Below are 44,155 nucleotides of genomic sequence, written 5' to 3' on the forward strand. Positions count from 1 at the left end.
CAGGGCTGACCCAGCAGGGCGCTGCGGCGGCGAGAAGGAGGGGCTCGTCGCCGACATCCGTTGCAGTATGGCGTGTCGGATCGACACGCAGCGGGGGCTGTCCCTTCACGGCCTTTCCTCGATAGCCGCGTGTCAGGCAATGCACCACGACGCCGCGTTGGTGCAGCCGACGGATGAGATCAAGTACGGTCGTTGTTTTTCCGGTTCCCCCCACCGTAAGATTTCCGACGCAAAGCACCGGAACCGGAGCGCGCCAGCCGGTACGTTGTCTGCGCTTTTGGGCCGCTAAACCAACGATAGAGGCAATGGGCTTCAGAAGCGTGCTGATGAGTCCGGGAGGGCGAAACCAGAAAGATGGTGCGCTCAGGCGAAGAAAGCCGGTCATGAGTAGCCGCAGGTCCGGCAGATAAGGTCTGCCAGCCGGGACGGCAGATTCTGGTCACGTGTTGCGATCCGCTCTCCTGCCTCACCGAGTGCTGCTACCCGTGCAGGATCGTTGAGCAGGGCTTTGACCGTGTTCACAAGGTCCGGAACGGATCGGACCATGCTAACGGATTCACCAAGAGCAGCAAAGGTTTCTTCAAAATTGTCGATCGCCGGTCCCGTCATGATCGCGCATCCCAGTCGAGCCGGTTCAAGCGGGTTGTGTCCGCCGCCTTCTATCGGACTGTCAGGAGCGATCAGGCTATTTCCCATGAAAACGATGCGTGACAGGCGGAACAGAATGCCGAGTTCACCCAGCGTATCGACAATCCAGACGGGATTTGCCTTGTTTGGGAGTTCGTCCTGCGAACGGCGGGGCGGCTGACCCGAGGCAGGAAAAGCCTCCTTCACCTCAGTGGCAATGACAGCGCCGCGGTCCGGATGGCGTGGCGCGATGATGGTCAGAAGATCAGGGTAGGAAGCCCGCAGAATTTTCGCAGCTTCGAGAACCTGTTTTTCTTCACCGGGATGCGTGGAGGCCGCAACCCATACCGGTCGTTTACCGATAGCCTTGAGAGCAGCGTCCAGTATGGCTGTGTCCGCAGCGAGGGGAGGGGCGGCAGTTTTCAGATCGCCGTCACAGAACACGTTCGAGGCGCCGAGCATCCTGAAGCGGGCGGCATCTTCCGGCGAGCGCGCCGCGATCCACGACAGTGCGGTCATCATGCCCTCGGCCATGCGGGACAGTTTGCGCCATCCCTTCAGAGCCGAGCGTGACAGACGGCCGTTCACCAGCATGACGGGCAATTTCGCAGCATTGCAGGCTGCTATCATGTTCGGCCACAGCTCGCTTTCCGTCAGAACAAGTCCGTCCGGTCGCCAGTAACGCAGAAAGCGCTTGATCCATCGTGGCACATCGAGAGGGACGAAGCTGTGTAGAACCCGTCCTGCGTGCATGGCGTCGGGCAGTTCCCGCGCCAGTGTTGCGGCGGCGGTAACGGTGCCGGTTGTGACAAGAACAGTCGGGGTTGAGGGCTTTTTCAGGATGGCCTGAATAACCGGAATGATGGAAAGGGTTTCGCCAACACTGGCTGCATGCATCCAGATGAGCGGGCCGTCGGGACGGTGCGTGGTAGCGAAACCAAGCCGCTCTCTGGTTCGTTCGCGAATTTCCTTGCCTCGACGCACCCGTACGCGAAGCATCGCAATCAGGCCGGGAGCGAGCAGGGAGGTCAGCAGCGACCAGAGAACGGGGATGCCGGCGGACTTCGGACGCTGCGACATGGTGGGCGCACGAACAGACCCTTCCACGACGGCCCTCTCTGGCATGGTGGCAAGTGTGTCGGGGTAGGTTTCTGTCTGTGCTCCGGCTTCGTCCTGAGCTGCAGTCAGTCGAAGAGCCAGAGTCTGGCCCGCTGCGTCACGCTTTCCCGGTTCGACCGAAACAGGTGCGCCGCAGACGATACGTCCACGCCCAAACGGCAGCGGCACGATCATTCGGTCCCATGAGGGCGCATGCAAACATGTGCACTGCACGCCGACCGGCAGGATGGGGATGCCGGTCTTTTCAGCCAGTGCGAGAACGCCCGGCTGTATGACGCGACGTGGTCCCTTGGGACCATCGGGCATGACAGCGACGGTATGTCCCTGCGCCAGAGCCTGACGGATCTGACGCAGGGCCGCGGCACCTCCCTTGTTCTTGCCCTTCTTGTCGGAAGAGCCGTGGATCGGGGGAATCCTCCACGGGGTGACGATCCGGGCAATCAGCCGGCCGTCACGGTTGCGGCTGATCAGAACATGCAGGCGCATGGAGGGATTGCGGGGCTCGGTCCACCACCAGAGCGCCGGAGAAAGGGCGAGCGCTTCATGCCAGAAAGCCACGAGCAGCCCTGGTTGTGTCCCGTCTCCGCGTTCATGCAGCAGAAGAGTTCTGGCTTCCGGCGTGGCCTCGAAATGCCAGCGTGTCGTGCGCAAGGCGAAGCCGAGCCAGCCACGAATGGCTTTCTCAAGAAGCTGCTGCCCCAGAGTAGAGGAATCTTCTCTGGAGAAAGAAGAGGATGCGGATCCGTCCTGCATGCAGCGCGGTTAGCACGAGGCGGGAAAGGGGAAAAGGATCAAGGCTGTTATGGGCAGAGGGACAGTAGCAAGACAAGGTGAATTTGAATTGATTGATCGTATCTCATTGCGAGGACTTGACGCTTTTCAAGTTTATGAAGAGCTTTCGACAGGATTTTCTTTTCTACAAAAAGTGTAATCTGTTTCCGGTTGTGCTGCTTTTTGTCGGAATGACCGGAGCCATATTTTCCAAAAGCGGCCACCTTTTTTAGAGTGCCTCTCTATGTGGATGCGTCCGGAAAATCGGGCTGTCAGATGCCGGAAAATCCATTCAATCACGCTACTTTCGCACCAATGATGCAGACGTCTACATTCTTTCAGTCACCCAACAGGTTTGATTGATCACGTCAGGGAATGCCTGTGCGGTCAAAGAGATAGAACCGCCTCCACAAACAGACGACTATCAGTAGTAGTCCCACCGACATGACCTTCGTGACCCGGAATAAGATGGCTTAATCTTGATTCTTTACCGAGATTCTACCTCGGTGCTGGGTGATCAAATGGACGTTTAGCTAAACGTCCCGGCAGTCATGTCTCACGTTTTATGGACTTCGCCATCATGGGTGACAATCTCGTCTGCGCCTTCCAGACAGGCTCTAAAGGGCGAGTTAAGTTATAGGATGTGTGTTGGATGTTTCCTGCTGGGAAATAATTTATTCCTGTAAAATATATATATCTTAAATGCACGTTAATGTTTTATTGACGTTTGTTACTTTTTGATGCTTTTATTTTCCCGAGCGCTCAAGAAGTCTTAATTGGAGAGAAAAATGCGTGAACTGAATGTCAGTGAAATGACAGAAGTTTCAGGTGGATGCTGCCTGCTGCTGGGTGGCTTCGTTCTGGGTGCTCTGACAGGTCTTGAAGGTTGGGGTAACAACTGGGGTGGTAACAGCTGCGGTCATGTCCCGGCTCCTCCGCCGCCGTCAAACAACTGCGGCTGCGGCACGGCTTCTTTCCCGATCGCCAACGGCGGCTGGGTCGGCGGCTCGTTCAATGATGTGCTGAACAGCATCATTCACAGCTCCTGATTTCCGCCTTCTGGTTAGAGCTTTGAAAACATATCTGTTTTCAGAGAATGAGCGATGGTCAGAAGTTAAAGAGTTGCCCGGCCCGTCCGGGCAACATTTCTGAGTGATTATTTCAAAACAGGATCAGGCGTAAGTATCAAGGCCATCATCACTGGAAGCAGTCGAACTGCGCGGTGTGCCCTCGGTCGTCTGGGAGACAATATTTCCACTTGAATCGGTAACCGTGACAGTGATTGTTCCATCGCTGTTGGTGGTCTCGGTTGTGGTGTCGGCAGAAGATGTAGACGACGTCGAGGAACTCGAAGAGCTCGAGCTTGCATCAGACGAAGATGACGTATTGAACAGGCTTGCGATTGAAGAGCCGCCGATGGAAGAGATTGAAGAGGACATGGATTGGACTCCCTATGTGGAAACTCTCTCATCTTCAGACTGAACTAATTAACGCAAAGTAAAATCCTGTGTAACGAAGGGAAACCCTAAGAGAAGTAGGGTAACTCCTTTTCGTCTTAAAAATACACTCGAGATTATTTGAGTTTATTTTCTCTGAACAATTAAAGATAAAATTTTTAATATGGGTGGTAGCCGGTATGGATTTAAAACATCCATTCCAATTGAATCATTGTAGTATTGAGCATGCTGCCATCCGACACTACTCTAGCCATAGTAGACTACCTTTGGAATATCCTAAAATGTGCAGAAATAGTCTGCTCAGGCGACAAACAGCAATGAAACAATCGGAAGGCAAAGCGCTTGCATGAGCAAGGAAAAGATCCAGCCTGCGTATCGTGCAAAATAAAATCTCCCGGACTGGATCCGGGAGATTTCCTGTCTCGCTCAGAAGATCGTGGAAACGACTTTTCTTACGCAATCAAAAGCTGTTTCTGCACAAGCGCGATCAATGCTGGCACAATAGATGTATCCGCCAGCGACGACAGATCGCCCAGACTGTCCGTTTCATTAGAAGCAATCTTACGCAGCAGACGACGAACAATCTTTCCTGAGCGTGTCTTGGGGAGTTCGGAAACAAGGTAGATCTTTTCCGGTGCGGCATAGCGGCCCACTCGCTCACAGATCACCTTGCTCAAATGCGCTTCGGACGGCAGCGTCTTTGTATTGCGTGCCACCACAAACACGACAATACCCTGACCTTTCAGATCATGATTGATGCCGACAGCCGCCGCTTCGGCAACGGAATGATCAGTCGCGACAGCATCTTCAATCTCGGCCGTGCCAATACGGTGACCTGACACGTTGATCACATCGTCCATTCGACCCGTAATCATGAGATTGCCATCAGCATCCCGGCGTGCGCCATCTCCTGAAAAATACCGACCTGTGCTGAACGTGAAATAGGTTTCCCGGAACCGCTTGTGATCGCCCCAGATGGAGCGGGTCTGACCGGGCCAGGACTCATCGAAGCACAGACAGCCTTCCGCTTCCCTGTTTTCGATGATTTCGCCCTTCTCATTGGTGAGAGAAGGAAAAATCCCCGGAATGCCAGTCGTCGCCCAGCCGGGTTTCAGCCTCTGCGCCCCGGCGATGGCGCTCAGCATAGGCCCAGCCGTTTCCGTCTGCCACCACATGTCGATGACCGGACATTTCTTCTGTCCGATCACTTCATAATACCACAGCCACGCATCCGGACTGATCGGTTCACCCGCCGATCCCAGCCGACGCAGGGAGGCAAGGGAATACTGGCGGGGCAGATCGTCGCCGTCACGCATGAGCGCGCGAATGGCGGTGGGGGCAGTGAAGAAACTCGACACATTGAAACGGTCGATAATGTCCCACCAGCGTCCCGCCTGCGGCCAGCCCATCAGCCCCTCGAACAGCAGGGTCGTGGTGCCGTTGGCCAGCGGTCCATACACCACGAACGTATGGCCCGTGATCCACGCCACATCGGCCGTGCACCAGTGCGTCGTGCCCCGTTCCGCCGGGAAGGTGACGTCCACAGTATAGGCCGCCCAGACGAGGTAACCGCCCGTTGTATGCACAATCGCCTTCGGTTTTCCTGTGCTGCCAGACGTGTAAAGCAGGAAGAACACATCTTCCGCATTCATGATCTCGGGTTCGCAGATATCCGACTGTCCGGCCACCAGTTCTGCGTAATCATGGTCACGTCCCGCCGTCATGGGAGCGCTGGTGTCACTGACATTCACGACGATGACGTTCTTCACGCTGCCGATGGAGCCGGTATGCTTCAACGCGGCGTCAATGACCGCCTTGTGCGGAATTGTTTTTGCACCTCGTTTGGCCGCATCGCAGGTAATGACAGCCACCGCTCCACTGTCGATCAGACGCTCGCCAATCCCTTCCGGTGAGAACCCGCCGAACAGCACGACATGCACCGCCCCAATCCGGGCGCAGGCCAGCATGCAGGCTACCACTTCGACAGTCATGGGAAGATGAATCGCCACGCGATCACCGCGCTTTACACCCAGACTTTTCAGGGCATTGGCGACGCGGCAGACTTCGGCGTGCAGTTCGCGGAAGGTAAGCTGACGTGACACGCCCGGATCGTTGCCCTGCCAGATCAGGGCGGTCTGGTCTCCACGCTCCTTCAGATGACGGTCCAGACAATTGACCGAGACATTGAGCTTGCCGTCCTCATACCAGCGGATGGATACGTCATCCTCAAATGTCGAACGGTTTCCGACAGAGGGGAAACGCTCCCACTCAAGACGTTTTGCCTGTTCCAGCCAGAATGTTTCAGGATCAGTCTGCACCTGCTCACGCATCGCCCTGATCTGCAACGCCTTGTCCGGATCAACGCTTTCAATATCCCAAATGGCGAGATCGGTCTGGGGTGTGGACACCTGTTCTTCTCCTGAATGGAAACGGGCGATGTTAAATCGCCCGGGTGTGACCTTGGATTTGAGTGTGATCTGCTCAGGTAAAAACTCAGGCTGCTATGGTCGGCAGCACGGTTTCCACAATACTGCGGTCCAGCGCTTCATATTCATGATAACGCAGCGTCCTGTACAACTCCTCCCGCGTCTGCATCCGGGGAAGCATGGCCTCCGTGCTGCCATCACGGGCGATGGTGGCATACAGATCGGCTTGCGCCTTGTTGGCGGCACGCAGCGAGCTGACCGGCCAGATGATCATGCTGTAGCCCATCTCCTCGAACTCTTTCGCCGTGTAGAACGGCGTGCGTCCGAACTCGGTCATGTTGGCCAGCAGCTTCACACCCGGCATCCGTCGTGCGAATTCACGGAACATTTCGGCGTTGGTCAGTGCTTCCGGAAAGATCGCGTCTGCACCGGCTTCGATGTATTTCTTCGCACGAGCAACAGCGCCATCAATACCTTCGCTGGCGGCTGCATCCGTCCGCGCCACGATCACCAGATCACGGCGAGCACGTCGGGCAGCGCTGACCTTCATGGCCATCTCATCCACGCTGGCGAGCTTCTTGTCGTTCAGATGCCCGCACTTCTTCGGGAGAAGCTGATCCTCCAGATGCAGCGCCCCGGCACCGGACTCCTCGAACGCGCGAACCATGTTCATCACGTTGAGGGTTTCGCCATATCCGGTGTCACCATCGACAAGAAGCGGCAGAGCCGAGGAGCGGACGATCTGACGAATGAAGAACTCCACCTGATCGATGGTGATGATCCCCAGATCCGGCAGCCCCATGCTGGCCGTCATGGCGGCACCCGAAAGATAGAGCGCCTGAAAGCCGGCATCCTTCGCCTGAAGCGCGGCCTGACCATTATGAGCGCCCGGCAGCTGAAGGATGCCGGGAGCATCGAGGAGTTTGCGGAACCGGCTGCCAGCTGATTCCGAAGGGGCTTCCGCGCCGACCAGATAGGTCATGCTGCTTTCTCCTGCACGCTACGGTTATGGATATGAACGAAAGCCCGGTCTTCCGGTCCGACATATTCGGCGGAGGGGCGGATGATCTTGCCGTTCTCGCGCTGCTCGATCACATGCGCGCTCCATCCGGCGGAGCGGGCGATGACGAAGATAGGCGTGAACATCGCGGTCGGGATGCGCATCATGTTGTAGGAAACGGCGCTGAACCAATCGAGGTTGGGGAACATCTTCTTGGTGTCCGCCATGACGGATTCAAGCCGTTCCGCCACATTGTAGAGGCGCATCGAGCCGTTCTTCCGCGACAGGGCATAGGCCGTTCTCTTGATAATCTCGTTGCGTGGATCAGCGATTGTATAAACAGGATGCCCGAAGCCGATCACGACCTCACGGTTGTCTACACGCCTGCGGATATCAGCTTCCGCCTCGTCCGGCGTCTGGTAACGCTGCTGGATTTCGAGCGCTACTTCGTTTGCGCCGCCATGTTTCGGGCCACGCAGAGCGCCGATGCCACCGCACAGCGCGGAATACATGTCCGAACCCGTGCCCGCGATCACGCGACAGGTGAAAGTTGACGCATTGAACTCATGCTCTGCGTAGAGAATGAGAGAGACATGCATCGCCTTCACCCATTCCGCCGACGGTTCCTTGCCGTGCAGGAGATGGAGGAAATGACCCCCCACCGTGTCGTCGTCCGTCTCGACCTCGATCCGACGCCCGTTGGTGGCGTAGTGATACCAGTAGAGCAGGATCGACCCGAGAGATGCTACGCAACGGTCCGCAATTTCCCGCGCCCCGACAGGGTTCTGGTCCCGTCGCTCCGGCAGCACGCATCCCAGCGCGGACAGGCCGGTACGCATGACATCCATCGGATGCGTGGCGGCCGGAACCTGCTCCAGAACCCGCTTCACCTGCTCGGGCAGGCCGCGCATCGAGCGCAGATTTTCCTTGTATTCGGCCAGTTCGGAAGGGTCGGGGAGATGACCGTGAATGAGCAGGTGAGCGACCTCCTCATATTCACAGTTCTCGGCCAGATCCTTGATGTCATAGCCACGGTAATGCAGATCATTGCCGCTGTGGCCGACCGTGCACAGGGCGGTTGTCCCAGCCGTGACGCCTGACAGGGCAACCGACTTCTTCGGACGTTTTTCGTGAGAGGTTTGCGTCATGGTCTGCGTCTCCTCTTTCTTGTTCTGTCGTCTGCTGCGGACGGCTTCATGAGTCTGAAGCCATCTTCCTGTGTCGCTGTGTGTTACTGACCGAAACCGAAAATACCGACTTTCGGATTCTTCCTGAGTTCACCAGACGGAAGCGTGATTTCCAGTTCGCAAAGCTCTTTCGCGGATAGCTCCGGCAGACGCTGGGCGACTTCAAGGAACCGGTCAGCTTCCTGTGGCGTGATGATCCCATCAGTCAGCGTGCGGAACTTTTTGATATAGTCCGGGCGCGTCCACGGTGTGGCGCCGAGCGGATGGGCATTGGCGACCGCCAGTTCATCTGAGATGACGGACCCGTCATTCATCGTGATGGTGATACGGCCACCGAAAGCCTTCACGTTCGGGTCGATGGAGTGATAACGCTCTGTCCATTCCGGACGCTCGATCGTGTGAATCTTCTGCCACAGACGCACAGTATCGGCACGGTTGGCGCGCTCCGGTGAGTAGGAGTGGACGTGGTGCCACGAGCCATCCTGAAGCGCGACCGCAACGATATACATGATCGAATGATCGAGCGTTTCGCGCGATGCTTTCGGATCGAACTTCTGCGGATCGTTCGAGCCAGTGCCGATCACGTAGTGCGTGTGATGGCTGGTCTCGATCAGAACATCCTTCACGTCGTCCCAGTTTTTCACCTGCTTGCCCAGCTTGAAAGCAAGGTCGATCAGGGCCTGACTCTGGTATTCGGCAGAGTGTTCTTTCGTGTAGCTGTCGAGGATCGCCCGCTTGGCTTCACCATGCTCGGGGAGACGAACGATGTAGTGCGCATCCTTGCCGTCCAGCATCCACGCGATCACGCCGTCCTCGCCCTCATAGATCGGGCTTGGCGACGTTTCGCCCAGCATGGCGCGATCAACGGATTCAACCGCCATCTTGCCCGCATGGGACGGCGCATAGGCTTTCCAGGAGGAAATCTCGCCCTTGCGGCTCTGGCGTGTAGCGGTGGTCACATGCAACGCGTGCTGGATGGACTGATAGATCGTCTCTGTCGGCAGGCCGAGCAGGGTGCCGATACCAGCCGCCACAGACGGACCGAGATGCGCGACATGGTCGATCTTGTGCTTGTGCAGGCAGATGCCGCGCACGAGGTCGATCTGGATTTCGTAGCCCGTAGCGATGCCGCGGATCAGATCATGACCCGAACGCTGGCACTGCTGCGCTACAGCGAGGATGCCGGGGATGTTGTCGCCGGGATGCGAATATTCAGCGGCCAGAAACGTGTCGTGGAAGTCGAGTTCGCGCACGGCGGTACCGTTGGCCCATGCCGCCCATTCTGCGTGGACACGAACGTCTGGCCCACAGCCGAAAACGGTCGCGCCACCCGGACGCTGATGCGCCAGCGCCTCAGCCCGTGCGCTCATGACGGAGTGACGATTGACCGACGCGATGGCAACCGACGCGTTATCAATCACACGATTGATGATCATCTCGGTGACAGGGGCTTCGATTTCCACCGGGTCAGCCGCCACTTCGGCAATATGCCAGGCGAGCTGCTGGTCGCGGGGCAGGCGATCTTTCTCGGGGTGAACCTTGATGTCGTAGGTTTGCATGTCAGCCTCATTCACGAAAACTGAGGCGAGTATGGCTTAAGCGCGAATTTCAGCTATGGTGAACGAAGCGAATTGAAGCGATAAAAAGAAGCTGTTTTTGCAAAGGATGCGAAGGTGACGAAACGTGTCAGCAAGGTCTTCGCGGGATCACGTATTCGGGAGTTGCGTGGCAGAATAAGAAAAACACAGCAGGATCTGGCGAAGGATCTTGGCCTGTCTCCCAGCTATCTGAATCAGATTGAAAACGATCAGCGGCCCATTCCGCCGCCTCTGATGTTAAAACTTTGCAATCTCTTCGATGTGTCACCCGCCTATTTTGGCGACAGTGACGAGATCCGGCAGATTCAGGCCCTGCGAGAAATTCTGGGCGATCCATTGTTCAAGTCAGCCTCGCTCCGTCCGGCGGAACTTCAGGCCGCTGTGAGAGGAGCGCCTGCTCTGGCTGATAGATTTGTGACGCTTTATCGAGCCTATCGAACCATTATCAGGGAACGGAATGATGCGGAAAATGCACAATATAACAAGATTCTTTCAGGAGAGGGGCTCTCCACACCACAGATTGATACGTCCGGCGCGTCGGTGGTTGCAGAACAGGTAACAACTGTTTCGCCCTACGAGGCCGTAGGTGACTGGGTGCAGCGTGAACGCAACTACTTTGATGAAATAGACCGTGCAGCCGAAGATCTTTACGAAACACTGGATTTTTCGGAAGGTCTTCTGGCCGCCAATCTCGAGCGCTATCTGCGCGATCATCACGGCGTCAAAATTCTGACTGACAGCAGTCTGGACAGTCGTTCGGTCATCTGGCGTTTCGACAAGCGCGGACGACGGCTTCTCATGGCGGATGGTGTGCCATCGGAAAGCAGTGTGTTCTACATGGCGCAGGTCGTAGGGCGTCTTGGTTACGGACGTCTGCTTGACCGGGCGGTGAAACGGTCTGGCCTGACTTCTTCCGATGCCCGTGATCTGGCCCATGTGGGGATGAGCAATTACTTCGCCGGCGCGCTGCTATTGCCCTACACGCGGTTCCGGCAGTCTGCCCGCACGAAATCGCATGATCTCGACCAATTGCAACGTCAGTTCGGTGTCAGTTTCGAGCAGGTCTGCCATCGTCTCTCGACCCTGCAACGACCGGGACAGGAAGGGCTGCCATTTTACTTCATCAAGACGGATATTGCTGGAAATATTCTAAAAAGTTACAGCGCGACCCGTTTCAATCTGCCCCGTTTTGGTGGCCTCTGCTCGCTATGGAATGTCTTCCGTGCCTTTGCGACGCCCGGAGAGCTACAGGTGCAGGTCTCACGCACCACGGATGATGCCGTGTTCCTGAACGTCGCCCGTACGGTGGGTCATGCAGGCACATCTTACTTCGATCGTCCAAGGCGCGTGGCGATTGTGCTGGGCTGCTCAGTCTCTCATGCCTCAGAACTGGTTTACGCCGCCGGGCTCGATCTGTCGGATGAACGCACGATCATTCCTATCGGTCCCGGATGCCGTGCCTGCATCCGCACGGATTGCCGTCATCGCGCCATCCCGGCGGCAGGTTTCCAGATCGATGCGGGAGGAGAGGAGAGGGGCGTCGTGCCCTATCACATGGTGGCGCAGAGCGGAGAGTAAAGAAGCAGTTCTCAGCGTTTGCCTGGGTGGGAAGAGCGGCGCTTTCGTATCAGAATGCGCACGGCTCCGCGATTGGCTTCATGGGTGTGTGTGACAGCCAGAATCATGCGCCCGAGATCATCCCGACCGAGCCAGAAAGGTAACTCACGCCGCAACACGCCTCCCTCAGGCCCAGAGCCAAGCCCGGTCACGATTTCGACGCAACGGACGCCTTGGCTGTATGCTGAAAAGAGGAATTCATGCAGACGCATGAAAGCCGCTTGCGCCGTCATGCCATGCAGATCGAGCTTTCGCTCAACCGTCGTATGTCCTTTTGAGAGCCGCTTCCAGCTTCCAGTATCCAGACCGGCTTGTCGGGCACCGATCTGGGCTGGAGCGTTGACGTATTTCTTTTTTGCTGCCTTTCCGCGCAGATGATTGGCAACCGCTATTTCCCCTGTCGTCATGAAGGCGGCAGATCGCATGTGACTCTGTGTAAGAGGAATGCGGGAAGGCATCGGATCTGGCATGCGCACGGAAGGGGCAATTGTCGGTCCGCCTTCCGCATTCTGGCGGGCAGGTAAGGTCTGATCCGGAGCAGGGGCTCTAGGCTTTGCGGGAAGGCCGGAGGGACGTCCGTTGAGGGCAAGCGGCTTCACACCACGGACGAAGGACGTCCATAGCGCCTGCTCTTCCTCACTGATCCCCCGTTTCCGGCGCACCGGCTGTTCCTCCGACTATGTGGCAATATCGCTTCGCACAAGCATCCCCCGCCGGGAAGACAACTGCAAGCTGTAAGCGATGCAAACTCCTTACAGGGCTGATTATATTCGGTCTTTCACTGATTTCGGATCATGCCGCAAAAATATCATCGCAGTCAGGCAGACAGCCCCTTATGCTGACCCGCACAATGTGCGATGCCTCAGCTATCAAACGGTGCACGAAAGGGCTGCCCCATGAGTGAAGACGAAATCAACCTTGATGACGAAGTCGTTGTCGGCTTTCTGATCCAGCGCGAGGCCGAGAACGGAGATCTCTCCTTCTGGAACCCTGAGACAAAGTGGACCGACGATCCCAACGAAGCCATGCTGTATGAAGACGAGGACGTGGCGGAAGACACGGCTGACAAGCTTCAGGCAGAAGACGAGAGCGTCGAAATCACCGTCGCCGTTGTCATCGAAGATGACGAGGAAGACGATGAGGATGAAGACGAGGCCTGAGGCTTCGATCTTTTACCGGTGGGACCAGCTTTGCTGGTCCTGCTTTGTCGGTAATGGCCGTGTCAGAGGGTGCTTCTGAAAGGTCAGATTATGTCGATAAAAAACTGATCAGAAAATTTTCAAGCTTGGCTTTTGCGGAAACTTGCGGATGCGGCCAGCGGGCATTCGAACAAGAGTATAGGTCTAGGCCGATATATGTGTCTGGACTTTTTCAAACGCCATACATCAGGAATTAATCCCGGCTAATAGAAAGTGAAATTCGTATTCTAAAAGCGCATCGACTGAATGAAACCATTGCAGTCTGATGTATAAGGCTTAGAAAACCATTGGTTTTCTGCCGGAGCAGATGGTGGGCGCAACAGGGATTGAACCTGTGACCCCTACCATGTCAAGGTAGTGCTCTACCGCTGAGCTATGCGCCCATCTGTCCGGTAAGCGGGCTTTTAAAAGAGCTCTGCGAAGAAGGCAAGCCCATGTGAAAAAAATAGTGTAACCTGTCAGAACGACCTCAATAATCCCTTGTTCTGAGTGCTTATGCTGGACCAATCAGGCGCTGTTTTCAGCGATTCTTTCAACGCCAGAGAAGAAGATACGTCTGTCGGTTTCCGCGCGAATCCGCCTGTAACTGTTGTGCGCCCATCCGGCGAATCTATACCGCTCATCATCTCGTCACCTCATTCAGGCCGCGATTATTCTTCCAGCTTTCTTGCTCAGGTCAGGTTGCCGCTTGAAGTGCTGCGCAGTGGGGAAGATTTTCACGTCGATACTCTGGTCGCTTCTGCGCCAGCTCATGGGGCGATCCTGCTTTCTGCTACGTTTCCCAGGGTCTTCTGCGATGTGAATAGAGCTTCACTCGATCTCGATCCGGCCATGATCGCCGGAGCAGAGGGGGAAGCGCTCAGTCCCTCCGCTCGTGGACGTGCAGGCCTTGGAAGTATCCCGGTGGTGGTTTCCGGAGGAAGGCAGCTTTATGCCGGGAAACTTTCCATGGCGGAAACAACGGCTCGCTTACGCCGTTACTGGCATCCATACCACGCTGAACTTCGTAAACTGATCGCGGAAGTGAAAGAGAAGCACGGGTTCTGTGTTCTACTCGACATGCACTCCATGCCGGCTGGAGTGGATGGTTCAAAAGCCGACTGTGTGATTGGCGACTGTTTCGGCGCTTCAAGCGAACTGCATTATGTGCAGGCGCTGGCTCGTAATCTGTTGGCCCAAAATATGAAAGTCGCTCGTAATCATCCGTTCGCCGGTGGGTTCATCACCAGCCATTACGGTCGTCCGGCTGAGGGCGTCAGCGCCATACAGCTTGAAATGAATCGTGCTCTTTATGTGAGCCGGAGGGCCAATGGCGGCTCCGGGTTGAATCCCCGCTTTGCCCAGAAAATCGAACAGGTCATCGCAGATATGGCGGCTTATGTCGCTCAGTGTGTGAAGACGCTGTGATTAGAGCGTGCGCACCATAATCCTGAAAGCCGTCGCGAAATGCACATCTGCCGCGTCCGTGGCATCCTGATTAAGGCGAATATCGACCGTTGGCTGGGAAGTCAGATAAATCTGGCAGCTTCCGTTTTCGACCTGATCCAGATGGCCTGTCACGCAAACGGCATGGTGCGAGGTCAGAACGTTTCGCAGGATAGGCGTGCCAGCCCCATTGGCGGACACCACAGCAACAAACGCATTGTGATTTAGATCATCGAGACGCACGGCAAAAGCATGCATGGTAACGCCGATGTTCTGTGAAGTATCTGAAAAAGCCTTGCTGATCTGCTGAGCTTCCTGCTCTGAGCCTGTCACTGCGGGATTGTAGACAACCGCAACAGAGATTTCGCCTTTCGGCGGTGGCACAACAAAATGCAGTGCTTCTCCAAGGATCGTTACATCCTTGGAATCAAAAGCTTCAGCGCACGCAGGCGTGGCAGTGAAAAAACTACAACACACGCCACATGCAGCCACAAATCCGGCAGTTTTTCTCAAGACGGGTATCAGCTGCACAACCTTCGATCCGACCAACTGGCTGGATAATCAGTCACAGCTATTGAAGAACATTTAAGCAGGTCGCGATGTTCGTGGGAGTATTGTTATTTCGCAACGCTTTTTTCTGTGGCCGCCAGCCAAGCTGCAATCTGGGCCTCAGGATCAGGTGCGAGGATGAAGTCGGAAACAGCCGAAACGCAGTCTGCACCGGCGGCAATACACTCAGGAGCGCGGGCAAGAGTCACACCGCCGATCGCGACAAGAGGCAGATCGCCAATCCTCTGCCGCCACTCGGTCAGCTTTTCCGTGCCCTGTGGACCAAAAGCCATCTTCTTAAGGCGTGTCGGCCAGATCGGACCCAGCGCGACATAATCAGGCTTTACTGCCAGCGCACGATCCAGCTCTTCCACGCAATGCGTGCTGATGCCGAAACGAATGTTTGCATTCCTGATGGCATCGAGGTCCGCTGTATCGAGATCTTCCTGCCCCAGATGTAGCCAGGGCGCGCCACACAGAATGGCTTCCTGCCAGAAGTCGTTGACCACCAAAGACACGCCATGCTGTTCGGCAAAGCGCAGTCCTTCCTTCAGCTCTTCAACCAGAGCAGCCCCGGTTTTGTCCTTGATGCGAAGCTGGATGAAACGTGCGCCTGCTGCACCAAGGCGATCGACCCAGAACGCGCGGTCCACAACCGGATAGATACGTTGGGGGAGTGGGGAATGGGTCATGCGAGCACAGGCTTTCCGAGGAGAGGTGTGGAGGGAGCCGCCATATCGCGTTCCGCCATGGGGTCGGCCTGATAAGCCAGAGCGCCAGCTTCGACCGCGAGACTGAAAGCCCGCGCCATTGCTACCGGATCACCAGCCTTGGCGACGGCTGTATTGATGAGCACCGCGTCATAGCCGAGTTCCATGGCCTGCGCCGCGTGAGACGGCACACCGATTCCGGCATCGACAACCAGCGGGACATCCGGGAAATGCGCACGGAGAGCACGCAGGCCAAATACGTTGTTCAGGCCCTTGCCCGAACCAATGGGCGCACCCCACGGCATCAGCACTTCGCATCCTGCCGCCAGCAGTTTTTCCGCCACCACAAGATCTTCCGTTGTGTAGGGGAAAACCTTGAAACCTTCAGAGGTGAGAATACGCGCCGCTTCCACAAGACCGAAGACATCCGGCTGAAGCGTGTCGGCTTCACCGATAACTTCCAGCTTCACCCAATCCGTCTCGAAGACTTCGCGGGCCATGTGAGCCGTGGTGACCGCTTCCTTCACCGTGTGGCATCCGGCGGTATTGGGCAGCACCGGGACTTCAAGTTCGCGAATGAGGGACCAGAATGCCTGACCGGCTTTCTGACCGGCCGATTCACGGCGCAATGAGACCGTGATCACGCCTGCCTGCGCCGCCTTTACAGCAGAGGCAAGGATTTCAGGAGAAGGATACTGGGCCGTGCCGAGCATCAGGGGAGAGGAAAGTGTGGTTCCGTAAAACTTCATTGTTTTATCCACCTTGCATGGGAGCGACGATTTCAATCTTCATCCCCTCTGCAATGGCCAGATGAGAGCGACGGGAGGCTGGTACGAAGTCACCATCCACAGCGGTGGCGATGCGCGCACCCTTCAGGCCGAGTTCATCGACAAGCGCGGCAAGAGTGGAGGCACTTACCTCACGGGCTTCGTCGTTGACCAGAATGTTCATGTCAGCCTCCCTGACCAGACGTCGTCACTTGCATGGTTCATGCATCACTTGGGGCTTTCAGGAAGGCCACGCAAGTCGCAGATGTTTCAAGAATCGAATACGAGCTTCTCGACCTGTTCGCCCAGCCATGGCGAAAGAAGATAGCCGTGACGGTACATGCCATTGACGAAAATGGAGCGGCCTTCCTGCGTCACGAGCGGGACATTATCCGGATAGGACGGCCTTAAGCCTGTCCCGATATCCACGATTTCAGCTTCCGCAAAACCAGGGTGCAGCGTCCATGCCGCGTTGAGCAGTTCGCTCATCGACCGAAGCGTCATCGGTCCGTCATTCTCGCTTTCGATCATCGTTGCGCCGACCATGAACAGGTGATCAGCCCGGGGTACTATATAGATAGGAATACGGGGATGCAGCATCCGCACTGGCCTGTGCAGTTCAACGTCGGCACAGCGTAGAAGAAGCATCTCTCCTCTCACGCCTCGCAGCGCAGAAAGTTCCTTCCGTGCCCGCAAACCTGTGGCATCGACGATCCAGTCGAAAGATTCGTCAGTGGGTGCGTTCGGAGTATTCAACAGCAGGCGGCCGCCCAGTTCGTTGACCAGACGATCAGCGAGGGCAGGGAGCGCCTTTCGTGGATCGAGATGCCCTTCTTCCGGGAAGAAGAGGGCTTTCTGAAAACGGTCAGCGAGATCCGGTTCCAGTTCGCCGATCTCCTGCGGACCAATTTCCCGGAAATGACTGGTGCGGCGTCCAAAGCGGGCGATTTCTGCTGTGTCGCGGGGAGGTGCGACCACAAGACTGCCGTTGGACTGCACATCTGGCACGTTGGCGCGCCACCAGGCGAGGGAATCAATTGAACGTTCAGTCACTTCCGGCGGCGCTGACTCTGCTTCACACCAAGGGGCGAGCATGCCGCCCGCCATCCAGGATGCGCCCGAGCCAACCTTCGGTCCAGCCTCGGCAAGGGTGACGCGCGCTCCCCGACTGGCCAGTCTGACAGCGGCAACAAGACCCGCAACGCCTGCGCCGCGGACCAGAATGTTTTGAGGGCGTGTCATGAGAGCCTCCCTTGCTGCCAGAGCCGAAAATTGTGCGCCACGATGGCGATCTTCCGATGGTTTGTTAAGGGGGGCGAACGCTTGTCAGCAGAGAGCTTTCTGCGGGCCATTCAGCATCAGACGATCTTTTTCAGTTTTTAGCGAAAAAAAATGATAATCAGGAGTAGTTAGGGTCCCATTGACCATGCGTTCAGGTTGTAACGATCTGAGGATTTGCTAATAAGTTGCCCAGATAAGTCCGTCGGAGAAAATGGAATGACTGAACCGGTAACGCCACCGCATCTTACTCCCTCCGATCTGGCAAATAATGAAAGAGCCGTTGCTTATTATAATGAGCATGGCTGCGACACTGTCGAGAAGGCGTTTTACCTCGCCAATATTCTCCATACCGATCGGTGTGTTGCGGAAGCGGCCCGCGTTTATCACATCGGATATGATCTTCATTCAAAATCTCCGGACCAGCATCCCGGCGCGCACATCCTGTTGCATGTGAGCCTTCTCTGCCAGTTGAAGGCCGGTCTGCCGCTCGACCCAGCAGATATGGATGCTCTACGGTCTCTGTCGCTGCCACTCTATAATTACATCCTCGGTATCCAGACGGCATGGACAACAGGCGACCTGATCAAGGCCGCCCGCATCATGGGGAACTGTTACGACGAGTTCCACACGGGCGAAGAGTGTGACCGGCTGTATCTGGAGGTCATGAATCGCCTCTACACAGAACAGATGCGTAACGGTGTGGCAGACAGCCGTGTGCCGGGCGCTCTCATCCCACGCAAGATTTTCATGTACTGGGATAAGGAAACGCCGGACGAGGTTGAGCGTAACTTTGAATATCACCGCAATCTCAAGGGCATTGAGGTCAAAACCTTCAATCAGGAAGAAGCCGCCCAGTGGCTGTATGACGTCTACGGCGTCGAGGCCCGGAACCTGTTCCTGAGCACCCGTCATCCTGCTGAGGCTGCTGACTTCCTTCGCGCCCATGTCATCCAGAAGCTCGGCGGCTGGTGGCTTGATGCCGATATCCGTATCCGTTCCGAGGAAGTTTTCTTTGAGCGGCTATCCCATCACCACTCGCATGTGTTCCTGCTGACCCATGACAGCGTGGTGCATAACGACTTCTTCGGTTCGGTCTCGAACAGCCCGATTCTGGAAGACGTTCTGCTGTCGCTCTATCGGAACTGCTATCTGCATCCGGGTCTGTACATCCCCTACAAGACCGGCCCCGGTGTATTCGAGCGCGCTCTGAACCGCACGTTCCATGCAGATTTCATGCGGGTGCGTCCGATCCCGTCCATGATCGTGTATGACAATCACGTATTCTCCGAAATCATCGAAGAACTGCACGTGGACTACAAGTTTCAGGGCAAGTCCTGGCACGCGGTCAGCAACTGATCGGTTCATTCAAGAAGGGTATTACCCGTTTGACGGGTGATACCCGCAGCGTCTTAACGCCGCCTCCATGTGGGGCGGCGGCGGCGCGACAGCCGTGATCGGCGTGGGAAGTTGCAGAGTTAGCTCCCGACTCAGAAGCTGTAACGGACCTGAAGTCTCATTTTTTCCTTCCAAATAGATCGGGTCGCCTTTGATGGGCGTACCCAGCAACGCGCAATGAATCCGTGCCTGATGGGTCCGACCTGTATGCAGCGTCAGTTCTACCCATGAACAGACGCCATCTGTTCCCAGACGTTTCAATGTCGTGCGTGCGTTTTGCCCGTCCGTGGCGGTGCACATTCTCCATCCACCAGACTTCGAACTGATTTTCTTTAGAGGCTGATCGATCTCGGCCATTTCCGGTGGAACGCCCTGCACGATGGCCCAATAGATCTTGCGGGTGAGGCCTTGGAAGAAGCAGGACTGCATTGCCAGCAACGTCTGTTTGCGCAGGGCAATGGCAAGGCAACCCGCCGTGTCGGTATCCAGTCTGTGCGCCAGCCACGGACCGTCTTTCCGTCGGCTCATCAGGGGAAACCAGTCTTCAACGCTGGGTCCGCCGCGAGGTCCGGGATGAACCGGCAGGCCAGCGGGCTTATTGATGATAAGCGCCTGATTGCTTTCATAGAGCGTTTCAAACGGGAGTGTTGAAGTGAGACCCGTCATGACCGTTCACTCATTTCCAGCATCAGAGGAAGCCTTCACCGCTTCTCTAGGAATAAGACCTTGAGAGGGGAAGGCTGAAATCGAAAGCCGCTGCATTCGACGCAACGAATGAAGAAGCGCGATAAGGAAGTAGTTTGAACCATCCCGTTAAGCCAGAGCGCAGTGGAATGGCTCTATCCAAACTGGGCGTCAGTCCTCTGCGCCACGCCCGATCAGCACCTTCCGGCGTCCCACATGGTCGGCAGCCGTCACGATACCGTTCTTCTCCATCTGTTCGATCAGCTTGGCGGCGCGGTTATAGCCAATCGATAGATGACGCTGAACGAAGGAGGTGGATGCCTTGCCTTCGCGGATCACAATGGCCACGGCCTTGTCATACAGACCGCCTGCTTCACCATCGCCGCCGCCACTTCCGGCATCGAAGGCTCCCGCAGCGCTGTCGTCCTCGCGTTCGGAGATGACGTCCTCGTCGTAAATCGGCTCGCCCTGTTCGCGCAGGAACTCGACCACCGCTTCGACTTCGCTGTCCGCCACGAATGGTCCATGCACACGCGTGATGCGACCACCGCCCTGCATGAACAGCATGTCGCCTTGGCCCAGAAGCTGCTCTGCGCCCTGTTCGCCAAGGATCGTGCGGCTGTCGAACTTGCTGATGACCTGGAAGGAAATGCGCGTCGGGAAGTTGGCCTTGATGGTGCCGGTGATCACGTCCACAGACGGACGCTGCGTCGCCATGATGACGTGGATGCCGGCCGCACGGGCTTTCTGCGCGAGACGCTGGACAGCGGCGTCGATTTCCTTGCCCGCCGTCATCATCAGATCGGCCATTTCGTCAATAACCACAACGATAAAGGGCAGGGGATCGAGCGTCAGGGACTGTTCTTCGAAAATCGGGTTGCCGGTTTCCGGATCGTAGCCCGTCTGGACACGGCGCGTGACTTCCTCGCCGCGCTCACGAACCTGCGCAGCCCGTTCGTTATAACCGGCGATATTACGAACCTGCAGATGCGCCATGGCGCGATAGCGGCGGTCCATCTCGCGCACGACCCATTTCAGGGCGGTGACGGCCTTGTTCGGCTCGGTGACGACAGGCGTCAGCAGGTGAGGGATGCCGTCATAGATCGACAGTTCCAGCACCTTCGGGTCGATCATGATCAGGCGGCACTCGTCCGGAGAATGCCGGAAGAGCAGCGACAGGATCATCGCGTTGATCCCGACCGACTTGCCGGAGCCGGTGGTGCCTGCGACGAGCAGATGCGGCATCTTGGCGAGATCACCAAAGACCGGCTCGCCAGCGATGTCCTTGCCGAGAGCCAACTCAAGCCGCGCCGTCGTGTTCACCCATTCCGGGCATTTGAACAGCTCGGAGAGATACACCGTCTCCCGGGTCGCATTCGGGACTTCAATACCGATGACATTACGACCGGGAACGGTGGCGATACGGACACTGAGCACGGACAGGGAGCGGGCTACGTCGTCCGCCAGACCGATGACGCGAGCGGCACGGATACCGGGCGCGGGCTCAAGCTCATACAGCGTGACCACCGGGCCTGGATGCAGATCGACAATCCGCCCCTGCACGCCGAAGTCGGCAAGAACCGTCTCAAGAAGGCGGGCATTCCCTTCCAGCATTTCCCGCGACGGGGCCATGGCGGCGCGTGAGGCGGGCGGAAGTTTCAGCAGGGAGACAGGTGGCAGAACCCATCCCTGAGACGCTTTGGCTGCTTCGCGGCGACCTGATGCTGAACCGCCATCATTCTCCGAGCGTCCACCAAACAGTTTGGAAAGGAGAGACTTCTTGCCTTCACCTTCAGCAGGTGCACCGTAGCCGGCAGACTGTGTGACCGGTTCAGGACGGACAGCCTGCGGGGGGGGAGGTGCTGGCTGTGAGGATGCTGGTGCCTGAAGATCAGAAACCTCGGTCTGCTCATCCCGGTAAGCTGAGAGACGCTCGGTCGGCGGCGGGGCGTCATTCACCGGACCGGGCAGGGCGTAGACCGGCTCATCCTCATTGACCGTGTTGGCAGGCCTGCGACCGGTCGGGCGGTTGGCCGGAGGTGATTCCGGAGAAGGCGCCAGAAGGGCAAGATCGGTTCCGGTCGGAGCCGTGCTTCTGGTGGCGGCAGGCTGTCTTGCTGTTTCGGAACGCGGCGGCGGTGGCGCAAAGCGGGTTTCCTGCGCGGCCTTTGCGGCAAGATACTGCCCGGCTGATGCGGTGGAAGCCTTGGCGCGCCGAGGAATCCACGACCGTTTGCTGCCATTGTCCTGTTCGACAAAGCCGGTTTCGGAACCGGCTGTTTCATAGCCATTGCCGTAGTCGGCGCGTGCGTATGCGTCCTCCTGCCCCGGAAGGGTGCGACGCTGACGGGCAATAATCACCTTGGCGAGGCGACCGGGCTGACGACCGATGAGCAGCATGGTCGCGCCCGTCATGCGGGCGATGCTGTTCCACTCATTCTTGTCGAGCCCGAACGCCAGAGCGCCCAGAAGAACAGCAAGAATCAGACCGAGGAACCAGATGATGACGCCGCCCGCAGGACCAATGGCGGACATTCCGGCGGCAACGGCTTCCCGCGCTATGCTGGCTCCGATTCCGCCACCGATACCTGCGTCAGATGGCCATGCCGGCGCGTGAAAGGCCGTGATCAGAATGGGGAGCGCCGCAAGAAGGGCTGCTCCCACTGGAAGAAGGAAACAGAGGGCGACAGCCCGTATTACGAAGACGCTCAGACCGCGATGCCGGAAGATTCTCCATCCCCATGCGGCGAGGGCCACAATCAGCAGCGCTGTGGAGAGACCAACAGCCTGGATGAGAATGTCGGCCAGAAACGCTCCCGGTCGTCCAAGCAGGTTCGTGGGCGCTCTGTCAGTCGACACATCAGGTGAGGGGTCGAGCGGGTCATAGCTCCAGAAACAGGCCGTCAGGACGAGCGCCAGCACCCATAGCAGAACGCCGCCAAGTTCATCACCTCGGCGTTTCAGCGACGTTTTCGTCGTGGCGGATGAAAGGCTGGCTGGAAGGATGCGGCTGATACGCGCCAAGAAACCGGTCCCAAGGTTGCAGTGTTCAAAAGCTGGATGCGCCCGCCTCATACGGTCGCATGGAATGCGAACATATCGCGTGCAGGGTGCATCCAAAAGGTGAGGAACCGTTCTTAAAGCCCGGATATGGCCAAAAAGCGAAGATTTTTTGAGTTCGTGAAGAAGGTTGCCCTGACTTCATGTTCACGGGGCGCGATACTGCCCCAGAGCGTCAGCCATCAGATCAATCTCGGTCAGCTTGTCTCCAAGCGCGGCCCAGTCATCCTGCTCGCTTAGTTTTGTCCAAAGCGCCTCGACCGTTGTGATGAGCATGTCACAGGGCTGACCGCTTGAAAAATAAGGATGATCTGCGGAATAGGAGGCGACCGGATCCCGTTTTTCGAGCAGACCGCGCGCCTCAGCAAACGCGCTGTCACGATAGAGATCACCACGCTCGCCATTCAGCGCACGCTCCGCACCACCACTGCCCCCATACCAGTCGAAGGGAAGGCAATGGAACGGAATGCCTGAGGTTTCCATGAACAGTGTTACCGCATGTCGCAAGGCGCGGTCTGTTTCGACGGTGTCCGGACGCACGCCCAGACGACGGCACCATGCGAGATCCAGTTCCCGTTCATAAAGCGCCGGGAAGCGGGAAAGAACGTCTGTCAGCCCAGCGTGTGGAGCAAATTCCAGCAGACATTCGGCCAGACGGGCCAGATTCCACAGCAGTGCCTGAGGCTGGCGTCCATAGGCGTACAGGCCGTTATGGTCGAAATAGGCGGCAGTAAAGTTTGCATCGAACCGGGGCAGGAACCGCCACGGACCATAATCGAAACTCTCGCCCGTAATGGCGATATTGTCCGTGTTCAGAACGCCATGCACAAAGCCCGCAGCCATCCACTGGGCACCCACACGGGCAACGCGGCTACACACGGCTTCAAACAGCGCCAGCGCTTCGTTGCCGTCTTCCGGGACGGACAGATCGGGGTAGTAGGTTTCCCTTACGTAGGTGACGAGCTGCTTCAGCGCTTCTGTCTCGGCATTGGCCGCAAGGCGCTGGAAGGTGCCGATACGGATGTGGGAGTGGCCGAGCCGCACGAGGACAGCCGAGCGCGTCGGGGACGGCTCGTCGTGACGCTCCAGATTTTCTCCGGTCTCAATCAGGCTGAAAGCGCGAGAGGTCTCAACACCCAGCGCTTCCAGCATGGAGGCGGCCAGAATTTCTCGCACGCCGCCCTTGAGCGTCAGACGACCGTCGCCGCCGCGTGACCAGGGCGTGCGACCGCTGCCCTTGGTGCCGAGGTCGAGCAGACGCCCGGTGTCATCGCGTAACTGTGCGAACAGAAAACCGCGGCCATCGCCGAGATCAGGGTTGTACTGTCGGAACTGGTGGCCATGATACCGGAGCGCCAGGGGGTGCGGCAGGGAGCCGGGAAGAGGCTTGAACCGGCCGAAATGTTCGACCCATTCGTCCTCGGTCAGCGTATCGAGACCGACCGTGGCCGCCGCGCGGTTGTTCCGGTAGCGCAGCTTGTGCATGGGGAAGCTGGCAGGCTCCACGACATCGTAAAACAGACCACCGAGGCGGGTGTGATCACGGGCCGGATGAAAAGCTTGTGAAAATGGCATCAAACTGGGCTTTCACGGGAAGATCTATTGACTTCCCGATGGTCATTTTACAGTGTCAACAAATCCGACACACACACGAATAATAAGAAGTGGTCGCTTAATGAAAATTTTCAATATCCTGCTTATAGCGCCCTTCATCGGGTTGCTGTGGGTGCCCTTCTATAACCACCAGACTCCGATGCTGCTCGGATTCCCGTTTTTCTATTGGTACCAGTTCGCCTGGGTGCCGGTCACCTCGGTTCTGATCTGGCTTGCCTGGAAAAAGGGAGAGCAGTCATGAACGGCATTCCCGCAGCTGATACGATCGCGCTTGTCGTCTTTGTCCTGTTTTTCGGGCTGACGATTGTCGCAGGAAGCACGGTTTCTCACTGGAAAGGCTGGTTTTCAGGCGGAAAGAAAGCGCCTCCGGCTCCCCATGTCGAAGGGCATGGTGGGCACGGCACGGAAGAATGGGGTCTGGGCGGACGTGAGTTCGGGGCCTGGGTCACCTGGTTTCTGGTCGGCGGCGACTTCTATACGGCCTATACCGTCATCGCGGTTCCGGCTCTGGTCTATGCGGTCGGCGCTTACGGTTTCTTTGCGCTGCCCTACACCATCATCGTCTATCCGTTCATCTTCATCGTCATGCCGAAACTGTGGAAGATCGCCAACGACGGCGGTCATGCTACTGCGGCGGACATGATCCGGGCGCGTTTCGGTAGCCGCACCCTCGAACTGGCTGTTGCTTTTTCCGGGCTGATCGCGGTCATGCCCTACATTGCGCTCCAGCTGATCGGTATCCGTACGGTCGTGCAGGCGCTTGGCTTTTCTGGCGAAATCCCGCTGGTCATCGCCTTTGTCTCGCTCGCCGCTTATACATGGCTGGGCGGTCTGCATGCGCCTGCGCTGACGGCGTTCATCAAGGACATTATGATCTACATTGCGGTGATTGCTGCTGTGACGCTGATCCCGATCAAGCTGGGCGGCTATGGTCATATGTTTGATGTCATGAATAGTGTCGTGGCGATGCCTGATGGCGACCATGTCATGAAGGCCAGTCAGTTAATGCCTTATGCGACGCTGGCACTGTCTTCCGCTCTGGCTGCGTTTCTGTATCCACACACGCTGACGGGTATTCTGGCGGCGAAATCTGCCGACACGGTCAAACAGAACGCTGTCTATCTGCCGATCTACACCATTGTCCTCGGGCTGATCGCTCTGCTCGGCATGATGGCGCACGTTGCCGGGATCGACACGACTGTGTCCTCCATGGTGGTGCCTTACCTGTTCCTGAAGCTGTTCCCGGACTGGTTCGCAGGCTTTGCCTTCGCGGCGATTGCTGTCGGCGCGCTCGTTCCTGCCGCCGTCATGGCGATCGGTGCAGCGAACCTGCTGACGAATAACATCCTGCCGAAGAGCTATGCAGGCGTGACGACCTCGCGGATCGCGGCCTTCGGTGTGAAGCTCGGCGCTCTGCTTTGCGTGATGTTCCTGAACGCGAAGTTCGCCATCGATCTTCAGCTGCTGGGTGGCGTGATCATTCTTCAGACGTTCCCTGCGCTGATCCTCGGTCTGACAACAAGGTTCCGGTTCTCATCGACCGGCATGCTGGCGGGCTGGGTTGTCGGTACGGTCGTTGGTCTGGGGATGTGCTGGTCTGATGGTCTGAAGCCGGTTCACACACTCGCCATCGGCGGCTGGTCCGAACTGGTTTCCACGGGGTTGATTGCTCTGGTGGTCAACATCATCGTGGCTGGCGTGGTTTCGGTCATTGTTCCGAACCGAAGCGTGGCGGTTGCTGCTGAATAAGCACTATCGCCTTGTCTGAGGGTGTTTAAAAAGCCTGCCTCCGCGAAAGCAGAGGCAGGCTTTTTTGTCTCATGACTTTCGGACGTGCTCATCCGAAGTCGAAAGGGATCGGCTTACTTTACCGGCGTGCCGGGCTTGATGTCGTAAGCCTTCTGAACGAGGGGAGCGCGCTCTCCCAGTCCATCCGTAACCTTCTGGGTCCAGACGGCGTTGAGCTGTTCACGCTGCTCGGCAATGATCTCCTTGGGTTCGACATTGCGATAGGTCTGGATTTCACCGCTCAGAACGCCAACGGTCGTCTCAAAGACCGGCTCGGGGTCATACTGCTCATGCGGGAAAGCGATCTTGCTATAGTCAAAGAGCCGCTCTGAAGGATCATCCTCCCAGCTTTCCCAGGTCTCGAACATGCGGTCGTTGAAACCGGTCAGGAACGGGCCGGGATTGACTGTCGCCACTTCGATCCCGAATTCCTTGACCTCCTGACTAAGAGCCGATGCAATCGCCTCGATAGCGTGTTTTGAGGAAGAATAGGCTCCTGCGAACGGGTCCGTGGTCAGACCGGCCACGGAAGACATGAAGACGATCTTTCCCTTCTTTTTCTTGACCATGTTTCTCAGCACGATCTGTGTCAGTGCGACTGGCCCCACGATGTTGACTTCATACTGCCAGCGGAGATTGTCCGCCGGAATGTCGGCGACGGAACCGCCTTCTGAAATACCTGCATTGTTCAGCAGGATATCCACGTCCCAGTCAGCCGCTTTCTGCCGGTCTCCATCGCAGGTCACGTCGAGTTTTTCGACGCGCAGGGAAACGCCTCGTTTTTTAGCCTCCTGCGAAAGCGTAAAGACCTGTGCGGCAATTTCCACGCCAGCAATGACATCAAAGCCTTTTTCTGCCATGCGCAGCGAAACTTCATGGCCAAAACCAGTGCCTGCACCCGTTATCAATACGGTCGTCATGGTGTTTCCTTTTCGAATTTCAGGATGTCACTCAGTCGAAAACGCGATAGGTCGCAGAGATGTTCCCATGAAGAATTGATTATCCGTTTTTGTTTTTTATTGGAACCGTAATGAAATTGTCGAAAATTCGATATTCTCGCTGCAATGTCAGGGTGCTCACGCATGCAGCATGTTTCTGCAACTGGCCGCAAGATTCTACTCGATTCTGCTCTCTGCCATAACTACCCGGCTTTCCTCGATCAGGCGTTTTCCGGTTATGACATCCCATTCTGGGATGGTCGCAACAGACAAGGCGAAGGGAAGATCGGATGTTTCTCCGGCAGTTGAATTATCTGGTCGCGCTTGATCACTTCCGACACTTCTCGCGTGCGGCCGCCCATTGCGGCGTGTCCCAGCCCGCTCTTTCGACCGCCATTCGCCAGCTTGAGCATGAACTTGGTGTGTCCATCGTTCTTCGACGTCATCGTGTTCTGGGGCTTACGCCGGAGGGGGAACGCGTCGTCGCATGGGCACGACAGAGTCTGGCGGCTCTGGATGGGCTGAAGCAGGAAGCAGGGTTCGCGCATAATGTGGCGGGCGGTTCGCTGTCCATTGGAATCATGCCGCCCGCCATACAGATTGCCTCTTTGTTGGCGGAAAGCCTGCGTGCCGCGATCCCGGCGTTGCATCTGGAGGTGACGGTCGTGTCTTCTGCGGAGGTGATGCACGGTCTGTCGGAAGAGCGTTTCAATCTTGGACTGATCTATCTCGACCAATCGACAGCCGTTCCCAACATGGAAGAGCATCCGCTTTATAAGGAGCAGCATGTTCTGGCTGCCGCTCCGGGCGTGAGCCTGCCCGGGCGGACACGTTGTAACTGGTCGCAGGCAGCCGAGCTGCCACTCTGTCTCTTCGACCGGTCGATGAAAAGCCGTCAGATCGTGGACGATGCTTTTGAGAAGGCAGGCGTGCAAAAGCCTGATGTCCAGTTCGAAACCAATGCCCTTGAACTGTTGCATGCCGAGCTGAAAGCGGGACGGCTGGCGTCCATTCTGCCGATTGCGGCGCTGCCACTCAATAGTGAAGGGCAGGGGCTCAACATTCGTCGCCTGGAGCCTTCGCCGGAGGTGCCGGTGGGAGTGATCAGGCTTCGGAAACCACTGGTGAGTGCGCTGATGCGATGCGCCTGGGATACCGTGACCGGACTGGATCTGGGAAGCGCTCTCATGCTTTGAGCGCAACATTATAAGCGCCGTTTATAATTTCATCATCAGAAAGACTTGGACTTTTTTCTCGCTATCGTCTGCTTGCAACGTCACGATCAACTGATGGCAGGAATCTAGATAAACGTGACAACGGCGATGGCAGCGCGGAACTGGAGCTGGCTTTTCGCACCGTCTGCTGCGAATCTCGGTTTCGCTGTGCGCACCTCCTGCGCTGCGATCTTTTCTCTTCTCGTCGCCATGTGGATGGAACTGGGCAGCCCGCAATGGGCCCCACTGACGGTCTGGGTCGTCGCGACCGCCTCCCGCGGTGAGTCGATGTCCAAGGCCCGGTGGCGGATGGTCGGAACGGTGGTGGGCTGCTCCGTCGGCGTGGCTTTGATCGCCTCCTTTCCTCAGCAGGCCGCTATTTTCTTCGTGGGGCTGGCTGCGTGGATCGGCCTGTGCTGTGGCTGCGCCACCTTCTTCGACGGGTTTCGGAGTTACGGCTTTCTGGTGGCCGGTTTCACTACGGCCATCGTCGCGGTGGACGCCATTCCGGATCCGGACGCTGCTTTTTCCGTGGCAATGGCGCGCGGAACATACATCATTCTCGGCATCGTCTGCGAAGGTGTGGCGACGATGATGTTCCTTCCGGACATGGAAGGAAATGCGCGTCGAAACCTCGTGAAGCGCCTGCAAAGTGTCGCCGCTCATACCAGCGCAATGCTTCAGGCAGCGGATTTCTCACGACCTGTGCAGCAGGCTCTTCTCGCTGACATCATGGCGGCGGCGACCCGCATTGAATATGACGTGCTGGAGATGGGGCCGACGACGGGACGGGCGGCGGACCACGCCCGCGCAGCTCTGGCGTCCCTGCTGGCGGCGTTTGCCCGGAGGAGGGCGGACGCCAGTTGGCCCACCATTCAGCGTAGTCTCACCAATGCCGACGGGCATGTCGGGATGATTGTCTCTCCCCAGCGGGGTGATCGATTCCGCTTTACATCCCGTTCCGTGCGACAGGGTGTGGAAGGCATGCGCAACGGTATCCGGGCAGCCGCCGGGATCATGGGCGCGTGGCTGCTGTGGGAGGTCACGGGCTGGCCGTCCGGCATCACCTTCGTCTCCTATGTGGCGCTGGTCTACGGCCTGCTCGCCACGCGGGAAACGCCAACATTGGCAACGGGTGGTTTCGTGCGCGGCGCAATGTGGTGCGCATTCGTGGCGGGAATCTTTGTTGTGCTGGTGGTGCCGGGCGTGACCTCGCCGGAGCTTCTGGCCGGTGCGCTGATGGTGCCGATGGTGGTGGGTGGTCTGGCGGCCCGCACGCCACGGCTGATCAACCACGCCTTTTCGTTCAACATGTTTCTGCCGGTCCTGATCGGCCCTGCGAACACCGGACGCTATGACGAGATTTCGTTCCTGAACGGTACCTCAGCCTTCCTCGGCGCGGTGTTTTTCTCCGCTGTCATGTTCCGCTTTGTGCTGACATTCCGTCCTGATGACCATCTGCGCCGGACCATTGTGTGGGCGCAGCGGTGTCTGCGTGATCTGACCTATCCGACCAGCCGTATGTCAGAGCGTGGCTGGCTGATCATGAACGCGGACAGCATGGTCCGGACGGTGCGGACGGCCCGCAATGTGCCTGATGACGTGGTTTTCGCCCGTTTCTCGCAGCATATGGCGATCATGACGGTCGGCATGTATGTCATCGAAGTGCGCGAACAGGCGCAGAACAAGGCCAGTTCCCCGTGGCTTTCACGCCGATTGCAGGTGTTTCTGCGTCTGTGGCGACAGGATCAGGCGCGCGCGGCGGCCATACTGCCCGTTCTGCTGCGCTATATCGACCGGATGCCGGGCGACCAGACGGAACTGCGCTTCGCTCTTATGGAAATGGTGCGGTTGCAGCCTGCCATTCAGTAGAGCCGCATTCTCCATTAGACATGACAGCCGCGTTTCCTTCAGGAGGGTGTTTCCGAAATCTCCATAGCCGTCCCTCCGGCTCCGTGATATGCACCCGATCATGACCGTTCGTACGCGCTTTGCCCCATCCCCGACCGGGTTGCTGCATATCGGCAACGCCCGCGCCGCCCTCTTCAATTTCCTCTATGCCCGCCATTGCGGTGGCCAGTTCGTGCTCCGCATTGAGGACACCGACAAGGAACGCTCCACGCAGAAAGCCGTGGGCGTGATTTTCGATGGCCTGAAATGGATGGGCCTGACATGGGACGGTGAACCCGTGTTCCAGTCAGCGCGGGAAGATCGCCACAGGGAAGTCGCTCTCCAGCTTCTGGCGGAGGGCAAGGCCTACAAGTGCTTCTGCACGCCGGAAGAGCTGAAGGAAATGCGTGAGGCCGCCGTGGCCGAGGGCAAGCCGCCCCGCTACAACGGCATGTGGCGCGACCGCGACCCGTCCGAAGCGCCTGCCGGTGCGCCGTATGCCATCCGCATCAAGGCCCCGCGTGAGGGCGAGAACGTGATCGAGGATCTCGTGCAGGGCGAGGTCCGCGTGGCCAATGCCGAGCTGGACGACATGATCATCCTCCGCTCCGACGGTACGCCAACCTATCAGCACGCCGTTGTGGTGGACGACCACGATATGGAGATCACCCATGTCATCCGTGGCGACGATCACCTGACCAACACATTCCGTCAGCTGATGATCTATCGTGCGATGGGCTGGGAAGCGCCGCGCTTCGCGCATCTGCCGCTGATCCACGGTCCCGATGGGGCGAAGCTGTCCAAGCGTCACGGTGCGCAGTCGGTCGTCGAATTCCGCGAGATGGGCTACCTGCCGGAAGCGCTCTGCAACTACCTGCTGCGCCTCGGCTGGGGTCATGGCGACGCGGAAATCCTGTCCCGTGATGAGCAGATCCGTCTGTTTGACCTGTCCGGCGTGGGCCGTTCAGCTTCGCGGATGGACTACACCAAGCTGGAACACGTTAACGCCGTCTATCTGCGTGAAGCCGATGACGAGCGTCTGACCAATGACGTCATGGAGCGTCTGGCTGGCCGTGAAGGTGTGGAGACGGGGCCGGAAGTGCGCAAGCGCGTGTTGGAACTGATGCCCGGTCTCAAGGAGCGTGCCCGCACACTGGTCGAACTGACCGGCAGCGCCGCGTTCCTTGGTCGTCAGGTGCCTCTGTCTTTCGATGCGAAGGCTGAGAAGCAGTTGACCCCGGAAAACCGTCAGATGCTTGGCGAACTGGCCCGCGATTTGGCCGTGGTCGAACCTTTCACGGCGGAACCGGTGCATGAAGCGCTCAAGCTGTTTGCTGAAAAGCACGAGCTGAAACTCGGCAAGGTCGCCCAGCCGCTGCGCGCCGCTCTGTGTGGCACGACAGTCTCGCCGGGCATTGATGCTACTGCTGCGGCGCTGGGGCGTGATGAAGTGTTGGCACGGATAGGGGCCGTTCAGAATGGCTGAGGCGTCATCCGGGGGCTCCCGTTTTTTCGGTCCCTCGGACCGACACCTTCTCGGGATTCAGGGGATGCACCCCTCCCGAATAGAACCCATTCTTGATCTGGCCGAGAGCTATGCGCTCCTGAGTCGCTCCCGCAAGACACCGCGGGATCTGCTTCGGGGGCGTACGCTCATCAACCTGTTCTTCGAGGATAGCACGCGCACGCGTACATCCTTCGAACTGGCGGGCAAGCGTCTTGGCGCTGATGTGGTGAACATGTCAGTCGCGCAGTCGTCGGTGAACAAGGGCGAGACCCTGCTGGACACGGCGGCGACATTGAACGCCATGCGGACTGACCTGCTGGTGGTGCGTCATTCCCAGTCCGGCGCGCCTGCGTTGCTGGCTCAGAAGGTCGATGCCGCCGTTATCAATGCAGGTGACGGGACGCATGAGCATCCGACGCAGGCGCTGCTCGATGCGCTGACCATCCGCCGGCATCTGGGACGTCTGGAAGGGCTGACTGTCGCCATCTGTGGTGACATCGCCCATTCCCGCGTGGCGCGGTCGAACATTCATCTGCTGACTTCCATGGCGAACAAGGTCCGTCTGGTCGGCCCTCCGACGCTGGTGCCGCGTTCGATGGCGAGCCTCGGTGTCGAGGTTCATCATTCCATGGAAACCGGTCTGCGTGATGTTGATGTGGTGATGATGCTGCGTCTTCAGAAGGAGCGGATGTCAGGCGGTCTGATCCCCAGCGCGCGTGAGTATTTTCGCTATTACGGCCTGGATCAGCGGCGTCTCGATCTGGCGAAGCCGGGCGCGCTGGTCATGCATCCCGGCCCAATGAATCGTGGCGTGGAGATCGCCAGCCAGATCGCGGACTCCGATCAGAGCGTGATTCGCGAGCAGGTGGAGATGGGAGTCGCCGTGCGCATGGCCGTGCTGGATCGTCTGTCCCGTGGAGGTCGGTCATGAGCGCCTGCACTGTTTTCGAAAATGTGCGTCTGATTGATCCCGCGTCCGGACTGGACAAGCCGGGACGGCTTCTGGTCCGTGACGGTATGATCGTGGGACATGATCTGCCGGACGCGGAAGGCAAGCCGGAAGGTGCGGAAATTGTAGACGGGCAGGGCGCTGTTCTCTGTCCCGGCCTTGTCGATATGCGCGTCGAGATTGGTGAACCGGGTCACGAATATCGCGAGACGGTCAAATCGGCTTCTCGCGCTGCCTTTGCGGGCGGTGTGACCACGGTCGCCGTGCTGCCCACCGGGTCTCCGCCCATAGACGATCCCGCCATGGTCCGGATGCTGCGATTCCGCGGCGAGGAGCCGGATTACGTCTCGATCCTGCCGTATGGCGCGCTCACCAAGGGCTGCCAGGGCGCTGAACTGGCCGAGATCGGTTTGCTGTCCGAAGCTGGTGCGGTGGCCTTCACGGACGGTAACCGCGCCATCGCCTCGGCGCGTCAGATGAAACTGGCGCTGACCTACGCGCAGGCTTTTGATGCGCTGGTGGTTCAGCATCCGGAAGAGCCGACACTGGCTGGCGGTTGCGCGACGGAGGGCGAACTGGCCCTGCGTCTCGGCTTGCCCGGTATTCCGACGGCGGCTGAAGCGATCATGATCGCCCGTGACATTCGGTTGGTGGAGATGACTGGTGGTCGTCTGCATTTCGGCCATGTCTCTACGGGCGAGGGCGTCGAACTGATCCGGCAGGCAAAGGCACGCGGCATACGTGTGACCTGTGACACAGCGCCTCAGTATTTCGATCTCAACGAGACGGCGATCGGTGACTTCCGAACCTACGCCAAATTCTCGCCACCGCTGCGCCGCGAGAATGATCGTCTGGCCATCTGCGCGGCTCTGGCCGACGGGACGATCGACGCTATTGCCTCCGACCATGCGCCGCGTGACCCGGACGACAAGCGTCTGCCGTTCGCGCAGGCTTCGGCTGGCGGCACCGGACTGGCCACGCTGCTAGGTGTCACTTTGACGCGCTATCACGACGGCACCCTGTCGCTGAGTGACGCGCTGGCGCTGCTGACGTGCAGGCCCGCGGCCCTGCTTGGTGTGAGCGGTGAGGCTGCACGTAGTGGTGCGCGCCCTGTCGGAACACTCGTCGCCGGAGCGCCAGCGGATCTTTGTCTGTTTGATCCCGACCGGGCTTGGCAGGTGATTGCGGGCGAACTTCCCGGTCACGCCCAGAACACGCCGTTCGACGGCAGGGCGCTGGAAGGGAAAGTCATGGGCACCTGGAAGAACGGTCGCCGGGTCTTCGGAGGTGCTGCGTGAATTTTTTCGAGTCGTCCGGCACGTTGCTGGCGGGTGTCATGCTGCTTTCCTACATGCTGGGAAGCATCCCTTTCGGTCTGCTGCTGACGGCAGCGTCCGGGCAGGGCGATATCCGTCAGATTGGTTCGGGTAATATCGGCGCGACCAACGTTCTGCGCACGGGCAACAAGAAGCTGGCCGCAGCGACACTCTTTCTGGATGGTCTGAAAGGTGCGCTCGCCGTGCTGATCGCATGGGTGATGACGCCGCCGGAGCTTGGTGATCGTGCCGCGTCTCTGGCGGCAATCTTTGCCGTGCTGGGGCACTGTTTTCCTCTCTGGCTTGGCTTCAAGGGTGGAAAAGGCGTGGCTACGGGACTCGGTGTCGTGCTGGCGATGTCGCCACTTACGGGACTGGCCTGCTGCCTCATCTGGCTGATCGGCGCGAAAGTGACGCGTATTTCCTCAGCCGGAGCACTGCTGGCCTTCGCCTGCATGCCTGCGATCCTGTTTTTCCTGAACGGGCACTCCTTTTCAGGATCGGAAAAGCCGCTGGCTGGTGTGCTGGTCGCCTTCATCATTTTCATGCGGCACCGCACCAATATCGCCCGGCTTCTGAACGGGACCGAGCCCAGAATCGGCCAGTCGTCACGGTGAACGACGACGGGCGGCTGAATCCCGATCTTCCGGCGCTTCTGCGGCTGGCCCGCACCGAGAATGTCGGGCCGGTGACATGGCGTCGGCTTATGCACGATCATCCGTCTGCGGAAGAGGCGCTGGCGGCATTGCCGGAACGGGCGCGGCGCGGTGGTCGCAAAGGGCCGCTCCGGATTCCTGAACAGACAGAAATTGAACGTGAGATCGAGGGCGTCCTGTCGCTTGGCGGCAGGATCATCACCCTGTTCGATCCTGATTATCCGCCACTTCTGGCCGAACTGCCTGATTCGCCGCCCATTCTTTCAATGCTCGGTAATCCGGCCTGCCTGTCGGCTCAGCGCAGTGTGGGAATCGTGGGGGCACGCAATGCTTCCGCGGCAGGAATGCGGTTTGCGGAAAGTCTTGCGACCGAACTGTCCCATGCCGGGATCACGGTGATTTCCGGTCTGGCTCGCGGGATCGATGCGGCGGCGCACCGGGGCGCGCTACATGGTGAATTTCCTGAATGGGGCAGTTCGGTCGCCGCGATCGCAGGCGGGCTGGATGTTGTCTATCCGGCGGAAAATGCTGCCCTGCAGGCATTGCTTGCGGAAAAAGGTGCAGTGGTGACGGAAGCGCCGCTTGGCACTCAGCCTCAGGCGCGGCACTTCCCCCGACGTAATCGTCTCATTGCCGGTTTGTCCCTTGGCACGGTCGTTGTCGAAGCCGCGATGAACTCGGGCAGTCTGATTACAGCGCAACTTGCAGATCGGTACAGCCGTGCTCTTTTTGCAGTGCCGGGATCACCACTCGACCCGCGCTGTCGGGGCAGTAACGATCTTTTGCGCACCCGCAATGCGCATTTGGTCGAAACGATTGAGGATATCCTGCCTTATCTTCGCCATTCTCATGCGGCAGCGGAACAGATGTTACCCGGGTTTGCTGAGGCTCAGGAGGAATGGGGCACCCCCTCCATGACGGGCGATGCAGGCCTTGATCGTGTGAGAAGAATGATTCCTTCACTTATCTCATTCACACCGGTCCCGGTTGACGATCTGGTGCGGCGCTGTCAGGTCTCGGTCTCGGCGGTTCTGACGGTGCTTACCGAACTTGAGCTTGCCGGCCGGGTGGAGATGCTGCCCGGAGGAGCTGTTGTCCAGTTGATGCCTGACGGAACGGGGTGATTCTTTCTCCCCACCGGTCTGGCGCGGAGAGAGCATGACTGACGTCGTCGTGGTTGAGTCGCCTGCCAAGGCGAAGACGATCAATAAATATCTAGGTGACGGTTATACCGTTCTCGCCTCGTTCGGACACGTCCGTGACCTGCCGCCGAAAGACGGGTCCGTTCTGCCGGATGAAGATTTCGCCATGAAGTGGCAGTCCGATGAGCGTGGCCAGAAGCAGGTTGCGGCCATCGTGAAGGCCCTGAAGGGCGCGCATACACTGTATCTCGCCACTGACCCTGATCGGGAAGGTGAGGCGATTTCCTGGCACGTCAAGGCCATGCTGGCCGAGAAGAACGCGCTCAAGGGCGTGAACGTCCAGCGTGTGACGTTCAACGAGATCACCAAGGGCGCCATCAAGGAAGCGATGGCGCATCCGCGTGACCTCGATATGCCGCTGATCGAGGCCTATCTCGCCCGTCGTGCGCTTGATTATCTTGTCGGCTTCACACTCTCGCCCGTTCTGTGGCGCAAGCTGCCCGGCTCGAAGAGCGCCGGTCGTGTGCAGTCTGTCGCCCTGCGTCTGATCTGCGAGCGTGAAGCTGAAATCGAAGTCTTCAAGCCACGGGAATACTGGACGGTCGGCGCGACATTCCTGACGCCTGCCGGTGCGCCTTTTACAACCCGCCTGACGCATCTGGATGGCAAGAAGCTCGACCAGTTCGACCTCGCGAATGAAGAACAGGCTTTCGCCGCACGGGATGCGGTGCTGGCTGGCACGTTTGCGGTCAAGTCCGTCGAACGCAAGAAGGTCAAGCGCAATCCGCCCCCGCCGTTCACGACGTCCACTCTCCAGCAGGAGGCCTCTCGCAAGCTGGGCATGGGTGCGCAGAACACCATGCGGACAGCGCAGCAGCTCTATGAAGGCATCGATCTGGGTGGCGAGACGGTTGGCCTGATCACCTATATGCGTACCGATGGCGTCACGATGGCCGGAGAGGCAATCGCTGATATCCGTCGTCATATCGGCAAGGATTTCGGCGCAAATTATGTGCCTGCCCAGCCGCGTGTCTATTCGACCAAAGCCAAGAATGCGCAGGAAGCGCATGAAGCCGTGCGCCCGACCGATGTCAGTCGCACACCGGCTTCAGTCGCCAAATATCTCAGTGACGAGCAGCGGCGTCTGTATGAGCTGGTGTGGAAGCGCGCTGTCGCAAGCCAGATGCAGTCTGCGGAACTGGATCAGGTGGCTGTCGATGTGGCCGATCAGCCCGGCAAGACCGTGCTGCGTGCAACTGGCTCGATCATCGCCTTCGATGGCTTCCTGAAACTCTATACGGAAGGCCGGGACGAAAGCGACAAGGCGGCTGACGACGAAAGCCGTATGCTGCCGCCGATGAACGAGCGCGACCCGCTCAAGCGTGGCGATGTGGAGGCTGAACAGCACTTCACCCAGCCGCCACCGCGTTATTCGGAAGCGTCGCTGGTCAAGAAGATGGAAGAGATTGGCATTGGTCGCCCTTCCACCTACGCTTCCATTCTGACGGTTCTGAGAGACCGTAACTATGTGCGTCTGGAAGCCCGGCGCTTCATGCCGGAAGATCGCGGACGACTGGTCACGGCGTTCCTCGTCTCCTTCTTCGAGCGTTATGTCGATCCGCAGTTCACGGCGGGTCTTGAAGAGCAGCTTGACGATATTTCTGCTGGTCACGCTGACTGGCGCAAGGTGATGAGCGCCTTCTGGCAGGCCTTTTCCGCTGCGGTCGCGCAGACAAAAGACCTGACCATCACCGAGGTCATCGACGCACTCGATCAGGATCTCGGCTCGCATTTCTTCCCGCCGACGACGGACGGAACCGATCCGCGAGTCTGCACGTCCTGCGGCACTGGCCGTCTCGGGCTGAAACTCGGACGCTATGGGGCCTTTATCGGCTGCTCCAACTACCCGGAATGTCAGTACACCCGGAAACTGGCCGTCGAAGGCGGTGAGGGTGACGGCAGCGAAGAGCTGAAAGACGGGATGAAGCTGCTTGGTCAGCATCCGGTCACCGGTGAAGACATTGTGGTCAAGCGTGGACCCTGGGGGCTTTATGTCCAGCAGGGCGAACCTAACCCCGAGGACAAGAAAGCCAAGCCGAAACGCGCTTCTCTGCCGAAGGGGCTGAGTCTGGAGAATCTGACGCTGGATCAGGCGGTCGGACTTCTCAGCCTGCCCCGGATTGTGGGCATTCATCCGGAATTCAATGAGCCGATCGAAGCTGGGCTGGGACGTTTTGGTCCGTATGTGAAAATGGGCGCGATCTACGGTTCGCTCGACAAGGACGATGACGTTCTGACGGTCGGGTTGAATCGGGCCGTGGACGCGCTGGCCAAGAAGATCGCCTCGATCCGTAACCTTGGGCCGCATCCGAAGGATGGCGAGCCGGTCATGGTGCGCAAGGGCCGGTTCGGGCCGTATGTCCAGCATGGTCAGGTTGTCGCCAATCTGGCGCGTGGCGAAAGCATGGATGATGTCACGCTGGATGGCGCTCTGGAACTGCTGGCTGAGAAGGGCAAGCCTCTGAAACCGAGAGGCAAGGCAGGCGCAAAGAAGACGACCAAAGCGGCTGCCAAGACCACAGCGAAGAGCAAGGCCAAGGCGGAGGGCGATGCCGAGAAGCCTGCAAAAAAGGCGACGAAGGCGAAAACCACCACTGCGGCAAAAAAGAAGCCTGCTACCCGGAAGAAAGCAGCGACTGCGAAAGATCAGACGTCCGCTGAATGAGGGCTCAGACAGCGACATCCCTGTCCTCGGGCGTAGGTCTGCCGGACAGGGATGTTCTGGCGCAGACCCTGCGGGAGACCTCTGTGCCGTTGACCGCCGGGCAATTGCTTCGTCGGCTTGGGCTACCGCCTGATCGCAAGAAACAGGTGCGCGCCGTGCTGCATGCGATGGCGCTTGACGGCGTGTTTCGGGAAGAGGCCCTGCTCGGAAAGCTGCGTGGCGAACCGGACCTGCCTCTGCTGGCTAAAGTTGTCATCACGGGGCAGGACCGGCACGGTGCGCCGTTCGGCAGGATTGCGGCTGGCGAAGTACTCGGCAGGCGGGCTATGGCGAAAGGCGGTCAGCCAATCGTGTTCGTGCATCCACCTCCCGCAGATGAACCGCCCCTTGTGGCAGGAGCGCGTGTGCTGGCGCGCCTGCGGTCTGTTGGCACGAGCCGCTATGAAGCCCGTATACTGAAGCGACAGGAACCTGTCTGTTTTGTCGGTATTTTCGACGGGGATGAGGTGCGGGCGTGTGACCCGCAGAGCGCCTGTCGCCGCACGGTTCCGGCAGAAAACCGCCTTAGTCTGAAAGAAGGCGATTTCGTTCAGGCAGATAATAATGGCTGTATCCGGCAATGTTTCGGCAAGCTGGATGCCCCCTTGGCTGTCGCGGATATGGGGCGCGCTGAATACGGCCTTCCGGAGGCGTTTCCATCGGACGTGTTGTCCGAGGCGCTGCGACTGACCGCGCCTGAAGCGGGGCCGCTCCCGGCCGGTCGTAAGGATTTCCGCTCGATTCCATTCGTGACAGTCGATGGCCCGGATGCCCGTGACTTTGATGACGCCATTTGGGCAGAGCGTGAAGGCGAGGGTTTTCGGGTGCTCGTCGCCATTGCGGATGTCTCCCACTACGTCACGCCTCATTCAGCGCTCGACAAGGAAGCGTGGCGACGCGGACATTCCGTCTATTTTCCGGACGGCGTGGTGCCGATGCTGCCCCCGCGTTTGTCGGAAGATCTCTGTTCGCTTCGGCCAGACGAAGAGCGGTTTTGTGTTATTTTCGACATTCGTTTCAGTGCCGACGGGCTCCCGACACACATCCATATCGACCGTGGTGTCATGCGGAGCTGCGCTCGTCTGACCTACGAGCAGCTTGAGGCAATGCGAGAAGGCAGACTGCCTGTCCTGCACGACGATCTGGGGCGTGCGTGGGTTGATACGCTGTATGCGGCGCATGAAGCGTTGCGGGCGGCGCGTATCCGGCGTGGCTGTCTACAGGTTGCAGACAGGGATCTGCTTCGTGTGGAACTGGACAGGCAGACCGGGCGTTTAAGTGTTTCGGATAGCCGTCCACTTGAAAGCAGGCATCTTGTCGAGTCCTTCATGATTGCAGCTTGCCATGCCGGTGCACAGGTTTTGCGTGACAAGGGGAAAGCCGCGCTTTTCCGGTCTCATGCCGATGCCCGCGCTGTGGCGGATGTGCCACGTCTGCCCGCTGTTTACGCCGCTGAACCAGCGCATCATGCGGGCCTGCAACTGGATGTTTACGCGCATCTCACCAGCCCTATTCGTCGGTATGCTGATCTGACAAATCACCGGATGCTTCTGGAAGCGATTGCTCCGGAAGGGCAGCCTGCACAGGCGACCTCTGCTGATGACCGGGATCTATTTGCGCTGGCTGCCCACCTGACCGTGACCGAGGCCCGGGCCGCCGAGGCTTCCACGGCGACGCGGCAACGTCTGCTGGCGCTGTGGTTATGTCAGGATCAGGAGAGGATCTGGACCGGCCATGTGACTGGTGCGACCCCGGATGGCGCTCTGGTCACATTGACGGAAACGCAGACAACCGGTCTCCTTCCCTTCAGGGAAAATGCAGACCGAAAAATGCTTTCGGATTCGTGTGGGGGAAGTGAAGCGTGTTCTGGCGCAGCAGCGTCCTCTCCGGAGGCATGGGCACTCTTTTCCCTGCGAAAGGGGGCCGTCGTGCGTGTCAGAATCGCCGGTCTGTCACGCGACGTCTTTCAGTGCATCTTTCAATGCGCAGGGTTTTCCGCATGAGAAACCCGCGTCTGTCCGTGATGCTTTCTCCAAACCATCAGGGTTTCCGTAAACTTCGGCCAGTGATTCTGCCTCTGGCTGTCGCTGTATGGCTGCTGACTACGGCTGTCTGCGCCTACGCGGCAGCAACGCCGGAAGAGGAAAAGGACGGGGCGCGTGGGCCCGCTGTTCCGGTTGTTGGTCAGAAGGATGCGGTCAGGGAGACAGCCGTACCACCGAATGAGATCGCTGTCGGGGAACAGGCGGCAGAACAGAAGGACGCTCCGCCACGATTGAACACCAGTCTCATGCGAACGGTCATCCAGACAGCGCTGGAGTTTTTACAGCCCCGAACTCTTCATCCCTACGATGCGCGTCAGCTGTGTCTCTGGGGACTTGGAGGCATCAGCGCGCTGGATCCGGCCCTGCGCGTTGTAGAAGTGCCGGATGGCATTCAGCTCATGCAGGGACAGTCAGTTGTTCTGAAGCGTCCTGCGCCTGTAGCGAACAGCTCAAGGGACTGGGCTGCACTCACGACCGATTTCCTCCTGTCTGCTACCGAGCATTCATCGGTTCTGCAGAGCGTGCAGGGCGACGGGCTGACCCAGAGCTTCTTTGACGAGCTTTTCAATCATCTCGACCCGTATTCCCGTTATGTCAGCCCGACACCCGCTGAAACCGATCGTACAGTGCGGAGTGGCGGTAATGCGGGAATCGGCATCACGATTGATGAACAGACGGTTCCTCCGTCAGGCCGGAACAGAACGGCGTCACGTCATCTGATTGTAAGCGCTGTCAACACCAATGGCCCCGCATGGCCGGCTGGTGTCGATGTCGGTGAAAGGATCGTGGCCGTTGACGGGCACAGTGTGGTGGGACGGTCGGTCGAGCAGGTCAACGCTCTTGTCGCCGGTGCTCCCGGAAGCAGTGTGTCGGTGCGGTTTTATTCCCCGACGCTGAAACGCACACGCACGCTGCAACTGCGACGGGAGAGAATTCCGCCTGAGACGGTCTTCGCTTTCAGCGCCGGGCCGTTGGTCATCATTCGCATCACCTCCTTTTCTTCCGAGACTGCGGAGGAAATGAGCCAGTATCTCGATCAGGCGACACAGGACCGCCATCTGCGCGGAATCCTTATCGACCTGCGAGGCAACAGGGGCGGGGTGCTGCAACAGGCTGTCACCGCTGCGGCCCTCCTGCTGGACAATGGCGTGGCGGTTGTCACCAAGGGACGTGATCCGCAGGCGAATCATGTCTGGGCCGTGCAGGGCGGCGACATGACGAATCATCTCCCCGTCGTTGTTCTGGTGGACGGTCGCACGGCGAGTGCTGCGGAAATTCTTGCGGCGGCTCTGGCTGATCATCACCGCGCCGTGGTGGTGGGCAGTTCAACAATGGGGAAGGGACTGGTGCAGACCGTTGCCCAGTTGCCCGATCGTGGTGAACTGTTCGTGACATGGAGCCGCGTGATCGCGCCATTGGGCTGGCCACTTCAGGGACTGGGCGTAATGCCACAGGTCTGCACGAGCCGGGGAGCTGCGGACACGGAGAAGCAGATGGCTGCTCTGCGGGCAGGCCATACGCCGGACGACGCATCCGTGGGGCAGTCACGCAGTGTTCGCTATCCGGTGCCAGTTTCCCGCATCCTTGAAATCAGGAAAACCTGTCCGGCGGCGCTCGGAGGCGATCTTGATCTGGATGTTGGACGTGACCTTCTCGAGACACCGGCTGCCTACAGGGCTGCTCTTTTCATGATTCCCGATGAGGCGGATACGGCAGGAATGGAAGCTGAATGAGCGCAGAACACCGTCTCAGGACCGGTTTATGGGTCAGCGCCGTGTTGCGACAGGCCAATTCCGCTGGATGCCCAGCATTTCGTCGTCGTCGTGGAGATGAGGATGCGGGAGGCGTTCTAGCCATCCTCACCTCGCGTGACAGAAAAGCTGTCGTGCTGGCCCAGACTCGTGCGCCGGATGGTTCCCCTGCATGGATAAGGGGGAGCGGCGCTGAGCCTGTCGATGAGGCGACTGCGGAGGCCTATGTGGACAGACAGGTCGGGCGTGATCCGGATCTGTGGGTCCTTGAATTTGAAACCGAGGATCTAACGCCTCCCTTCGAGGCCGTCTTGCTTTAACCCTTCAGGCGTTGCATGAGAGCCACAGATGCATGGTAAGCCGCTCGGCGCATGCAACCCCCCGGCGCTCTCCGGGTTTGCAGACATGTTGAGAAAACGGCGCTAAATGCCGGATGACTGAGCAGAATTTTCAGAGTTAAAAGTCTTGTGGACGGTGTTGCGAGTTGCGCGAAGGCTTGGTTTCGGCAAAACAAGGCCATGTGATAGTGCAGTGACATTGCACCGGGTCGAAGCGTCCGGTCGATATCGGTGCAGATGTGAGGAGAACATGATGAAGCTGCGTAACGGGTTTCTTACGGGATCAATCCTGTCGGCGCCGCTTGTCGTCCTCGCTTTGTCCGCCGCTGCTTCCGCCCAGCCTGTGCAGGGTCTGTATATTGCGGGTGAGGGTGGTGCGACTTTCAATCAGGACCAGCAGGTCCGTCTGACTCATAACATGCCGAGCGGACGCGACACTTGGAAAACAGGTGCTGTCGGCATAGGCTCGATTGGTTACGGTTTGGGTAACGGCTTCAGGGTGGAACTTGAAGGCAATTACCGGAACATGGATTACCATCGGCTTTCCTCCGCCACTGTGGCCACAAAGGGCGATGGGCGTCGCCAGACGTCCGGTCTGATGGCCAACGCCCTGTTCGATCTGGATATCGGTAAAAGCTGGCTGTTCCCGTATTTCGGTGCCGGTATCGGCTACGGCTGGACCCATATGCATACGAGCATCACGGGCCTCGACCGCTCCCTATCCGAGGAGGTGCGGGGCACTCATGGTGGCTTTACCTATCAGGGAATCTTCGGTCTCGCCTTTCCGGTGCCGTGGGTCGTCGGACTTTCCGCAACAGCCGAATATCGTTTCTGGACCATGCTCGCCCCGCAGGGTTTCCATGCAACGGCGCTTGGCACGGTTGGCGGCCGCAATACGGTCAAGGAATATGGGCTGGCCGAAAATAACCGCAGCACGGCAACGGACTTCAATCATTCCCTGATGCTGGGCCTGCGTTACGAGTTCAATCCAGCACCGCCCCCTCCGCCACCTGCGGAGGTCAGTCCGGCACCGATGCCAGCAGCGGCCAGAACCTACCTTGTGTTCTTCGACTGGGATGAGGCTGGTCTTAGCGACCGGGCACGGTCGATCGTCGCCGTGGCTGCTCAGGCGTCCGGGCATACGGCTCTGACCCGTATTCAGGTTTCAGGGTATACAGATACCTCCGCCGCCCATCAGGGACCGCGTGGTGAGCATTACAATATGGAACTCTCCATCAAGCGCGCCGAAACGGTCAAGGCGGAGCTGATTCGTGATGGCGTGGCTGGTTCCATCATTGATGTGCAGGGATATGGCCAGACTCATCTGCTGGTTCCGACCGGTCCGAACGTGAGAGAACCTCAGAACCGGCG

The 44,155-nt window shown here is 58.5% G+C and carries 37 protein-coding genes and 1 tRNA gene (1 of these 38 running past the window's edge); 21 read left to right on the forward strand and 17 right to left on the reverse strand.

The window, feature by feature from the left end; translation table 11 throughout:
- Together lpxK and B3759_RS05435 are read right to left on the reverse strand one after the other, a co-directional pair.
- A protein-coding gene (gene lpxK, locus B3759_RS05430; RefSeq protein ID WP_408736458.1) for a tetraacyldisaccharide 4'-kinase crosses the window boundary here: on the reverse strand, positions 1-367 show its beginning. The gene continues 632 nt to the left of window position 1, outside the view; 367 of the gene's 999 nt are visible here — the first part of the coding sequence; its start codon is at positions 365-367; its stop codon lies beyond the left edge, outside the window.
- Between the two features lie 14 nt (positions 368-381).
- The gene (locus B3759_RS05435; RefSeq protein ID WP_291364397.1) at positions 382-2,499 is read right to left on the reverse strand and encodes a glycosyltransferase N-terminal domain-containing protein; all 2,118 of its coding nucleotides are present in this window, start codon (positions 2,497-2,499) and stop codon (positions 382-384) included.
- 806 nt (positions 2,500-3,305) lie between these two features.
- Between B3759_RS05435 and B3759_RS05445 the strand changes: the two genes are divergently transcribed.
- Both B3759_RS05445 and B3759_RS05450 read left to right on the forward strand, forming a co-directional pair.
- Positions 3,306-3,566 carry a hypothetical protein gene (locus B3759_RS05445; protein ID WP_291364398.1) on the forward strand — a complete coding sequence of 87 codons (261 nt, stop codon included), beginning with the start codon at positions 3,306-3,308 and terminating at the stop codon, positions 3,564-3,566.
- A gap of 223 nt (positions 3,567-3,789) precedes the next feature.
- A complete protein-coding gene (locus B3759_RS05450) occupies positions 3,790-3,999 on the forward strand; it encodes a hypothetical protein (protein WP_291364400.1) in 210 nt (69 codons plus the stop codon).
- A gap of 427 nt (positions 4,000-4,426) precedes the next feature.
- On the opposite strand, the gene acs is transcribed toward B3759_RS05450, so the two are convergent.
- The 4 genes from acs to B3759_RS05470 form a co-directional block, all read right to left on the reverse strand.
- The gene (gene acs / locus B3759_RS05455; protein WP_291364402.1) at positions 4,427-6,382 is read right to left on the reverse strand and encodes an acetate--CoA ligase; all 1,956 of its coding nucleotides are present in this window, start codon (positions 6,380-6,382) and stop codon (positions 4,427-4,429) included.
- Between the two features lie 85 nt (positions 6,383-6,467).
- Entirely contained in the window at positions 6,468-7,382 is a 915-nt protein-coding gene (gene prpB / locus B3759_RS05460; RefSeq protein ID WP_291364404.1) for a methylisocitrate lyase, read from the reverse strand.
- Positions 7,379-8,548, reverse strand: a complete 1,170-nt coding sequence (prpC, locus tag B3759_RS05465) for a bifunctional 2-methylcitrate synthase/citrate synthase (protein WP_291364407.1) — start codon at positions 8,546-8,548, stop codon at positions 7,379-7,381. The genes prpB and prpC overlap by 4 nt, the downstream gene beginning before the upstream one ends.
- An 83-nt stretch (positions 8,549-8,631) precedes the next feature.
- A complete protein-coding gene (locus B3759_RS05470; protein ID WP_291364409.1) occupies positions 8,632-10,146 on the reverse strand; it encodes an MmgE/PrpD family protein in 1,515 nt (504 codons plus the stop codon).
- Positions 10,147-10,260: 114 nt separating this feature from the next.
- Between B3759_RS05470 and B3759_RS05475 the strand changes: the two genes are divergently transcribed.
- On the forward strand, positions 10,261-11,763 hold the full coding sequence (locus B3759_RS05475; protein WP_291364411.1) for a helix-turn-helix domain-containing protein: 1,503 nt from the start codon (positions 10,261-10,263) through the stop codon (positions 11,761-11,763).
- A gap of 11 nt (positions 11,764-11,774) precedes the next feature.
- On the opposite strand, the gene B3759_RS05480 is transcribed toward B3759_RS05475, so the two are convergent.
- Positions 11,775-12,464: a Smr/MutS family protein gene (locus B3759_RS05480; RefSeq protein ID WP_291364413.1), complete on the reverse strand. Its 690-nt coding sequence runs from the start codon at positions 12,462-12,464 to the stop codon at positions 11,775-11,777.
- A gap of 234 nt (positions 12,465-12,698) precedes the next feature.
- Here B3759_RS05480 and B3759_RS05485 point away from each other — a divergent pair, with 234 nt between their 5' ends.
- Complete coding sequence (locus B3759_RS05485) at positions 12,699-12,962, forward strand: hypothetical protein (protein ID WP_010665957.1); 264 nt, start codon at positions 12,699-12,701, stop codon at positions 12,960-12,962.
- A gap of 347 nt (positions 12,963-13,309) precedes the next feature.
- On the opposite strand, the gene B3759_RS05490 is transcribed toward B3759_RS05485, so the two are convergent.
- Positions 13,310-13,384, reverse strand: a tRNA-Val gene (locus B3759_RS05490).
- A gap of 112 nt (positions 13,385-13,496) precedes the next feature.
- On the opposite strand from B3759_RS05490, the gene B3759_RS05495 reads away from it, so the two are divergent.
- Positions 13,497-14,408 carry an N-formylglutamate amidohydrolase gene (locus B3759_RS05495; RefSeq protein WP_291364416.1) on the forward strand — a complete coding sequence of 304 codons (912 nt, stop codon included), beginning with the start codon at positions 13,497-13,499 and terminating at the stop codon, positions 14,406-14,408.
- Here the strand turns inward: B3759_RS05495 and B3759_RS05500 are convergent, their stop codons facing one another.
- From B3759_RS05500 to thiO, 5 genes are all read right to left on the reverse strand, one after another.
- Positions 14,409-14,939 carry a hypothetical protein gene (locus tag B3759_RS05500; RefSeq protein WP_291364418.1) on the reverse strand — a complete coding sequence of 177 codons (531 nt, stop codon included), beginning with the start codon at positions 14,937-14,939 and terminating at the stop codon, positions 14,409-14,411. It lies immediately after the preceding gene.
- A gap of 104 nt (positions 14,940-15,043) precedes the next feature.
- Positions 15,044-15,667, reverse strand: coding sequence for a thiamine phosphate synthase (locus tag B3759_RS05505; RefSeq protein ID WP_291364420.1), 624 nt, complete (start codon positions 15,665-15,667; stop codon positions 15,044-15,046).
- On the reverse strand, positions 15,664-16,434 hold the full coding sequence (locus B3759_RS05510; RefSeq protein WP_099348794.1) for a thiazole synthase: 771 nt from the start codon (positions 16,432-16,434) through the stop codon (positions 15,664-15,666). The genes B3759_RS05505 and B3759_RS05510 overlap by 4 nt, the downstream gene beginning before the upstream one ends.
- 4 nt (positions 16,435-16,438) lie before the next feature.
- Positions 16,439-16,636 carry a sulfur carrier protein ThiS gene (gene thiS, locus B3759_RS05515; RefSeq protein WP_010668218.1) on the reverse strand — a complete coding sequence of 66 codons (198 nt, stop codon included), beginning with the start codon at positions 16,634-16,636 and terminating at the stop codon, positions 16,439-16,441.
- An 86-nt stretch (positions 16,637-16,722) separates the two neighbouring features.
- A complete protein-coding gene (gene thiO / locus B3759_RS05520; protein WP_291364424.1) occupies positions 16,723-17,694 on the reverse strand; it encodes a glycine oxidase ThiO in 972 nt (323 codons plus the stop codon).
- 255 nt (positions 17,695-17,949) lie between these two features.
- Between thiO and B3759_RS05525 the strand changes: the two genes are divergently transcribed.
- Positions 17,950-19,089, forward strand: coding sequence for a hypothetical protein (locus tag B3759_RS05525; protein WP_291364426.1), 1,140 nt, complete (start codon positions 17,950-17,952; stop codon positions 19,087-19,089).
- Positions 19,090-19,110: 21 nt separating this feature from the next.
- Here B3759_RS05525 and B3759_RS05530 read toward each other — a convergent pair whose 3' ends face one another.
- The 3 genes from B3759_RS05530 to B3759_RS05540 form a co-directional block, all read right to left on the reverse strand.
- Positions 19,111-19,794 (reverse strand): RluA family pseudouridine synthase, encoded by a 684-nt coding sequence (locus B3759_RS05530; RefSeq protein WP_291364428.1) that lies wholly within the window; start codon positions 19,792-19,794, stop codon positions 19,111-19,113.
- Between the two features lie 189 nt (positions 19,795-19,983).
- Positions 19,984-22,887: a DNA translocase FtsK 4TM domain-containing protein gene (locus tag B3759_RS05535; RefSeq protein ID WP_408736449.1), complete on the reverse strand. Its 2,904-nt coding sequence runs from the start codon at positions 22,885-22,887 to the stop codon at positions 19,984-19,986.
- Positions 22,888-23,019: 132 nt separating this feature from the next.
- Positions 23,020-24,447: a protein adenylyltransferase SelO family protein gene (locus B3759_RS05540; RefSeq protein WP_291364433.1), complete on the reverse strand. Its 1,428-nt coding sequence runs from the start codon at positions 24,445-24,447 to the stop codon at positions 23,020-23,022.
- A 100-nt stretch (positions 24,448-24,547) separates the two neighbouring features.
- Here B3759_RS05540 and B3759_RS05545 point away from each other — a divergent pair, with 100 nt between their 5' ends.
- Positions 24,548-24,727, forward strand: coding sequence for a DUF3311 domain-containing protein (locus B3759_RS05545; RefSeq protein WP_291364434.1), 180 nt, complete (start codon positions 24,548-24,550; stop codon positions 24,725-24,727).
- Positions 24,724-26,235 carry a sodium:solute symporter family protein gene (locus B3759_RS05550; protein WP_291364435.1) on the forward strand — a complete coding sequence of 504 codons (1,512 nt, stop codon included), beginning with the start codon at positions 24,724-24,726 and terminating at the stop codon, positions 26,233-26,235. The genes B3759_RS05545 and B3759_RS05550 overlap by 4 nt, the downstream gene beginning before the upstream one ends.
- 113 nt (positions 26,236-26,348) lie before the next feature.
- On the opposite strand, the gene B3759_RS05555 is transcribed toward B3759_RS05550, so the two are convergent.
- Positions 26,349-27,194 carry an SDR family oxidoreductase gene (locus B3759_RS05555; RefSeq protein ID WP_291364436.1) on the reverse strand — a complete coding sequence of 282 codons (846 nt, stop codon included), beginning with the start codon at positions 27,192-27,194 and terminating at the stop codon, positions 26,349-26,351.
- Positions 27,195-27,356: 162 nt separating this feature from the next.
- On the opposite strand from B3759_RS05555, the gene B3759_RS05560 reads away from it, so the two are divergent.
- The 13 genes from B3759_RS05560 to B3759_RS05620 form a co-directional block, all read left to right on the forward strand.
- A complete protein-coding gene (locus tag B3759_RS05560; protein ID WP_291364438.1) occupies positions 27,357-27,521 on the forward strand; it encodes a hypothetical protein in 165 nt (54 codons plus the stop codon).
- On the forward strand, positions 27,503-28,408 hold the full coding sequence (locus B3759_RS05565; RefSeq protein WP_291364440.1) for a LysR family transcriptional regulator: 906 nt from the start codon (positions 27,503-27,505) through the stop codon (positions 28,406-28,408). The genes B3759_RS05560 and B3759_RS05565 overlap by 19 nt, the downstream gene beginning before the upstream one ends.
- A 114-nt stretch (positions 28,409-28,522) precedes the next feature.
- Complete coding sequence (locus tag B3759_RS05570) at positions 28,523-30,298, forward strand: FUSC family protein (protein WP_291364442.1); 1,776 nt, start codon at positions 28,523-28,525, stop codon at positions 30,296-30,298.
- Positions 30,299-30,398: 100 nt separating this feature from the next.
- Positions 30,399-31,802, forward strand: coding sequence for a glutamate--tRNA ligase (gltX, locus tag B3759_RS05575; RefSeq protein WP_291364444.1), 1,404 nt, complete (start codon positions 30,399-30,401; stop codon positions 31,800-31,802).
- Positions 31,795-32,754: an aspartate carbamoyltransferase catalytic subunit gene (locus tag B3759_RS05580; protein WP_291364445.1), complete on the forward strand. Its 960-nt coding sequence runs from the start codon at positions 31,795-31,797 to the stop codon at positions 32,752-32,754. The genes gltX and B3759_RS05580 overlap by 8 nt, the downstream gene beginning before the upstream one ends.
- Positions 32,751-34,070, forward strand: coding sequence for a dihydroorotase (locus B3759_RS05585; protein ID WP_291364447.1), 1,320 nt, complete (start codon positions 32,751-32,753; stop codon positions 34,068-34,070). Before B3759_RS05580 ends, B3759_RS05585 begins: the two co-directional genes overlap by 4 nt.
- A 38-nt stretch (positions 34,071-34,108) precedes the next feature.
- Entirely contained in the window at positions 34,109-34,705 is a 597-nt protein-coding gene (gene plsY / locus B3759_RS05590; RefSeq protein ID WP_180952869.1) for a glycerol-3-phosphate 1-O-acyltransferase PlsY, read from the forward strand.
- Positions 34,702-35,868 (forward strand): DNA-processing protein DprA, encoded by a 1,167-nt coding sequence (gene dprA / locus B3759_RS05595; protein ID WP_291364450.1) that lies wholly within the window; start codon positions 34,702-34,704, stop codon positions 35,866-35,868. The genes plsY and dprA overlap by 4 nt, the downstream gene beginning before the upstream one ends.
- Positions 35,869-35,902: 34 nt before the next feature.
- Positions 35,903-38,611 carry a type I DNA topoisomerase gene (topA, locus tag B3759_RS05600; protein ID WP_291364453.1) on the forward strand — a complete coding sequence of 903 codons (2,709 nt, stop codon included), beginning with the start codon at positions 35,903-35,905 and terminating at the stop codon, positions 38,609-38,611.
- Entirely contained in the window at positions 38,608-40,653 is a 2,046-nt protein-coding gene (locus B3759_RS05605) for an RNB domain-containing ribonuclease (RefSeq protein ID WP_291364455.1), read from the forward strand. Before topA ends, B3759_RS05605 begins: the two co-directional genes overlap by 4 nt.
- Positions 40,650-42,428, forward strand: a complete 1,779-nt coding sequence (locus B3759_RS05610) for a S41 family peptidase (protein ID WP_291364457.1) — start codon at positions 40,650-40,652, stop codon at positions 42,426-42,428. The genes B3759_RS05605 and B3759_RS05610 overlap by 4 nt, the downstream gene beginning before the upstream one ends.
- Positions 42,425-42,766 carry a DUF1491 family protein gene (locus tag B3759_RS05615; RefSeq protein WP_291364459.1) on the forward strand — a complete coding sequence of 114 codons (342 nt, stop codon included), beginning with the start codon at positions 42,425-42,427 and terminating at the stop codon, positions 42,764-42,766. Before B3759_RS05610 ends, B3759_RS05615 begins: the two co-directional genes overlap by 4 nt.
- Before the next feature lie 271 nt (positions 42,767-43,037).
- A partial coding sequence (locus tag B3759_RS05620; protein ID WP_408736450.1) for an OmpA family protein occupies positions 43,038-44,155 on the forward strand: 1,118 nt, incomplete at its 3' end.

Source organism: Acetobacter sp. UBA5411, from assembly GCF_002409645.1.
Classification (GTDB): Bacteria; Pseudomonadota; Alphaproteobacteria; order Acetobacterales; family Acetobacteraceae; genus Acetobacter.

Excerpts from the sequence above, each read along its gene's own strand:
- B3759_RS05435 (WP_291364397.1), bottom strand. The coding sequence starts at position 2,499 with ATGCAGGACGGATCCGCATCCTCTTCTTTCTCCAGAGAAGATTCCTCT.
- B3759_RS05445 (WP_291364398.1), top strand. The coding sequence starts at position 3,306 with ATGCGTGAACTGAATGTCAGTGAAATGACAGAAGTTTCAGGTGGATGC.
- prpB (WP_291364404.1), bottom strand. The coding sequence starts at position 7,382 with ATGACCTATCTGGTCGGCGCGGAAGCCCCTTCGGAATCAGCTGGCAGC.
- prpC (WP_291364407.1), bottom strand. The coding sequence starts at position 8,548 with ATGACGCAAACCTCTCACGAAAAACGTCCGAAGAAGTCGGTTGCCCTG.
- B3759_RS05470 (WP_291364409.1), bottom strand. The coding sequence starts at position 10,146 with ATGCAAACCTACGACATCAAGGTTCACCCCGAGAAAGATCGCCTGCCC.
- B3759_RS05485 (WP_010665957.1), top strand. The coding sequence starts at position 12,699 with ATGAGTGAAGACGAAATCAACCTTGATGACGAAGTCGTTGTCGGCTTT.
- B3759_RS05495 (WP_291364416.1), top strand. The coding sequence starts at position 13,497 with ATGCTGGACCAATCAGGCGCTGTTTTCAGCGATTCTTTCAACGCCAGA.
- B3759_RS05505 (WP_291364420.1), bottom strand. The coding sequence starts at position 15,667 with ATGACCCATTCCCCACTCCCCCAACGTATCTATCCGGTTGTGGACCGC.
- B3759_RS05510 (WP_099348794.1), bottom strand. The coding sequence starts at position 16,434 with ATGAAGTTTTACGGAACCACACTTTCCTCTCCCCTGATGCTCGGCACG.
- thiS (WP_010668218.1), bottom strand. The coding sequence starts at position 16,636 with ATGAACATTCTGGTCAACGACGAAGCCCGTGAGGTAAGTGCCTCCACT.
- thiO (WP_291364424.1), bottom strand. The coding sequence starts at position 17,694 with ATGACACGCCCTCAAAACATTCTGGTCCGCGGCGCAGGCGTTGCGGGT.
- B3759_RS05525 (WP_291364426.1), top strand. The coding sequence starts at position 17,950 with ATGACTGAACCGGTAACGCCACCGCATCTTACTCCCTCCGATCTGGCA.
- B3759_RS05530 (WP_291364428.1), bottom strand. The coding sequence starts at position 19,794 with ATGACGGGTCTCACTTCAACACTCCCGTTTGAAACGCTCTATGAAAGC.
- B3759_RS05535 (WP_408736449.1), bottom strand. The coding sequence starts at position 22,887 with ATGAGGCGGGCGCATCCAGCTTTTGAACACTGCAACCTTGGGACCGGT.
- B3759_RS05540 (WP_291364433.1), bottom strand. The coding sequence starts at position 24,447 with ATGCCATTTTCACAAGCTTTTCATCCGGCCCGTGATCACACCCGCCTC.
- B3759_RS05545 (WP_291364434.1), top strand. The coding sequence starts at position 24,548 with ATGAAAATTTTCAATATCCTGCTTATAGCGCCCTTCATCGGGTTGCTG.
- B3759_RS05550 (WP_291364435.1), top strand. The coding sequence starts at position 24,724 with ATGAACGGCATTCCCGCAGCTGATACGATCGCGCTTGTCGTCTTTGTC.
- B3759_RS05555 (WP_291364436.1), bottom strand. The coding sequence starts at position 27,194 with ATGACGACCGTATTGATAACGGGTGCAGGCACTGGTTTTGGCCATGAA.
- B3759_RS05560 (WP_291364438.1), top strand. The coding sequence starts at position 27,357 with ATGCAGCATGTTTCTGCAACTGGCCGCAAGATTCTACTCGATTCTGCT.
- B3759_RS05565 (WP_291364440.1), top strand. The coding sequence starts at position 27,503 with ATGTTTCTCCGGCAGTTGAATTATCTGGTCGCGCTTGATCACTTCCGA.
- gltX (WP_291364444.1), top strand. The coding sequence starts at position 30,399 with ATGACCGTTCGTACGCGCTTTGCCCCATCCCCGACCGGGTTGCTGCAT.
- B3759_RS05580 (WP_291364445.1), top strand. The coding sequence starts at position 31,795 with ATGGCTGAGGCGTCATCCGGGGGCTCCCGTTTTTTCGGTCCCTCGGAC.
- B3759_RS05585 (WP_291364447.1), top strand. The coding sequence starts at position 32,751 with ATGAGCGCCTGCACTGTTTTCGAAAATGTGCGTCTGATTGATCCCGCG.
- plsY (WP_180952869.1), top strand. The coding sequence starts at position 34,109 with ATGCTGCTTTCCTACATGCTGGGAAGCATCCCTTTCGGTCTGCTGCTG.
- topA (WP_291364453.1), top strand. The coding sequence starts at position 35,903 with ATGACTGACGTCGTCGTGGTTGAGTCGCCTGCCAAGGCGAAGACGATC.
- B3759_RS05605 (WP_291364455.1), top strand. The coding sequence starts at position 38,608 with ATGAGGGCTCAGACAGCGACATCCCTGTCCTCGGGCGTAGGTCTGCCG.
- B3759_RS05610 (WP_291364457.1), top strand. The coding sequence starts at position 40,650 with ATGAGAAACCCGCGTCTGTCCGTGATGCTTTCTCCAAACCATCAGGGT.
- B3759_RS05615 (WP_291364459.1), top strand. The coding sequence starts at position 42,425 with ATGAGCGCAGAACACCGTCTCAGGACCGGTTTATGGGTCAGCGCCGTG.